Annotated in this window: 42 protein-coding genes (1 of these 42 running past the window's edge); 21 read left to right on the top strand and 21 right to left on the bottom strand. The window is 67.5% G+C overall.

Features of this window, described 5'->3' with window-relative positions:
- Positions 1-483, bottom strand: partial view of a magnesium-translocating P-type ATPase gene (gene mgtA / locus ACZYSP_RS26585; protein ID WP_093081372.1) — the 5' end (the start) only. It extends 2,286 nt beyond the left edge of the window; 483 of the gene's 2,769 nt are visible here — the first part of the coding sequence; its start codon is at positions 481-483; its stop codon lies off the left edge, out of view.
- Positions 484-698: 215 nt separating this feature from the next.
- The gene (locus ACZYSP_RS26580; protein ID WP_093058854.1) at positions 699-902 is read right to left on the bottom strand and encodes a hypothetical protein; all 204 of its coding nucleotides are present in this window, start codon (positions 900-902) and stop codon (positions 699-701) included.
- An 821-nt stretch (positions 903-1,723) separates the two neighbouring features.
- On the opposite strand from ACZYSP_RS26580, the gene ACZYSP_RS26575 reads away from it, so the two are divergent.
- A complete protein-coding gene (locus tag ACZYSP_RS26575) occupies positions 1,724-2,221 on the top strand; it encodes a low molecular weight protein-tyrosine-phosphatase (RefSeq protein WP_093179706.1) in 498 nt (165 codons plus the stop codon).
- Here the strand turns inward: ACZYSP_RS26575 and ACZYSP_RS26570 are convergent.
- The 10 genes from ACZYSP_RS26570 to ACZYSP_RS26525 form a co-directional block, all read right to left on the bottom strand.
- The gene (locus ACZYSP_RS26570; RefSeq protein WP_489017526.1) at positions 2,187-8,678 is read right to left on the bottom strand and encodes an autotransporter outer membrane beta-barrel domain-containing protein; all 6,492 of its coding nucleotides are present in this window, start codon (positions 8,676-8,678) and stop codon (positions 2,187-2,189) included. The genes ACZYSP_RS26575 and ACZYSP_RS26570 overlap by 35 nt on opposite strands.
- Before the next feature lie 136 nt (positions 8,679-8,814).
- Positions 8,815-9,234 carry an acyl-CoA thioesterase gene (locus tag ACZYSP_RS26565; RefSeq protein ID WP_489017524.1) on the bottom strand — a complete coding sequence of 140 codons (420 nt, stop codon included), beginning with the start codon at positions 9,232-9,234 and terminating at the stop codon, positions 8,815-8,817.
- Positions 9,234-10,535, bottom strand: coding sequence for a TRAP transporter large permease (locus ACZYSP_RS26560; protein ID WP_093058852.1), 1,302 nt, complete (start codon positions 10,533-10,535; stop codon positions 9,234-9,236). Before ACZYSP_RS26560 ends, ACZYSP_RS26565 begins: the two co-directional genes overlap by 1 nt.
- Positions 10,532-11,056 (bottom strand): TRAP transporter small permease, encoded by a 525-nt coding sequence (locus ACZYSP_RS26555; RefSeq protein WP_489017522.1) that lies wholly within the window; start codon positions 11,054-11,056, stop codon positions 10,532-10,534. The genes ACZYSP_RS26560 and ACZYSP_RS26555 overlap by 4 nt, the downstream gene beginning before the upstream one ends.
- Before the next feature lie 3 nt (positions 11,057-11,059).
- Entirely contained in the window at positions 11,060-12,142 is a 1,083-nt protein-coding gene (locus ACZYSP_RS26550) for a TRAP transporter substrate-binding protein (RefSeq protein WP_256216980.1), read from the bottom strand.
- A gap of 48 nt (positions 12,143-12,190) precedes the next feature.
- Entirely contained in the window at positions 12,191-13,432 is a 1,242-nt protein-coding gene (locus ACZYSP_RS26545) for an alpha-hydroxy acid oxidase (RefSeq protein WP_426389720.1), read from the bottom strand.
- Positions 13,433-13,449: 17 nt separating this feature from the next.
- Entirely contained in the window at positions 13,450-15,066 is a 1,617-nt protein-coding gene (locus ACZYSP_RS26540; RefSeq protein ID WP_489017519.1) for an indolepyruvate oxidoreductase subunit beta family protein, read from the bottom strand.
- A gap of 11 nt (positions 15,067-15,077) precedes the next feature.
- Positions 15,078-17,237, bottom strand: a complete 2,160-nt coding sequence (locus ACZYSP_RS26535) for a thiamine pyrophosphate-dependent enzyme (protein ID WP_489017517.1) — start codon at positions 17,235-17,237, stop codon at positions 15,078-15,080.
- A gap of 94 nt (positions 17,238-17,331) precedes the next feature.
- A complete protein-coding gene (locus ACZYSP_RS26530; RefSeq protein WP_489017515.1) occupies positions 17,332-17,943 on the bottom strand; it encodes a c-type cytochrome in 612 nt (203 codons plus the stop codon).
- Positions 17,944-17,972: 29 nt separating this feature from the next.
- Positions 17,973-19,187 (bottom strand): PQQ-dependent sugar dehydrogenase, encoded by a 1,215-nt coding sequence (locus ACZYSP_RS26525; RefSeq protein ID WP_489017513.1) that lies wholly within the window; start codon positions 19,185-19,187, stop codon positions 17,973-17,975.
- 122 nt (positions 19,188-19,309) lie between these two features.
- On the opposite strand from ACZYSP_RS26525, the gene ACZYSP_RS26520 reads away from it, so the two are divergent.
- The 17 genes from ACZYSP_RS26520 (at position 19,310) to ACZYSP_RS26440 (ending at position 43,314) form a co-directional block, all read left to right on the top strand.
- A complete protein-coding gene (locus tag ACZYSP_RS26520; protein WP_371127415.1) occupies positions 19,310-20,215 on the top strand; it encodes a LysR family transcriptional regulator in 906 nt (301 codons plus the stop codon).
- Between the two features lie 121 nt (positions 20,216-20,336).
- The gene (locus ACZYSP_RS26515; RefSeq protein ID WP_093058845.1) at positions 20,337-21,116 is read left to right on the top strand and encodes a sulfite exporter TauE/SafE family protein; all 780 of its coding nucleotides are present in this window, start codon (positions 20,337-20,339) and stop codon (positions 21,114-21,116) included.
- Positions 21,117-21,302: 186 nt separating this feature from the next.
- Positions 21,303-22,937: a xanthine dehydrogenase small subunit gene (xdhA, locus tag ACZYSP_RS26510; protein WP_489017510.1), complete on the top strand. Its 1,635-nt coding sequence runs from the start codon at positions 21,303-21,305 to the stop codon at positions 22,935-22,937.
- 2 nt (positions 22,938-22,939) lie between these two features.
- Positions 22,940-25,408, top strand: a complete 2,469-nt coding sequence (gene xdhB, locus ACZYSP_RS26505) for a xanthine dehydrogenase molybdopterin binding subunit (RefSeq protein WP_489017508.1) — start codon at positions 22,940-22,942, stop codon at positions 25,406-25,408.
- Between the two features lie 103 nt (positions 25,409-25,511).
- Entirely contained in the window at positions 25,512-26,513 is a 1,002-nt protein-coding gene (locus ACZYSP_RS26500) for a LysR family transcriptional regulator (protein WP_489017506.1), read from the top strand.
- Between the two features lie 76 nt (positions 26,514-26,589).
- On the top strand, positions 26,590-27,990 hold the full coding sequence (locus tag ACZYSP_RS26495; protein ID WP_426389710.1) for an NCS2 family permease: 1,401 nt from the start codon (positions 26,590-26,592) through the stop codon (positions 27,988-27,990).
- Between the two features lie 115 nt (positions 27,991-28,105).
- The gene (locus tag ACZYSP_RS26490; RefSeq protein ID WP_489017503.1) at positions 28,106-29,638 is read left to right on the top strand and encodes an ABC transporter ATP-binding protein; all 1,533 of its coding nucleotides are present in this window, start codon (positions 28,106-28,108) and stop codon (positions 29,636-29,638) included.
- Positions 29,631-30,776 (top strand): ABC transporter permease, encoded by a 1,146-nt coding sequence (locus ACZYSP_RS26485; protein ID WP_435462131.1) that lies wholly within the window; start codon positions 29,631-29,633, stop codon positions 30,774-30,776. The genes ACZYSP_RS26490 and ACZYSP_RS26485 overlap by 8 nt, the downstream gene beginning before the upstream one ends.
- Before the next feature lie 2 nt (positions 30,777-30,778).
- Positions 30,779-31,699 (top strand): ABC transporter permease, encoded by a 921-nt coding sequence (locus ACZYSP_RS26480; RefSeq protein ID WP_097198506.1) that lies wholly within the window; start codon positions 30,779-30,781, stop codon positions 31,697-31,699.
- A 46-nt stretch (positions 31,700-31,745) separates the two neighbouring features.
- A complete protein-coding gene (locus tag ACZYSP_RS26475; protein WP_093058837.1) occupies positions 31,746-32,918 on the top strand; it encodes a BMP family ABC transporter substrate-binding protein in 1,173 nt (390 codons plus the stop codon).
- Between the two features lie 311 nt (positions 32,919-33,229).
- Positions 33,230-37,276 (top strand): TOMM system kinase/cyclase fusion protein, encoded by a 4,047-nt coding sequence (locus ACZYSP_RS26470; RefSeq protein WP_489017500.1) that lies wholly within the window; start codon positions 33,230-33,232, stop codon positions 37,274-37,276.
- A gap of 18 nt (positions 37,277-37,294) precedes the next feature.
- A complete protein-coding gene (locus ACZYSP_RS26465; RefSeq protein ID WP_489017498.1) occupies positions 37,295-38,077 on the top strand; it encodes a BMA_0021/BMA_0022 family TOMM bacteriocin in 783 nt (260 codons plus the stop codon).
- A 94-nt stretch (positions 38,078-38,171) separates the two neighbouring features.
- Positions 38,172-38,924, top strand: coding sequence for a class I SAM-dependent methyltransferase (locus tag ACZYSP_RS26460; protein WP_093179725.1), 753 nt, complete (start codon positions 38,172-38,174; stop codon positions 38,922-38,924).
- Positions 38,917-41,076 carry a TOMM precursor leader peptide-binding protein gene (locus ACZYSP_RS26455; protein WP_489017495.1) on the top strand — a complete coding sequence of 720 codons (2,160 nt, stop codon included), beginning with the start codon at positions 38,917-38,919 and terminating at the stop codon, positions 41,074-41,076. The genes ACZYSP_RS26460 and ACZYSP_RS26455 overlap by 8 nt, the downstream gene beginning before the upstream one ends.
- 39 nt (positions 41,077-41,115) lie before the next feature.
- Complete coding sequence (locus ACZYSP_RS26450) at positions 41,116-42,060, top strand: FHA domain-containing protein (protein ID WP_093081415.1); 945 nt, start codon at positions 41,116-41,118, stop codon at positions 42,058-42,060.
- A gap of 68 nt (positions 42,061-42,128) precedes the next feature.
- Positions 42,129-42,821 (top strand): hypothetical protein, encoded by a 693-nt coding sequence (locus ACZYSP_RS26445; protein ID WP_354339298.1) that lies wholly within the window; start codon positions 42,129-42,131, stop codon positions 42,819-42,821.
- Positions 42,822-42,945: 124 nt separating this feature from the next.
- Entirely contained in the window at positions 42,946-43,314 is a 369-nt protein-coding gene (locus ACZYSP_RS26440; protein WP_256216981.1) for a hypothetical protein, read from the top strand.
- 10 nt (positions 43,315-43,324) lie between these two features.
- On the opposite strand, the gene ACZYSP_RS26435 is transcribed toward ACZYSP_RS26440, so the two are convergent.
- From ACZYSP_RS26435 to ACZYSP_RS26425, 3 genes are all read right to left on the bottom strand, one after another.
- On the bottom strand, positions 43,325-43,717 hold the full coding sequence (locus tag ACZYSP_RS26435) for a nuclear transport factor 2 family protein (RefSeq protein WP_093058832.1): 393 nt from the start codon (positions 43,715-43,717) through the stop codon (positions 43,325-43,327).
- A gap of 95 nt (positions 43,718-43,812) precedes the next feature.
- A complete protein-coding gene (locus tag ACZYSP_RS26430; RefSeq protein ID WP_489017491.1) occupies positions 43,813-45,363 on the bottom strand; it encodes an amidase in 1,551 nt (516 codons plus the stop codon).
- Positions 45,363-46,355: a Bug family tripartite tricarboxylate transporter substrate binding protein gene (locus ACZYSP_RS26425; protein ID WP_093179730.1), complete on the bottom strand. Its 993-nt coding sequence runs from the start codon at positions 46,353-46,355 to the stop codon at positions 45,363-45,365. Before ACZYSP_RS26425 ends, ACZYSP_RS26430 begins: the two co-directional genes overlap by 1 nt.
- A 162-nt stretch (positions 46,356-46,517) precedes the next feature.
- On the opposite strand from ACZYSP_RS26425, the gene ACZYSP_RS26420 reads away from it, so the two are divergent.
- Positions 46,518-47,432 (top strand): LysR family transcriptional regulator, encoded by a 915-nt coding sequence (locus ACZYSP_RS26420; protein ID WP_489017488.1) that lies wholly within the window; start codon positions 46,518-46,520, stop codon positions 47,430-47,432.
- A gap of 45 nt (positions 47,433-47,477) precedes the next feature.
- Here the strand turns inward: ACZYSP_RS26420 and ACZYSP_RS26415 are convergent, their stop codons facing one another.
- From ACZYSP_RS26415 to ACZYSP_RS26390, 6 genes are all read right to left on the bottom strand, one after another.
- Positions 47,478-49,934 (bottom strand): GcvT family protein, encoded by a 2,457-nt coding sequence (locus tag ACZYSP_RS26415; RefSeq protein WP_489017486.1) that lies wholly within the window; start codon positions 49,932-49,934, stop codon positions 47,478-47,480.
- A 33-nt stretch (positions 49,935-49,967) separates the two neighbouring features.
- Positions 49,968-50,834 carry a formyltetrahydrofolate deformylase gene (purU, locus tag ACZYSP_RS26410; protein ID WP_093058884.1) on the bottom strand — a complete coding sequence of 289 codons (867 nt, stop codon included), beginning with the start codon at positions 50,832-50,834 and terminating at the stop codon, positions 49,968-49,970.
- Positions 50,835-50,844: 10 nt separating this feature from the next.
- On the bottom strand, positions 50,845-51,975 hold the full coding sequence (locus tag ACZYSP_RS26405; RefSeq protein WP_093081427.1) for a 2-aminoethylphosphonate--pyruvate transaminase: 1,131 nt from the start codon (positions 51,973-51,975) through the stop codon (positions 50,845-50,847).
- A gap of 56 nt (positions 51,976-52,031) precedes the next feature.
- Positions 52,032-53,756, bottom strand: a complete 1,725-nt coding sequence (locus tag ACZYSP_RS26400; protein ID WP_489017483.1) for a putative 2-aminoethylphosphonate ABC transporter permease subunit — start codon at positions 53,754-53,756, stop codon at positions 52,032-52,034.
- Positions 53,753-54,889, bottom strand: a complete 1,137-nt coding sequence (locus tag ACZYSP_RS26395; protein ID WP_489017481.1) for a putative 2-aminoethylphosphonate ABC transporter ATP-binding protein — start codon at positions 54,887-54,889, stop codon at positions 53,753-53,755. Before ACZYSP_RS26395 ends, ACZYSP_RS26400 begins: the two co-directional genes overlap by 4 nt.
- Before the next feature lie 78 nt (positions 54,890-54,967).
- Positions 54,968-56,008 carry a putative 2-aminoethylphosphonate ABC transporter substrate-binding protein gene (locus ACZYSP_RS26390; protein ID WP_093058824.1) on the bottom strand — a complete coding sequence of 347 codons (1,041 nt, stop codon included), beginning with the start codon at positions 56,006-56,008 and terminating at the stop codon, positions 54,968-54,970.
- A gap of 161 nt (positions 56,009-56,169) precedes the next feature.
- Here ACZYSP_RS26390 and ACZYSP_RS26385 point away from each other — a divergent pair, with 161 nt between their 5' ends.
- Both ACZYSP_RS26385 and ACZYSP_RS26380 read left to right on the top strand, forming a co-directional pair.
- Positions 56,170-56,898: a phosphonate utilization associated transcriptional regulator gene (locus tag ACZYSP_RS26385; RefSeq protein ID WP_093058823.1), complete on the top strand. Its 729-nt coding sequence runs from the start codon at positions 56,170-56,172 to the stop codon at positions 56,896-56,898.
- 1 nt (position 56,899) lies between these two features.
- The coding region (locus tag ACZYSP_RS26380) for an alkaline phosphatase family protein (RefSeq protein ID WP_489017479.1) at positions 56,900-57,671 on the top strand (772 nt) is incomplete at its 3' end.

Raw genomic sequence — 57,671 nt, 5'->3', positions numbered from 1 at the left:
CACCATGGCCTTGAGCCGGTCGGCCGCCTTGTTGGAGCGCGACTCCTGCAGGAAGCGCAGCACCGTCGACAGCACCACCATGCTGCCGATCACGAGCGTGGCCTTCATGTCCTCGGTGACATAGGAGACCAGCGCCAGCACCGTCAGCAGCAGGTTGAACGGATTGCGGTAGCACTGCCACAGGTGCTGCCACCAGGGCAGCGGCTGCTCGTGGCGCACCTCGTTGCTGCCGAGGCGCTTGCGCAGCACTTGCGCATGGCCTTCGCTGAGGCCGCGCGGCGAACTGTTGAGCTTGAGCAGCATCTCGCCGGCATCGGTGCGCGAGGCGGCGCCCAGTGCCTTCGCGATGTCGGGCGGCATGCTGACGGAGGAGCCGGTGCCGACGGGCTTCGAGCCCAGAAGCGTCTGCCAGCGCTCGAAGTGATGCAGCATGTGGCGGCTGCGCAGGAAGCTTTCGAAGAAAGACTTCAGGACGTTTTTCATGGGGTTCTCCTTCGGGGCGGCCGCCGCCCGCCCAGGGAGAACCTCCGGGCATCAATCAGCCAGGAGCAACCCTTTGCGAAGCGCGGCGGCGGGCCGCGTTGTTGTTGGTGCAATCGATCGAAGCGAAGGGGGCGCGCTACGGCGCAAATGAGAGGCTGGGTCCATCGTGTGCTCCCGGGTTGCTTGCAGGTTGAAGGAAGGGTTCGGAGCGCGGCTCAGCGGCGAGGCGCGCAGGCCGGCTGGAGCACCAGGAAGCTGCGGATGCGGCGCGTTGTCCAGAGCGCCGCGGCCTGGTCGAGCGAGGCATCGACGACGGGCGCGGCGTCAACTGCCGCAGGGTCGCGGGCAGGCGCGTGCGCCGACGGGCGAACACGCTGCTGCTGTTCGTGCGGCTGACGACGAAGATGAAAGTGACGCATGACAAGGCTCCTTCGCAGTGAAGGGCCTCGTGCACGGACGCACGCAAGCTGACTGAAAAAGTCAGCGACGAAACGACGGGAATCGGGAGGAGGGGAACCGCTTGCCGATGAGGCAAGAGGGCCACGCTGTGTGCACACCGGCACGCAGCGCGGGAGAAGCCTGCGCTAGAGAGCCGGGTGTGTCACGCCTGCCGAGGCACGCGTCTTGTCACTGATCCAACTGGCACTGTCCACGCACGGGGCTCCGAAATGAAGATGCAGGATTGTTGCACTGCGGCACGAACAGCGTCAACCCTTTTGGCCATGTCCCTCGATGCCGGCATGGTAGTTATCGCCTCACTGTTGCGGTTACGTCCCGCTTGTGCGGGCACCTGAGACGGTCGTGCAAACTGCGCGCCCTCACTTCACAGAACACCCGCGCTGACTTCATGCTGAATTCACTTCGCCTGAGCACACTGGCTTCGACAGCAGACGGCGCTGGTAGAGGCGAGGGAGGAATAAAACCGCTCAGGGAAGTGCCTCGATGCCGACTGCTGTCACCTTTCACGGTCTGCAGGACCATCAGACCAGATCGCTCGGGCGTGAAAAAGCCCGCTCGAAGCGGGCTTTGGGAATGTGGTCGTGAACTCTTACGCGGTCCACGCTACGGCAAATTCTTTTGCATGAAGTCATTATTGTTTTTCTCGTCGTAGTGACTTCGACGCGCTGGTGTGAGATTCAGCTTGCCTGGCCAGGCAGTGCTCAGGATCATTGAGCGAGGTCGCATTGTAGCCTCTCTGCCGCATCCATCAGCCCGCGAAATCATCCAGCCGTTGTCGCATATGAAGAAACTGGCAATTCTGTTTATTTGCACCGGCAACATCTGCCGCTCCCCCACAGCCCACGTCCTGTTGATGCACAAGGCCCGCGCAGTGGGTTTCCACGTCGAAGTCGACAGTGCAGCCGTCTCCGACGAAGAGCGCGGCAATCCGCCCGATCCACGCTCCGTGGCCGAGGCCAAACGCCGCGGCATCGAGATGCACGCCCATTCCGCGCGGCAGGTCCGCAAGGCCGACTTCGAACGTTTCGACCTGATCATCGGCATGACTGCCCAGCACTGCGCCGCGCTGCGCCGGCTTGCCCCCGCAGGCACGGCCCACAAAGTGCACCTGTTCACCGAATTCGCCGAGGGCGTCGAAGGCGATGTGCCCGACCCCTGGTATGGCGGGCAACAGGCTTTTGTCGAAGTCTTCGACCTGATCGATCTTGGCGTCGATGGCCTGCTGACGAGGCTGGCCGCGCTTGCTACCAGCGCACCCGCACACCCAGCGACGCGTTGATCGAGCTCTTCAAGCGCGCCGCGCCGCCCGAGGCCCACAGCTTGCCCAGCTCCCCGTAGAGCGAGGCGCGCTCGCCGAGAGCGAGCGTCACGCCACCGGCCACTTCGGTGCTGGTCGAGCCCGTTTCGCTGCGGATGGCCGTGCCGCCGCCGAAGTTCAGGAACTGCGTCACGTCGGCACCGCCGGAGGCGTGGAACACGTTGATGCGCCCATAGGGCTGCAGCGTTCCGGCGCCGGTGGCGATCTCGCCCTTGATGCGCACGCCTGCGCGCACGATGAGGCCGTCATGCGGGTCCTGTGTCACCGCGGCGCCGGAGATGCCCGTGTCGTCCATGCGCAGGCGCTGGTGAATGAGCTGCAACTGCGGTTCCACGATCCAGCCGCTGCCGATGCCGAAGGCCTTGCCCACCTCGATGGAGGCCAGCAGGCTCTTGCCCTTGCCCGAGCTGCCGAAGGTCGCGAACGGCTGCACGTTGTAGCGGTGCTGGCTGGCCTGCAGCACGGCATCGGCGTACCAGCCCTCGTCGCCGCGCCAGGTGGCGTAGGCGCCGAGGTAGCGGCTGCGCAGGTCGTTGGAACCCACGTCCAGCCCCTGGATGCCGCGCGCGAAGCCGTTCACGCGGATGTTGCCTTCGAGCTGGCCGACGTAGACGCCCACGTTCCAGCGGGTGTCGGCCCACAGGTCGGTGCCGGCCTGGAAGCCGTGGAGGCGACCCTTGCTCTGCGCGTTCGCGGTGCCGCGCTGGCTCGCGTCGATGTCGGTGCTGATCAGGCGGCCCCAGGCGCGGCGACCGCGAGCGCTGGCGCCGTCGGTGGCGAGCCGCGTGTCGTCGCCGCCGCGCAGGTGCAGGTTGCCCAGCATCTCGAGGTTGCCTTGGCGCAGCTGTTGCGCCAGCGCGGCATACAGCGGCACTTCGATGCGGTAGGTAGGCAACCCGCCGATCCCGCCCGGCCCGCCCGGTGTTCCAGGAAGGCCGCCGGTGGTGGAGCGCAGGTACCAGTTCTCGCCGCTGCCGCTGGCATCCGCCGGGTACAGCCGGTACTCGTAGGCGCCAGCGTCCACGTGGCCGCCGGCCAGCGAGAAGGCGTCCCTGGTGGTCTGTGCGGTGGTGGTCGCGCCGTTCAGGGCGCTGATCACCTCGATGCCGTTGCCCGTCGTCAGCGCGCCCAGTCCGCCGAGGTTGATGATCTGCACCGTGGTGCGCCCGCTCGCGGTTGCGCCGGCGCCGTCGAGCACCAGGCGGTCCGAGGGGCCGGTGGCATTGAGCACCGCACCCAGTTGCAGGATGCCGTTGTTGCCCGTGTAGGGCCCGGTGACGGTGAGCGTAGTGCCCGGCGCGGCGCCGGCCAGCGAGACCGTGCCGCTGTTGGCCAGCGCGGCCACCGTCTGGCTGAAGCCGGCCAGGTCGAGCGTCGCACCCGCGGACACGCTGGTGGCCGAGGCAGCGCTCAACGCATTGGCCGCGCCTGCGCGCAGCGTGCCCGCGTCCACCTGCGTTGCACCGGTGTAGGTGTTGGCGGTGCCGGCCAGCGTCAGCGTGCCGCTGCCCTCCTTGACGAGCGCGCCGCCGCCGCTGACGGCGCCCGTGAGCGTGCCGTTGAAGGCACCGGTGTCGACCACCGCGCCGCCGCCGCCGGCGGCGAGCGTCACGTTGTTGGCGACCGTCAGGCCATCGGCCGCAAGACCGAGCGTGGTGCCGCCGGACATCGCAAGCGCGCCCGTGCCCAGTGCCGCATTGGCGCCCACGTCGATGCGGCCCTGTGTGAGCGATGTGCCGCCCGCATAGCTGTTCGCGCCGGTCAGCGTGAAGGTGCCCGTGCCTTGCTTGACCAGGTCGCCGCTGCCGCTGAGCGTGCCGCCGAAGGTGGTGCTGGTGTTGTCGCCGCCGGTCGTGAGCGTTGCGCTGCCGAGCTGGAGTTCGCCGCCGGCCGTGCCGCCGCCGGACAGCGAGCCGATGGTCTGGTTGAAATCGTTCAGGTCCAGCGTTGCGCCCGCCGTGTTGGCCAGTGCGATCGGCGCGGTGGGATTCAGCAGGTCCGGCGCGCCGAAGCGCAGCGTGCCGGCTGCGACGGTGGTGGCGCCCGTGAGGGTGCTGGTGCCTGCGAGCGTCAGCGTGCCTGCGCCCGACTTGACCAGGCCGCCGCTGCCGCCGAGCGCGCCGCTGGCGGTGAAGTCCAGACCCGGATCGACGATCTCGATGCCGCCGCCCGCCGCGCCGATGTCCAGGTTGCGCGCGGTACCGGTGAACGCGGTGCCCGTCACCTGCAGGCGCCCGCCGTCCAGCGTCACATTGCCGGCGGCCGCGCCGAGGTTCACATCGGCGGAAACGGACAGCGTGCCGCCCTGCACCGCGGTGCCGCCGGTGTAGGTGTTGGTGCCGCCGAGAACCAGCGTGCCGTCGCCGGTCTTGGCGATGCCGGCCGTGCCCGCGACCGTGTTGTTCAGCGTGGCGGTGAAGCCGGCCGAGCCCGCGCCGCCGTCGCCGACGCGGATCTCCGCCTTCGCGCCGCCCCCCGCGCCCAGCAGCGTCAGCGCGTCGCCGGTCAGCGTGTAGCCGTTGCTCGCGAACTGCAGGCCGGTGGCCTGCACCGCGCCGCCGGTGTTGTCCACCGTCACTGTGCCCGGCGCTCCGGTGAAGATCGCGAAGCCCGGCTGCGGCTGCATCGGCAGCGAGATGTTGCCCACCGCATCGGTCCACACCGGCGAAGTGGTCGACCAAGTGCCGGTGCCGCCGCCCGACTGCGTCGGACTGGCCAGGCCATTGGCATTCCAGAAGTCCAGCGTCATGCCCGTGCTGTTGACGAGCGTGAAGCGCTTGTCGGCGCTGAGGTTCTGCAGGACCACCGTGGCGCCGCCGGGCACACCGCCCAGCGTCAGCGTGCCGCCGCCCGTGAGCGCGCCGCCGTAGTCCACGAGCCGGTACACACCGGGGCCGAAGCCGCCGGTGTCCGTCACGTTGATGGTGGTGTTGCCCGCGATGAGGAGGTTGCCGCCCACGCTCACGCTGTCGCTCTGGCCGGGCGTGGCGAAGTTGGCGCCGGGCGTGCCGAACTGATAGTCGAACACGCTGCCGTTGGCAAGCGACAGGCTGCCGCCGATGGTGAGCATGCCCATCGCGCCGGGGGTGCCCGGTGCCAGCACGGCAGTGTTGTTGAGCGTGACATCGCCACCGATGCGGCCATTGCCCGACAGCGTGGAGCCGTTCTGCATCGTGACCGCGCCGCTCCCGGTGGCGCTGCCGGTCGCGTTGCCCACCTGCAGCGTGCCGCTGGCGACCACGGTCGGCCCCGAGTAGGTGTTGGCGTTGTTCAGCGCGAGCGTGCCGGTGCTGCCCATCGAGATTCCCCCGGCGCCGCTGACCGTGCCGCCGAGCGTGATGTTCCTGGCGCCCGCGACACCCAGGTTGTCGTTGAGCACGACGTCGTTCGCCAGCGCCACGTCGGTGCTGGCGCTGAGCATCGCGGTGCTGGCCACCGTCAGCGCGCCGGTACCCAGGGCTGTGTTGTTGCCGACGCTGAGCGTGCCCGCCTGCAGGGTGACGCCGCCGCCGAAATTGTTGGCGTTGTTGAGTGCCAGCGTGCCGGTGCCGTTCTTGATGAGCGAGCCGGCACCGCTCACCGTGCCGTCGAGCGTGAGGTCTGCTGCACCGCCCACCGTGAGCCCCGCGCCTGCTCCAAGCGTGACGGCGTTGGTCAGCGCGAGTGCACCGCCCGTGCTCGACAGCGTGGCGTTGCCCGTCACGCCGAGCGTGCCGGTGCCCAGCGAGGTGCTGGTGCCCAGCGCGAGCTGGCCGCCGGCCAGCGTCACGCCGCCGCCGAAGTTGTTGGCGCCCCCCAGCGTGACGGCGGCAGTGCCGTTGACCGCGAGCGCGCCCGCACCGCCGATGACGCCGCCCAGCGTGAGCGCATTCGCGCCACCCAGGCCCAGCGTGGCGCCGCCGTTCAGCGTGACGTTGTTGCCCAGGGTAATGCCGGGTATGCCCGCGTTCAGGTTCGCGCTGCCGCTGACACTGAGCCCACCTGTGCCCAGCGCGAGGTTGTTGCCCACGCTGAGCGTGCCGCTGGCCAGGTTGACGCCGCCCAGAAGGCCGACGTTGGCGCCATTGAGGCCCAGCGTCGCCGTGCCGTTGTAGCCCAGCGCGCCGATGCCCGACACCAGCCCGCCGAGGGCGATGTTGCTGGCGCCGCCCACTGTCAGGCCCGCGTTGAGAACGACCGCGTTGCCCACGCTCACGTTCGCACTCGCATCGAGCGTGGCGGCGTCGTTGACCGTCAGCGCGCCCAGGCCCAGCGACGTGTTCGTGCCGATGCCCAGGCTGCCGGCCTGCAGGTTCACGCCGCCGGAGAAAGTGCTCGCGCCGCCCAGCGAGAGCTTGGCGGCACCGGTCTTGATGAGGCCGCCGAGGCCGCCGAGGGCGCCGTTGAGCGCCAGGTCGCTGCCGCTGCCGATGGTCAGGCCGGCATTGAGGTTGAAGTTGTTGGCAAGGCTCACGGCCGCGCCGGCCGTGAGCGAGCCGGCACCGCTGACCGTGACCGCCCCCGTGCCCAGCGCGAGGTTGTTGCCGACGGTGAGCGCGCCGCCGCCCAGGTTGAAGCCGCCGGCGAAGTTGTTCGCGCCGTTGAGCGTGAGTCCCGGCGCACCGGCCAGGCTCATGCCGCCCGCGCCACTGATCGTGCCGTTGAGCGTCAGCGCACCGCCTCCGCCACCCGCGCCGAAGTTCAGTGTGTTGTTGAGCACGACAGCGTTGCCGATCGCCACGCCGGCCACACCGGTCAGCGAACCGGCGCCATTGACGGTCAGCGCGCCCGAGCCGAGCGCGGAACTGTTGCCGAGGTCGATCGAGCCGGCCTGCAGCACAGTGCCGCCGCCGTAGTTGTTGCTGCCCGTCAGCGCCAGGGCGCCGCTATTGAGCGTCAGGCTGCCGGCACCGGCAATGTTGCCGCCCAGAGTCAGGGCGCCTGCGCCGTTGAGCGACAGGGCGCCATTGAGCTGCACCGGGTTGGTGAGCGTGCCCGTGAAAGCGGTGTTCAGCGTGGCCGGACCACCGACCAGGAACAGGCCGGTGCCGAGCGAGCTGGCCGAGCCCAGCGTGAGCCCGCCCGCATTGAGCGCCAGCCCGCCGCTGAAGTTGTTGCTGCCGGACAGCGTCAGGGTGCCGGCCCCGTTCTTGATCAGCCCGCCCGCGCCGCTGATCGTGCCGCCGAGCGTCAGGCCGTTGGCGCCCTGCACGATCAGGCCGCCTGTCAGGTTGACGTTCTGCGCCAGCGCCAGGCCCGGAAGCGACGCCTCGATGGCGCCGCCGTTGGCCGTCAGCGCGCCGGTGCCGAAGGCCAGCGGGTTGTCGAAGACCGAGAGACCGCCGTTGAGCGTGGTGGCGCCGCTCACCACCGCGCCGGTGAGCGTCCACGTGCCGCTGTTGACGGTCAGGTTCTCGAAGTTGAGGTACTGCAGGCCCGAGATGTTGCCGGTGCCGCCCGTGCCGGAGCCGGGTCCGGCGATGGTGTTCTGCAGCACGAGCGTGTCGCTTCCGCCGACGCCCGCATCGACCGTGCCCGTGGCGGCGAATGTGAGCAGGCCCGGTGGGAGGGTGAGCGTGGGAATGGCCACGGCAGGCAGCGGTATCAGTGGATTGCCGATCGACGACCCGGTCACCGCCACGAAGGTGTCGTTGCTGACTGTGGTGCCCAGCGAGACGCTGCCGTTGATGGTGCCCGCGTTGACGAAGGTGTTGCCGCCAGTGGTGGGGCTCTCGAAAGCCACGCGGCCCGTGATCGTTCCGGTGTTCGTGAAGTTGACGTTGCCGCCGCCGTAGACGGCGACCGCGATCGAGTTGACCGGATCGAAAGCGCCCAGCACGCTCACGCCGATCGAGCCGCTGTTGTTGAACGTCGTGGTTCCGGCGTTGGCGATGACCGCCGCCGTGCCGAGCAGGCCGAAGGTGCCGTCGAAGGTGCCTTCGAGCAAGCCCGAGTTGTTCACCGTGACGTTGCTGCTGGTGGGCGCGATCAGGTTGCCGATGGTCAGGGCCCGCGCGAGCACGAGGGACCCCGCCGCATTCGCATCGATGGCGCCCAGGTTGTTGAGCGTGATGTTGTTGCCGCTCAGGGTCATCGCGGTGCCGCCGGGCAGCGTGCTCATGATGCCGCCCGCCTGCACCGTCACGGCGAGGCCGTTCGCGTTGCTGAGAAAACTGTTCGGGTTCGGCGGCAGCGTGATCGGCACGCCGGTGCAACTCACCGTGTCGTTGTCGATGGGGGCTGCGGGTGTGCATGCCGCCGCCGCTTCACCGCTGTGAAACTGCAGCGCCGCCAGCACCGCGAGGGCAGGGAGCACGCTGTGGCATACAGCACCGGTGCTGCCTCTTGTCCTTCCTGAACCACTGCGCTTCGTCAGTTCCGATGCGACCCGGAACTCCCCCGACCGATGATCAAAGATGACACGGTAGACATGGTTCACGGCTCGCCTCCAGCCTTGTAATGGCTGCGATTATTTGTATCGAGGCGTGTGAAATGAAAGGGTACTGAAAGGCTTCACGGAGCGCGAAGCCGCGGCGAATGAGGTCCAAGGAATTAACCGGCGGCGCTGGCCGGCGCTACGCGCAGAGCGCGCGAATGTCCGGCGGAATCGGCACCGCGCGGATGCCGCCGCCCTCGCGTTTCGCGCCGAAGATCCGCACCTCTTCGCATTCGAGGATCAGGTCTTCGCCGCGCGTCACGCGGTAGGTCTGCACGAAACTCTTGTCGCGCCACTCGGTGATGCGCACCGCAATCTGCAGCGTGTCCCCATAGCTCGCGGCCTTCACGAAGCGCGTGTGCGTGTCGACCAGCGGCGTGCCGATCACGCCCAGCGTCTTGGCTGTTTCCTCCCAGCGCGGCACGCCGCACTCGGCAAAGAAGTGGCGCGAGGCCGCATCGATCCAGCGGAAGAAGTTGGGAAACCAGACGATGCCGGCGGGGTCGCAATCGCCGAATTCGACGCGTGCGGTGTAGACGATTTCTTTGATGCTGCTCATCAGCCCATTCTCGTCGGCAGCCACAGGGCAATGATGGGGAAGGCGATCAGGATCACCAGCCGCACGATGTCGGTCACGATGAACGGCAGCACGCCCTTGAAGATGGTGGTGAAGCTCACGTCCTTCACCACGCTCTTTATGACGAACACGTTCATCCCCACCGGTGGATGGATGAGCCCCAGCTCCACCGTCATCACGATGATCACGCCGAACCAGATGGGGTCGAAGCCCAGGTGCACGATCACCGGGTAGATGATGGGCACGGTCAGGATGATCATCGCCATCGCATCCATCAGGCAGCCCAGCACCAGGTACATCAGCATGATGAGCGCGAGCACGCCGTAGCGCCCGATGCCCAGCCCGGTGAGAAATTCGGTGAGCTTCTGCGGGCTTTGCGTGATGGTGAGGAAGTACCCGAACAGCAGCGCGCCGATCAGCACCGTGAACACCGCGGCCGCGGTGCGTGTGGCCGACAGCAGCGCCTCGCGGATCTTCGGGCCGTCGAGCTTGCGCCGCACCAGCCCGAGGATGAACGCGCCGCTCGCGCCCACGCCGCCCGCTTCGGTCGGTGTGAAGAAGCCGCCGTAGAGCCCGCCGATCACGAACACGAACAGCACCAGCGGCGCCCACACGTTCTTCAAATCCTTCAGGCGCTCCGACCACGGCTTGATCTCACCGCCGGGCAGCCAGTCGGGCCGCAGTTTCACGATGATCGCGATGGTCAGCACGTACATGGCCATCGCGAGGATGCCGGGCACGATGCCCGCCATGAAGAGCTTGCCGATGTCCTGCTGCGTGAGGATGGCGTACACCGCCAGCACGGTCGATGGTGGCAAGATCGCGCCCAGCGTGCCGCCCGCGGCAATCACGCCGGTGGAAAACGACTGCGGATAGTTGAAGCGCCGCATCTCCGGATACGCCACCGCCGAGAACGTGGCGGCCGTGGCTACCGACGAGCCGCAGATTGCCGCGAAGCCGCCGCACGCCACCACGGTGGCCACGCCGAGCCCGCCGCGCAGGTGGCCGATCATCGAGTTCGCAGCCTTGAAGAGTTCACGGCTCACACCCGACACCGATACCAGCGCGCCCATCAGCATGAACATGGGGATCACGCCGAAGGTGTAGTCGGTCACGGTGCGCATGGAGGTCTGGCCCACCAGCTTCAGCGCGGGACCGGGCCCGACGAGGTAGCTGTAGCCCACCACGCCGACCAGCCCCATCGCCATGCCGACCGGCACGCGCAACAACATCAACACGAAGAGGGCGACGAAGCCCAGGATGGCAACTGCATCGGGGCTCATTCATCAGCCTTATGTTCGGGGTGGATTTCTTCGAGCTGCTCGGGATGGAAGATCAGCCTGTAGGTGCGGATGGCGATCAGCAGCACCGCGCACACGTCGCCGGCCCAGGCCACCGCGTAGAAGGGCCAGGTCGGAATGTTGAGGTCGTAGGTCTGCACGTTGTCGACGTAGGTGCCGCGCACCTTGTCGAACAGCATGGCGGTCTGCACCGCCACCACGAACAGCAGCACCAGCGTGGCGAACACGTCGATCACGCGCTTCATGCGCGGGCCCGCCGCTGTCCACACGAGGTCGACCGTGATGTGGCCGCCGCGGTAGCTGGTGGCCGCAATGCCCCAGAAGATCAGGATGCCCAGCAGCATGCGGCCGAAGTCGTATGCGTCCGGGATCGAGGTGTCGAAGAACTTGCGCAGCACCACGGCCACGAAGATGTTGAGCGCGACGATCCCCACGAAGATGGCGGCAAGCCATTCGATCGTGTTGATCGCGCGGTCCATATAGCTGGCGGACCGTGTAGCCATCGCTCAGAGCGCCGATTTGTATTTGACGAGGCTGGCCTTCAGTGCATCCATGATGGCCTTCGGGTCTTCACCCACCTTCTTCACGCTCTCGGCCCATTGCGCCTCCGAAGGCGCTGCCGCCTTGCGCCATGCATCGAGCTGCTCGGGCGTGAGCTTGTAGATCTCATGCCCCGACAGCGCCGCCATCTTGGCGTGCCCCGCAAACTCGAAGTCGGCCCACGGGCCGGCCACCTTCTGCGCCCATTCGCTGGTGCAGTGGTCGTCGATCACCTTCTTCTGCGCGGTGGACATGGCGTCGTACTTGCCCTTGTTCATCACCCACACGAAGGGCGTGACGTAGAGCGGTGCGTCCATGTGGTACTTCACCACCTTGTCGATGCCGAACAGGCCGATCGATCCCCACGGGAAGGTGATGGCGTCGGCCACGCCGCGCTCCAGCATGTCGCGCGACTCGGGCGCCGAGGCCTGCACGTTGGTGCCGCCCAGCGACGTGATGAGCTGGCCCACGGTGCTGGTGGCCGGGCGCACCTTCATGCCCTTGACGTCGGTGGGCACGGTGATCTTCTTGCGCGAGTGGAAGGTGCCTGGGTCATGCACGAACGCGAAGCAGTACTTCACGTCCTTCATTTCCTTGGCCGCGTAGTTGCGATACCAGGCGTCGATGGCAGCCGAGCCCTCCTTGCCGTTGGCGAACAGGAAGGGCAGCGACGCGCCCGCCATCACCGGGAAGCGCCCCGGTTGGTAGCCGGGGTTCACGTACGAGAAGTCGGCGATGCCGTCGCGCGCCATGTCGTAGTGGTCGAAGGCCTTGCCGAGCTGCTCCGACGGAAACAGGATGGCGGTGATGGTGCCGCCCGATTCCTTCTTGATGTCGTCGGCCCAGGCCTGCAGCGCGGGGTTGAGCGGGTGCTGCGCGGGCACCCAGCTCGACAGCTTGAGCTGCACGGGCTTGTCCTGCGCCTGCACGGCGGGCGTGCCCGCGACGAGCGCGGCGCAGGCTGCGAGCAGGGCAAGGGGCTGGATGCGGCGAGCGACGCGTTGCGGGCGTGGTTTGCCGAGGCGGCGGGGGCGGTGCGTGGTTTGCATGGTCTCCTTCGTTATGGGTAGCGTGTGAAATCGTCGAGTCCGGTGAGCCTAGGCAGGCGCGCGTGCGGGGTAAATGGAGGGTTTCCCGCGCGTGCTTTCCGGAGTTCGTTGTGTGGAGCCGTTCTGTTCGTCGAGCGAACGCGGCGTGGGCCGGTCGACATGGCGCGGCCCGAGCTCGCGTGCATGCGCGGCGCCGAGCAGCGTCATCGTGCGTTCGGTCTCCTGCGCGAGCAGTTGCAGCACCGACAGTGCGCCTCGCTCGCCGTCGCAGGCCAGTCCGTAGACGGGTGCGCGGCCGACGAGGACCGCACGCGCGCCCAGTGCGAGCGCCTTCACAACGTCGCTCCCGCGCCGGATGCCTCCATCCATGAGCACGGGGATGCGCCCGCCGACCGCATCGGCGATGGCGGGCAGCGCCGCGATGCTGGCCGGTGCCGCATCGAGTTGGCGTCCGCCGTGGTTCGAGACCACGATGCCGTCCGCGCCATGCCGCACCGCGCGCCGCGCGTCTTCCGCGCCGAGCAGGCCCTTCACGAGCAGCGGGCCGTCCCAGAGCTTGCGCAGCCACGCGAGGCTTTCCCATGTCAGCGTGCGGTCCATGGTGCGCGAGAGCAGCGCGGCCTGCGTCTGCGCTGAGACCGGTGCGTCGTCGTCATCTGGCAGCAGATTCGCGAACTGCGGCATGCCACCGCGCGCCAGGCGCAGCAGCCATGCGGGGTGCCGCGCCATGTCGAACACCGTGCCGGGCGTGAGGCGCATCGGCACGCGAAAGCCGTGCCGCAGGTCGCGTTCGCGCAAGCCGCCGACGGGCACATCCACCGTGAGCACCAGCGCCTCGAAGTTGGCGGCGCGCGCGCGGCGCACGATGCGCTCGGCGATGGCGCGCTCGCCCATCACGTAGAGCTGCATCCATAGCGTGGCGTCGGGGGCGGCAGTGCGCACGTCCTCGATGCGGGTGTTCGATGCGGTCGAGAGGATGAAGGGCACGCGCGCGGCCTGCGCGGCGCTGGCCAGCAGGGCATCGGCGCGCGGGCGCACAAGGCCGGCCAGCCCGATGGGCGCGACCGCGAAAGGCGCACGCCAGCGTCGGTCGAAGAGTTCGATGCCGATGTCCATCGCATGCGTGTCGCGCAGGCACTCCGGAATCAGCGGCAATGCTTCGAGCGCATCGCGGTTGCGCCGCAGGCAGCGTTCGTCCTCCGCGCCGCCGTCGACATAGTCGAACACCAGTCGCGGCAGCACGCGCCGTGCGCGGCGGCGGTAGTCCTCGACGTTGAGCAGCTGCGTCATCGTGGGCGCCTTCCGTCTCAGGCGCCGCCGGTCGGCTTGCGCTTCATCCAGCGGATGGGCTGGGCCTTGATGGGGCGTGCGGGCGCGCCATGCTCGACCAGTGCGGCATCGAGCGCCTTGCCCGCGTCGTCAGCCAGTGCGGCCGTGCGCGCGGCGGCCACGGCCAGCGCGCGATCGGCCGGCGCCACGCCGGGCTGTGCGGCGAGGTGGTCGGTCACGTGCAGCAGGTTGTCCTTGCCGCGTTCGTTGGTGCTGCCGTAGCCCTTGATGAGCCGCCCGCACAGCGCGAGTTCGTGGCCCAGCGTCCAGGCTTCGCGCGTGCCGGCTTCCACGGCGGCGAGCCAGCGTTCGATGAGCGCCTGTTCTTCGGCGAAGCGGCTGCCGCGGCGGCGCAGCCAGCGCAGCGAGGCCAGCAGCCGCAGCGAGGCCATGCCGAACACCGAATGACTGCCCACCTTCAGCGGCAGCGCCCACGGCGCGAGGCCGCGCGCCTGCCGGCCCCGGTCCCATGCCGTCACGCGGCGCGAGAGCGAAGGAGGCAGCAGCGCCGCGAACTCGGCGGCACCTGGCTTGAAGTGGTCGTAGACCTTCACGATGTCTTCATCGCCGGCCCGCACTTCCTGCCGCACCCGCTGTGCGCGGCTCGCGCGGCCCTTGAGCGCGGCCACGCGCACGATGTCGTCGAAGGCCATCCACAGCGCGAGCCAGCGCGCGGCCTCGCGGGTGATGGCAAAGCCATGTGCTCCGGCCGGATCGGCGGCGCGCTCTGCGTCCAGCACGCGGCTCAGGCGTTCGGTGTAGAGCGCGGCGTAGGCGGCGTCCTGGTAGTCGAGCACGCGGGCGTGGCCGAGCGTGAGCATGTCGTGCACGGCCGGCGGAAAGCGCCGCGCGAGGTCGGCGGGCAGGGCGCTGGCTGGCGGTGGTGCGTCGCTCGTGTCTCCGGCCAGCACGCTGCTGACGAAGGCGGCCTGTGCGCGCGGGGCGCTCACCGCGTCGAAGGCTGCCGCGAAGCCCCGCAGGCTGGCGGCGGCCATCTTGCCGAGCTTGTCCGGCGCGCTCGTGTCGCCGCCGCGCACAACGTGCTCGTAGGCCTCGCGCGGGAACGGAAGCAGCCCGCTGCCCGCGATGGCGCCGAGCATCACTGCGCTGACCACCGTGCCGCTGTCGCGCGCAATGGCGTTCATGTCGAACACATGGTGCTCGCGGCTGAAGGCCTTCACCACGTCGAGAAGTCGTTGCGCGTCGGCGCGGCCATCACCGGGCTCCATGCGCTCGGCCGTCGTGAAGATGCGCGCCGACGAACTGATGACCAGCGTGCGCAGCGGCGCGCTCATGCCGTTGCCGATCTGCCGCGCGGTTTCCAGCAGCTCCGACGAGACGATCGCGTCGAGCGCGCCCGGCACCGGGCTCAGGCTGAACACGGGGCGCTTGCCGCCGAGCTGCGCGAGCGGCACCGGGAACACTTCGAGGTAGTAGGTGGTGGCACCCGTGCGCTGTGCCACGCCGGGAATCGACGTGCTCTGCGCCGCGTAGCCGGCGTGGCGTGCGATGTCGACCAGCCATTCGGTCAGCACGCCGCCGCCTTCGCCGCCGAGGGCGCAGACGAGCAGGGTGAGGGGGCGGTTCTGTTCCATGCCTTCGCTCCTCACGCCGGTTGCAGCGCGCGAACGACCGCACCGCGCAGCCCGTGCAGCAGTCGCTCATGCCACTTCGGGTTCTGCACCACCTCGGCCCGGTAGAAGCTCGGGCACAGCGTGGCCGCATGCGCATTCGCGCCGCACAGCCCGCAGCCCACGCAGCCGTCGATCACGGTGGCGACAGGGTCCACCTTCAGCGGATCGGGGTTGTCCTTGAGCGTGAGCGTCGGGCAGCCCGACAGGCGGATGCAGGCGTGGTCGCCGTTGCACACGTCCTCGTCGACGCCGTACTTCACGCGCACCACGCGCTCGCCCTTCTTCAGCAACCCGGCAATCCACGGCTTGATGCGGCGCTGGCGCTCCAGCTGGCATTCGCCCTCGGCGATCACCACCTTCAGGCCGTTGAAATCGCTGGTGAGCGCCTCGGTCAGCGTCTTGCGCATGCGCTCCACGTCGTAGGTGGTGACGGTGCGCATCCACTTCACGCCCAGGCCCTTGAGCGTGTCTTCTATGGTCTGGTTCTTGTCGACCAGGCTCTGCTGCTTGTCGACGGCGCGCTCCTTGATCTCGTCGTCGGGCGTCGAGATGATGTCCTGCGTGCCGGTGGCCGAGGTGTAGCCGTTCTTGAAGATCAGCAGCACCGCGTCGTCGCCGTTGAACAGCGCGCTCTGCACGCCCGTGAGCAGCCCGTTGTGCCAGAAGCCGCCGTCTCCCATGATCGACAGCGTGCGGCGGTTCATCATCGGCGCCACGCCCGCGCGGCTCGCCAGGCTCATGCCGTAGCCCAGGATGGAGTGGCCCATCGAGAACGGCTCGAAGGTGCCGAAGGCATGGCAGCCGATGTCGGCCGCGATGTGCACCGGCCCTGTTTCCTGCTGCGCGAGCTTCAACGCTGAGAACACAGGCCGTTCGGGGCAGCCGATGCAGAAGCTCGGCGGCCGGTTGGGCAGCGGCGCGCTCAGGCTGCGCGCAACGGCTTCGCGGCGCTCGCGGTTGCCGGCCAGCCAGGCCTGCGCCGAAGACGAGGCTTCGCTTGCTTCGATGTACTTCGCGGCAAAGGTGCCGATGCCGCCCGACAGCACCTCGACGCCGTACTCGCCCGCCGACGGCAGCATGTCCTTGCCGTGCAGCGGCGTCTGGATGTCGCGCCGGCGCAGGAGCGTGGCGATGTCCTGCTCGATGTACTCGGGCTGGCCTTCTTCCACCACAAGCACCGCGCGCTTGCCTACGCAGAAGTCGGCGACCTGTTCAGGTACCAGCGGGTAGGTGACGTTGAGCACGAGGATCGGTATGTCCGTCTCGCCGAAGGCATCGGCCAGCCCCTGCTGTTGCAGGCTGCGGATCAGCGCGTTGTAGAGCCCGCCCTGCACAACGATGCCAAGGTCGGCGTGGCGCTGGCCCGGTATCAGCTCGTTGAGGCCGTGCTCGACGATGTAGCGCCGCGCCGCTGGAATGCGCTCGTCGCCCTTGAGCTTCTCGTGCCGGAAGGTGACGGGTGGATGCGCGAGCCGCATGTAGTCGAAGCCCGCCGGCTCCGTCATCAGCGCGCGGGTCGAAATGGCGGGCGCCATGTTGTCCTTGCATTCGAAGCTGCCGCGCACGTGGCAGGTGCGGATGCGCAGCTCCATCAGGCAGGGCATGTTCGAGCTTTCGGAGAGGCGGAAGCCTTCTTCAACCATGCGCACCATCACGCCGAGGTCGGGCCGCGGGTCGAGCAGGCACATGCTCGACTTGAGCGCGTAGGCATGCGTGCGCTCCTGGATCACGCTGGCGCCTTCGCCGTAGTCCTCGCCCACCACGATCAGCACGCCGCCGGTCACGCCCGGCGAGGACAGGTTCGACAGCGCATCGGCCGCCACGTTGGTGCCGACGATGGACTTCCACGTGACCGCGCCGCGCAGCGGGTAGTGAATGGACGCGCCGAGCATTGCCGCGGCCGAGGCCTCGTTGGAGCAGGCCTCCACGTGCACGCCCAGCTCGTCCATGTAGGGTTTGCCCTGGACCATCACGTCGAGCAGGTGCGACACCGGCGCGCCCTGGTAGCCGCCGACGTAGGCCACGCCCGATTGCAGCAGGCCCTTGGTGATCGCGAGGATGCCCTCGCCGTGAAAGGTGTCGCCTGCGCCGAGACGCAGCATTTCCACTTCCTTGCTGAATGAGACTTCCAAGAGATTCGGCTCCGATGTTCGTTGGGGGGGAGGGTTCGGGGTGCGCAGTGCCGGCACCGTGCATCCGCCGGTGCTGCACGCCGGAAGAGGGCGTTTATTTGGGAGGCGGATTGGGCGCCGCGCCGGGAAAGCGCGCCACGTAGTAGGCGAGGGTGTCCAGGTCTTCCGGTGGAACGCGGCCCACCGCTTCGCCCATGGCCTGGGTGTAGCCCGGGCGCTTGCCCGTGCGAAAGCCTTGCAGGGACAGTTGCAGATAGTCCTCGTGCTGCTGTGCGATGCGCGGCACCTGCTGGCCGCCGCTCAGGTCGGCGCCGTGGCAGAGCAGGCAGCGATGTTCCTGCGCCAGCGCCTGGCCGCGCGCCATGCGCGCCGCGTCGGCCGGCGCGGCAGGCGGCGGGGGAGGCACCGCGGGCAGGGTGGCGATGAAATCGGAGAAGCCGCGCAGGTCATCGTCCTTCATGGTCTTGGCCACCGCCGTCATCGCGGGGTTGTCGCGCCGGCCTTCACGGAAGAGATACAGCTGCGTGATCGCATAGAACGAATGCTGCCCCGCGAGCACCGGCGTGCCTGCCATGTCGCTGCGGCCGTTGGCGCCGTGGCATGAGGCGCAGAGCTCGGCGTAGCGCTGGGCGTAGCCGCCCTTTGCCGCCTGCGTGCCCTGTGCACCGGCCGACGATGCTGCCGCCGCCATGATCATTGCCGCCATCGCGTGTCGAAAGAGAAGGCCCGCTGGTGTCATCGGCCGCCGTAGCTGATGCGGTAGATCGCGCCGGCGTGGTCGTCGCTCACGAGCATCGAGCCGTCCTTCAGCACCAGGAAGTCCACCGGCCGGCCGAGGTAGGTGTTGTTCTCGACGAAGCCGGTCATGAAGGGCTCGACCTTCGCGCCGCCCTTGCCGTCGGGCCAGGCGACCGCGATGTCGGCGTACTTGGCGGTGCGGTTCCACGGGCCGTGGCGTGCGATGAACATGGCGCCGCGGTACTTGGCCGGGAACATCTTTCCCTTGTAGAAGGTGAGGCCCAGCGCGGCGGCGTGCGGGCCGAGCAGCGCGGCGGGCTTCACGTAGTCGTTGCAGCTCTTGCCCCAGCCGAATTCGGAGTCGGCGATGTTGCCCTGGTGGCAGTACGGGTAGCCGAAGTGCTGGTCGGGCTTGGTCACCACGTTCAGCTCGTCGTTCGGCAGGTCTTCGCTGAGCCAGTCGCGGCCGTTGTCGGTGAACCAGAGGTTGCCGGTCTTGGGATCGAAGTCGAAGCCCACCGTGTTGCGCACGCCGCGCGCCACGGTCTCGATGCCGCTGCCGTCGGGGTTCATGCGGAAGATGCGCGCGTGCGCGTCGTCGGGCTCGCACAGGTTGCAGGGCGCGCCGACCGCGTAGTAGAGCTTGTCGTCGTGCATGCGCAGGTAGCGCCAGCTGTGGTCCTGCCCGCCGGGCAGCTTGTCGTTGAGCACCACGGGCGTGCCGGGGTTGTCCAGCTTGTCCTCGATGCCGTCGTAGCGAACGATCTGCTTGTGGGTCGCGAGGTAGAGCGCTCCTTTGTAGAACTCGATGCCGGTGGCGAACTCGGTCTTGTCGATGATGGTCCTGGGCTTGCGGTCGCCCTTCTCGGCAATTGCATAGACTTTGTTGCCCACGAAGAGCGTGCTCACGAACACCGTGCCCTTGGCGCCCTGGCGCAGCTCGCGCGCGTCGAGCACGCCCGAGGCCCAGGTCTCGACCTTGAAGCCGGGCGGCAGCTTGAACTTGGCCGTCGGCAACTGGTCGGCCGCGGTCGGAATCGGGAAGGAGGGCACCGGCGCCATGCGCGTGGCGGCTTCGTTCTTCGGCCTGCCCTTGGCCCAGCCCGGCTCTTCGGTGGGCGGCTGCTGGGCCCATGCGGTAACGGCTGCGCAGAGAAGGGCGGCGAGCGCCGCATGCGCGCGGAACGCGCCGAATGCACGAATCGGGGCCATGTCTTGTCTCCTTCTTGTCGTGGGGCTGTCCGGTCGCGGGGGCGATCCGGACAGCGCCCGCCAGTGTGCGTGGCGCTGCTGCAGCGTTCAATAAAATAATCGAGCTAAGTAATATGAATGGCATGCATATGGAAACGCTCGACCTCAATCTGCTGCGGCTGTTCGACGCGGTCTACCGCGAGCGCAACGTGAGCCGCGCCGCCGAATCGCTGGGCCTCACGCAGCCGGCAGCCAGCCACGGCCTGGGCCGCCTGCGGCTGCTGCTTGCCGATGCGCTCTTCACCCGCGCCCCCGGCGGCGTGGCGCCAACGCCGCGCGCCGACCGGCTGGCGGTGGCCGTGCAGGCGGCGCTGAGCGTGCTGGAAGAAGCGCTGCACGAGTCCGACCACTTCGAGCCGCTGGTGTCGCGCAAGACCTTCCGCATTCACATGAGCGACATCGGCGAAGGGCGCTTCCTGCCGGCGCTGATGGCGCGGCTGCGAGAGTTGTCGCCCGGGGTGAGGGTCGAGACCATGCCGCTGGCGCCGGGCGACATTGCCACCGGCCTGGATGGCGGCAAGGTCGATTTCGCCTTCGGCTTCCTGCCGCGCGTGAAGGACACCCAGAGTACGCAGCTGCTGAAGGACCGCTACATCGTGCTGCTGCGAAAGGATCATCCCTTCGTGAAGCGGCGGCGCAGCGGGCAGGCGTTGCTCGAGGCCCTGCAGGAACTCGAGTACGTGGCGGTGCGTACGCATGCCGACACCCTGCGCATCCTGCAGCTGCTGAACCTCGAAGACCGGCTGCGGCTGACTACCGAGCACTTCATGGTGCTGCCGGCGATCGTGCGTGCTACCGATCTGGCGGTGGTGATGCCGCGCAACATTGCGCGCGGCTTTGCTGAGGAGGGGGGGTATGCCATCGTCGAGCCACCGTTTCCGCTGCGCGACTTCACGGTGTCGCTGCACTGGAGCAAGCGCTTCGAGGCCGATCCGGGGAACCGGTGGCTCAGGCAGGTCATCGTCGAGCTCTTCTCGGAGAAGCCGTGAATTCGTGAGTTGGCGCGCGGTTATTCTTGGGTGGCCGCCGCCTCTGCGCCTCCCGTTGCCCTGATTGCTTTCGAATGTTCGTTTTGCTTCCCCTTTCCCCCGCACTCTGAAGACGCAGCCGGTGCAAGAAGTTCTTTCCCAGGCCGGCCCCGTGCTGGTCTTCATGGCCTGCGTGGCGCTCGCCACCTATGCGCAGAACCTGACCGGTTTTGCATTCAGCCTCATCCTGCTCGGGCTGGTGTCGGTGTTCCATATCGCCAGCGTGAGCGACACCGCCAACGCCGCCACGGTGCTGAGCCTGATCAACGCGTGGACGTATTTCCGCGCCCGGCCCGGCGTGGTGCCCTGGCAGCTGATGAAGCCGGCGCTCAATGGCAGCACGGTAGGCGTGATCGTGGGCCTGATGCTGCTCACGTGGCTCAGTGGCGGGGCGGTCAACTGGCTGCGCGGGCTGCTGGGCGTGTCGATCCTGGGCTGCGCCGTGCTGCTGGTGCTGCAGGGCAAGCCGCTGCCGGTGGTGTCGGGGCGCACGAGCTTTGCCGTCATCGGCGGGTTGTCGGGTGTGCTGGGCGGGCTGTTCTCGAGCTCGGGGCCGCCCATCGTCTTCCATATGTACCGCCAACCGCTGGACCGCGAGCTGGTGCGCCGCGCGCTGCTGCTGATGTTCGCGTTCAACTCGCTCGTGCGGCTGGTGATCGTGGTGCCGACGGGCCACTTCTCGTGGCATGCGGCGCTGCTCGCCGGGTGCGCGATGCCGGTGGTCTACGGGGTGACGCGTGTGCACCACCGGTTGCCGAACAAGCTGCGGCCGCGTACGCTGAAGTGGCTGGTCGGCGGCTTGCTCGCAGCGGCGGGCTCGACGCTGATCGCCTCCGCGTGGGTGGCCATCGCGCACGGCTGACCACCGCCCGGGCCACCGCACCGCCCGGTGTGTGGCCCGGTAATTGCAGCGCATGCGCAAGGGTTTCCCCGTACGTGGCATACCGACCCCCACATACGCGTTATGGGCCCCTCCGTATGCACGACGCCGAACAAGCCGCTAACGTCCATGACTGACCCACGACGGGTCCCCCACGAGCCCAAAAGCATGAGCACCGACAGCAGCAGTAGCAGCCAGATTCACCCGATCCGCTTTTTCCATCGCGGAAAGATCGTCGACGTCACCGGCGTCCACCCGACCCGTTCCGTGCTCGACTGGCTGCGCGAGGACGCCCGCTGCACCGGCACCAAGGAAGGCTGCAACGAAGGCGACTGCGGCGCCTGCACCGTCGTCATCGGCGAACTCGCAACCGACCCGAACGCCCCGGGCGCCGTTGGCGGCCTGAACCTGCAGACGGTCAACGCCTGCATCCAGTTTCTTCCCACGCTGCACGGCAAGGCCCTGTTCACGGTCGAAGACCTCAAGGCGCAGACCCAGTGCCAGGCCAAGGCACAGGACAGCAACATCTGCAAGAAGCACCCCGTGCACACGCTGCACCCGGTCCAGCAGGCCATGGTCGACTGCCACGGCTCCCAGTGCGGCTTCTGCACGCCCGGCTTCGTGATGTCGCTGTGGGCCACCTACGAGCACCACCAGGCCGAAGGCACGCAGCCCACCCGCCAGCAGCTGGCCGACGACCTCTCCGGCAACCTGTGCCGCTGCACCGGCTACCGGCCGATCCTCGATGCCGGCCAGCGCATGTTCGACCTGCCTTCGGTTCGCCTCGACACCCAGCCCGTGGTCGCAGCGCTCACCGCCCTGCAGAACGATGGCCTGGACCTGAACTACGCGGCCCCGCTGGGGGCTCGCATCGACCACTTCCACGCCCCCAAGACCCTGGCCCAGCTTGCCGCGCTGCGCGAACAGAAGCCGCGCGCCCAGCTGCTGGCCGGTTCGACCGACGTCGGCCTCTGGGTCAACAAGCAGTTCCGCGACCTGGGCGACATCATCTATGTGGGCGACGTGGCCGAAATGAAGACGATCGAAGATCGCCCGAACAATGCAGGCGGCGAGCTCTACATTGGCGCCGGCGCCTCGCTCGAATCCGCCTTCGCCGCACTGGTCGAGCGCGTGCCCAGCCTGGCCGAGGTGTGGCTGCGCTTCGCCTCGCCGCCGATCCGCCACGCAGGCACCATGGGCGGCAACGTGGCCAACGGTTCGCCCATCGGCGATTCGCCGCCGGTGCTGATGGCGCTCGACGCGCAGATCGAACTGCGCCGCGGCGATGTGGTGCGCCGCATGCCGCTGCCCGAGTTCTATCTGGACTACATGAAGAACCAGCTGCAGCCCGGCGAATTCGTCCAGGGGCTGGCCGTTCCGCATGCCGCGCTGCGCCGCCAGATTCGCGCCTACAAGATCAGCAAGCGCTTCGACTGCGACATCTCGGCGCTGTGCGCGGGCTTCGCCATCGAGCTCGAAGCCGGCAGCGACACGGTGAAGGCCGTGCGCCTGGCCTTCGGCGGCATGGCTGCGACCGTCAAGCGCGCCGCGAACGCCGAGGCCGCACTGGTCGGCAAGCCGTGGACGCAGGCCAGCGTGGCCACCGCCAGGCTCGCGCTGGCGCAAGACTTCAAACCGCTGTCGGACATGCGCGCATCGGCCGACTACCGGCTGCAGGTGGCGCAGAACCTCATTCAGCGCCTCTGGCTCGAAACCCGCGCCGAAGACGCCCTGTCGCTGGAAGAAACCAGCGTCTGGAGCGTGATGCCCCACGCGACCCCGGCCACTGCCGCAGGAGTCTGACCATGAACAAGCCCATCGACGCCCGCCTGCTGCAGCCCTCCGAGGCCTTTGCCGACTACCTGACCAACACCGCCGCCCGCATCGACGTGGGCGCCGAAGCGCTGGCGCACGAGCGCGGCATGCGCGTGGGCATCAGCCGGCCGCACGAATCGGCGCACCTGCACGTTGCCGGCGAAGCGACTTACATCGACGACATTCCCGAGCTCACCGGCACGCTGCATTGCGCGCTGGGCCTGTCGCCGGCCGCGAATGGCCGCGTCACGGCGCTGTCGCTCGACGCCATTCGCGCCATGCCGGGCGTGGTCGCCGTCATCACGGCTGACGACATTCCGGGCACCAACGACTGCGGCTCGATCATTCACGACGACCCGATCCTGCTGCCCGTGAATGATGGCGGCGAGATCCGCTACCTCGGCCAGCCGGTGTTCGCCGTGATCGCCGAAACCCGCGCCGACGCGCGCCGCGCCGCCGCGAAGGCCAAGGACGCGCTGACCATCGAGGCCCAGCCGCCCGTGCTCACGCCGCAGGCCGCGCACAAACGCGGCCAGTACGTGGTGCCGCCGATGCACATCGTGCGCAGCGGCGGTGCCGCCAACGAAGGCGACGAGGCCGCAGTGCGCACCGCCATCGCCAACGCGCCGCATCGCCACAAGGCCACGCTCGACGTGGGCGGGCAGGAACAGTTCTATCTCGAAGGCCAGATCAGCTACGCCATTCCGAAGGAAGGCGGCGCGCTGCACATCCATTGCTCCACGCAGCACCCGAGCGAGATGCAGCACCTGGTGGCGCATGCGATGCACCTGCAGTCGAACGAAGTGCATGTGGAATGCCGGCGCATGGGCGGCGGCTTTGGCGGCAAGGAGTCGCAGTCGGCACTGTTCGCCTGCGTGGCGGCCATCGCGGCGCGGCAGCTGCAGCGCCCCGTGAAGCTGCGGCTCGACCGCGACGACGACTTCATGGTCACGGGCCGGCGTCACTGCTTCTGGTACGAGTACGAAGTCGGCTACGACGACGAAGGCCGCATCCTCGGCGCAGAGATCACGATGGTCTCGCGCGCCGGCCACTCGGCCGACCTGTCGGGCCCGGTGATGACGCGCGCGCTGTGCCACTTCGACAACGCCTACTGGCTGCCCAACGTGGCCATGCACGGCTTCTCGGGCAAGACGAACACGCAGAGCAACACGGCCTTCCGCGGCTTCGGCGGTCCGCAGGGCGCGATCGCCATCGAGAACATCATGGACTCGGTGGCCCGTGAGCTGAAGCGCGACCCGCTCGACGTGCGGCGCGTCAACTTCTACGGCAAGGCGGAGAACAACGTCACGCCGTATCGCCAGACCGTCACCGACAACATCGTCCACGAACTCGTGGCCGAGCTGGAAGCCAGCAGCGACTACCGCGCGCGGCGCGAAGACATCGCGGCCTTCAACAAGAAGAGCACGGTGCTCAAGCGCGGCCTGGCACTGGCACCGCTGAAGTTCGGCATCTCGTTCAACGTGAAGCACTTCAACCAGGCCGGCGCGCTGGTGCACGTGTACACCGACGGCTCGATCCTCGTGAACCACGGCGGAACCGAGATGGGGCAGGGCCTCAACACCAAGGTGGCGCAGGTGGTGGCGCACGAGCTGGGCGTGAGCTTCGAGCGCGTGCGCGTCACGGCGACCGACACGACCAAGGTGGCCAACACCTCGGCCACTGCCGCGTCGACCGGTGCCGACCTGAATGGCAAGGCCGCGCAGGACGCAGCCCGCCAGATTCGCGAGCGCCTGGCCGAGAGCGCGTCCGAGCGCCATGGTGGCAAGGCCAGTGAAGTGCGCTTTGCCAACGACAAGGTCGAGGTCAACGGCCGCACGCTGGCTTTCAGCACCGTGGTGGGCGAGGCGTATCTCGACCGCAAGCAGCTGTGGTCCGACGGCTTCTACGCCACGCCCGGCCTGAGCTGGGACAAGGACAAGATGCAGGGCCGCCCGTTCTACTACTACGCCTACGGCGCGGCGGTGAGCGAGGTGATCGTCGACACGCTCACCGGCGAGTGGAAGCTGCTGCGCGCCGACATCCTGCACGACGCGGGCAAGTCGCTGAATCCGGCGGTGGACATCGGCCAGGTCGAAGGTGCCTTCATCCAGGGCATGGGCTGGCTCACCACTGAAGAGCTGGTGTGGCACCCGCAAAGCGGCAAGCTCACCACGCACGCGCCCAGCACCTACAAGATTCCGACCGCCAACGACTGTCCGCCCGTGTTCAACGTGCGTTTGTTCGAAGGCCAGAATTTCGAAGACTCCATTCACCGCAGCAAGGCCGTGGGAGAACCGCCGCTGCTGCTGCCGTTCTCGGTGTTCTTCGCGATCCGCGATGCGGTGTCGGCGGCCGGTGGGCACAGGGTCGATCCGCCGCTGAAGGCGCCGGCCACCAGCGAGTCGATCCTCCGAGCCATCACCGCCGTGCAGGCGGTGGAACCCGCATCGGCCGAATGACAGCGGGCCGTGCTCGCACGGTCCGAGCTTCACTTCCACACCCGGTTTCGCCAAATGCTGCGCTGTATAACTGTTCGCACAGACAAGAAAGGTGTGAACAGCCATGAGAGACCAGGCGCTTTTCGACAAGATCGATCTTCATTTGATCCGGGTGCTTCACACCGTGCTGACCGACCGCAGCGTCTCGCGTGCAGCCATCCGCCTGGGCATGTACCAGCCGGCCGTCTCGGCCGCGCTGAAGCGCCTGCGCGAGCTGTCGGGCGATCCGCTGCTGGTGCGCTCGGGCTCGGGCATGGTGCCCACCGACGCGGGGCTGCGCATGATCGAGCCGGCTGCGAGCATTCTTCGCGCGGCCGAGATGCTGTTTTCGGATGCGCGGGGCTTCGAGCCGCAGTCGGCGGCCACCACCTTCCGCATCGCGGCCAGCGACTACATGGACCCGCTGTTCCTGCCCATGCTGGTGGCGCAGGTCAAGCGCGACGCGCCGCTGTGCCAGATCGAGATCCACGCGCTCTCGCCCGACTCGGACTACCACGGCCACCTGGCACTCGGCCAGGTCGATCTGGTGATCGGCAACTGGCTCAAGCCACCGGAAGACCTGCACATGGCGCGGCTCTTCGGCGACGAGGTGGTGTCGCTGGTCAACAAGGACCATCCGGCGGTGCGCCGCGGCTGGGATCTGGAGACATGGCTTGCGGCCGAGCACATCGCGCCCACGCCCATGCACCCGGGCGGGCGCGGCATCATCGACCAGATGCTCGACGAGCTGGGTCGGCAGCGCAACATCACGGCGCGCTGCGCGCACTTCAGCCTCATTCCGGACATGGTGGCTTCGAGCCTGCTGGTGCTGACCACCGGGCGCCAGTACTGCGAGCGTTTTGCGTCGCGGCTGCCGCTGAAGATTCTCGATTGCCCCGTGGCGCTGCCGCGCCTCATGTACTACCAGCTCTGGCACGAACGCACCCATTCGTCGAGCTCTGCGCGCTGGCTGCGCGAATGCATCAAGGACGTGGCGGCGTCGCTGCGGCCTCCGGCTTCCGCCATACCCGGTGTATCTGGCGCTGCGTTGCGCCCGCCCGTCGCCCCTGAAACCCCGGATCCCTGAGAAAACCCCGTTCGCGCCGGCGTCGTGAGCGGGGGAACGATGAAAACCGCCACTACAACAGCTGGAGACAAGCGAAATGAGTACGTTGGAACAGGCGCCGAAAGGCGCCGAGCCCCGCATCCCGGGGCATGTCGAGTCCGCGCGTCCGCGTGCGGCTGTGGGCAGCGCAAGCGGCTCGGGCCTGCTTGAACGCCTGTTCAAGCTCAGTGCGCACAACACCACCGTGCGCACCGAGGTCATCGCGGGGCTCACCACCTTCCTGACGATGGCCTACATCATCTTCGTGAACCCGTCGATCCTCGGGGATGCGGGCATGCCGAAGGGCGCGGTCTTCGTCGCCACCTGCCTGATTGCCGCGCTGGGCACGCTCATCATGGGCCTGTACGCCAACTACCCGATTGCCATGGCGCCGGGCATGGGCCTGAACGCCTACTTCGCCTACGTGGTGGTGCTGGGCATGGGCTACACGTGGCAGGTTGCGCTGGGCGCGGTGTTCATCTCGGGCTGTCTGTTCCTGATCGTCACGGTCACGGGGTTGCGGGAGCTGTTCATACAGGGCATACCGCAGTCGTTGCGAACTGCGATCACCGTGGGCATCGGGATGTTCCTGGCGCTCATCGCGCTGAAGAGCGCCGGCGTGGTGGCAGCATCGCCCGCCACTTTCGTCACGCTGGGCGACCTGCACTCGGCGCCGGTGGTGCTGGCGACGCTGGGCTTTCTCATCATCGTGGCGCTCGACAAGCTCAAGGTGCGCGGCGCGATCCTGATCGGCATCGTCACGGTGACGGTGCTGTCGTTCTTCTTCGGCGGCAACAAGTTCCATGGCGTGTTCGATGCGCCGCCGTCCATCGCGCCCACCTTCATGCAGCTCGACATCCTGGGCGCGCTCAAGGGCGGCATCCTGAACGTGGTGCTGGTGTTCTTCCTGGTCGAGATGTTCGACGCCACCGGCACGCTGATGGGCGTGGCCAAGCGCGCCGGCCTGCTGGTGCCGGGCAAGATGGAGCGCATGAACAAGGCGCTCCTGGCCGACAGCGGCGCGATCTTCGCCGGCTCGCTGCTCGGCACCTCGAGCACCACGGCTTATGTGGAAAGCGCTGCGGGCGTGCAGGCGGGTGGGCGCACCGGCCTCACGGCCGTGGTGGTGGCGCTGCTGTTCCTGGCCTGCCTGATGATCTCGCCGCTGGCGGGCTCGGTGCCGGCCTATGCCACCGCGCCGGCGCTGCTCTTCGTGGGCTGCCTGATGCTGCGCGACCTGGTCGAGCTCGACTGGGAAGACACCACCGAGGTGATCCCCGCCGCGGTGACCGCGCTGACGATGCCCTTCACCTACTCGATCGCCAACGGCCTGGCCTTCGGCTTCATCACGTACGCCGTGCTGAAGCTCTGCACCGGCCGGGCACGGGAAGTGCATGCGATGGTCTGGGTCATCGCCGCCGTGTTCCTGTTCAAGTTCGCCTATATCGGCGGACACTGATGCAATGAACTGAGCGAAGCGCCGTCGGGCGCCGATGGTCGCGGGAGCACGCTATTAAACTGATAGCTGTTCCCGCTTTGTTGCAGTTGAACGAGACAAATCCACGAAACCCGGCATGACAACCCCCAGACTCCAGCTCGCGAACATCACCAAGCGGTATCCCGCGGTGGTGGCGAACAGCGACATCTCCCTGGCCGTGCAGCCCGGCGAAATCCACGCCGTGCTCGGCGAGAACGGCGCCGGCAAGTCGACCCTGATGAAGATCATCTACGGGTCGGTCAAGCCCGACGAGGGCACCGTGATGTTCGACGGCCACGTCGTCAACCTGCGCAACCCGCAGCAGGCGAGGGCGCTGGGCATCAGCATGGTGTTCCAGCACTTCAGCCTGTTCGACACGCTCACCGTGGCCGAGAACGTCTGGCTGGGGCTCGACAAGTCGCTGCAACTGGCCGAGGTTGCGCGCAGCATCACCGCCAAGGCGAGCGAGTACGGGCTCGACATCGATCCCTCGCGCCCGGTGCACACGCTGTCGGTGGGCGAGATGCAACGGGTGGAGATCATCCGCGCGCTGCTCACCAACCCCAAGCTGCTGATCCTCGATGAGCCGACATCGGTGCTCACGCCGCAGGCAGTCATCAAGCTCTTCCATGTGCTGAACAAGCTGGCCTCCGAGGGCTGCAGCATCCTCTACATCAGCCACAAGCTGCATGAGATCCAGGAGCTGTGCAGCGCCTGCACCGTGCTGCGTGGCGGCAAGGTGACGGGGGTGTGCAATCCGCAGAACGAGAGCACGCAGTCGCTGTCGCGGCTGATGATCGGCAGCGAGCCGCCGCCGCTGCAGCACCGGCCGGTGCATGCAGGCGCTGTGGCTTTGCGCGTCGACGGGCTGTCGCTGGCGCGCGAAGACCAGTTCGGCATGGACCTCGAGGGCATCTCGTTCGAGGTTCGCGCGGGCGAGGTCGTCGGTATTGCGGGCGTCTCGGGCAACGGCCAGCGAGAACTGCTCTACACGCTCTCGGGCGAGGACGTGCGCGCCGAGGCCTCGATGGTCCGGGTGTTCGACAAGCCGGCCGGCCGGCTGCGCCCGCGCTCGCGGCGTGCGCTCGGCCTGCACTTCGTGCCCGAAGAGCGGCTGGGCCGCGGCGCGGTGCCCACGCTGGGGCTCGCGCACAACCTGCTGCTCACGCGCAGCGATGCGGTGGGCCGGGGCGGGTGGATCCGCACCGGCGCGCTCGAGCGCCAGGCCAAGGCCATCATCGAGCGCTTCAAGGTCAAGGCCGGCGGGCCGCGCGCAGCGGCGCGTTCGCTCTCGGGCGGCAATCTGCAGAAGTTCATCGTCGGGCGCGAGATCGACGCCAACCCGAAGCTCTTCATCGTCTCGCAGCCGACCTGGGGCGTGGACGTGGGCGCGGCTGCGCTCATCCATGCGGAGATCCTTGCGCTGCGTGACGCGGGTTGTGCCGTGCTGGTCATCAGCGAGGAGCTCGACGAGCTGTTCAACATCTGCGACCGGCTGCACGTGATCGCCAAGGGGCGGCTGTCGCCCTCCATCGACCGCGCGGCTGCCACGCTGCCGCAGATCGGCGAATGGATGAGCGGGCTGTGGCAAGCCGGTGCCGGCCAGAAGGCGGAGGCCGCCCATGCTTAAGCTCGAACCCCGCCCGGAGCTGTCGCGCTTCTGGAGCTACGCCTCACCGATCCTGGCGCTGCTGATCACCGTGCTGATCGGCGTGGCGCTGTTCGCCGCACTCGGCAAGGACCCGGTCAAGGGCCTGCTGGTGTTCTTCTACGAACCCATCAAGAGCGGCTACGCTATCGGCGAGCTGATGGTGAAGGCGACGCCGCTGCTCATCATCGCGCTCGGGCTGGCCGTGTGCTTCCGCTCGAACGTGTGGAACATCGGCGCCGAAGGGCAGTTCGTGTTCGGTGCCATCGCGGCAGGCGGCGTGGCGCTGCTGGCCGACAAGACCACGGGGCAGTGGATCGTCGCGGCCATCCTGCTGGCCGGCATCCTTGGCGGCATGGTGTGGGCGGGCATCGTCGCGTTCCTGCGCGACAAGTACAACGCCAATGAAATCCTGGTGAGCCTGATGCTGGTCTACGTGGCCACGCTGCTGCTGGGCTACATGGTCTATGGACCATGGAAAGACCCGAACGGCTACAACTTCCCGCAGACCAAGACTTTCGAGGCAGTCACGCAGATTCCGCGCTTGTTCAAGGGCTCGCGCGTGAGCATCGGACTGGTCATCGCGCTGGTGGGGGCGGGGGCGCTGTGGGTGTTCCTGTTCCGCACGCGCGCCGGTTTCGCGCAGCAGGTCGGCGGGCTGGCACCGGCGGCCTCGCGGTATGCGGGCTTCTCGGCGCGGCGCGCGGTGTGGATTGCGCTGCTGACTTCGGGCGGCGCGGCCGGCCTGGCAGGTGCGCTCGAAGTGGCCGGGCCGCTCGGCCAGCTCACACCCTATGTGCCGGCGGGCTACGGCTTCGCGGCCATCATCGTGGCCTTCGTCGGGCGGTTGCATCCGGTGGGCATGATCTTCTCGGCCATCCTGATGAGCATGTTCTATATCGGCGGTGAGCTTGCGCAGTCGCGGCTGGGCCTGCCCAAGTCGCTGACCGGTGTGTTCCAGGGGCTGCTGCTGTTCACGCTGCTGGCTTGCGACACGCTCATTGCGTACCGCATCCGGCGCAAGGCGGCCGCGAAGGCCGCCACCATGACCACCGCCTCGCTGCAGGCCAGCACGCCCATTACTGCACCCGTCGCGCGTGCCACCGAAGGGAGCCACTGAACATGGAAAGCTACGCACTCCTGCTCGGCTCCACGCTGAGCGCGGGCACCGTGCTCGCCATCGCGGCGCTGGGCCTGCTCATCAACGAGAAGGCCGGCATCGTCAACCTCGGCGCCGAGGGAATGATGCTGTGCGCAGCGATCGCCGGCTTTGCCACGGTCGTCACCACGCACAACCCCTGGCTTGGCTTCCTGGCCGGCATGGCGGCGGGCGCCTTGCTCGCAGCCTTCTTCGGCGTGCTGGTGATCTGGCTCAACACCAACCAGTACGCAACGGGCCTGGCGCTGAGCCTGTTCGGCGTCGGCTTCTCTGCCTTTGCCGGCATCAACTTCGTGCAGGCCAAGCTGCCGGAAAGCACGTCGTACGCGATCCCCATGTTGAGCGACATTCCGCTCGTTGGCCCCGCATTGTTCCGCCATCACCCGATGGTGTATTTCGCGGTGGTGCTGACCCTGGCGCTGATCTGGTTCCTGTACCGCACGCGCGCCGGCCTGGTGCTGCGCTCGGTCGGCGAATCGCCCGAGTCGGCGCATGCGCTGGGATATCCGGTGCGGCGCATCCGCTTCATGGCGGTGATTGCGGGCGGTTCGCTGTGCGGGCTCGCGGGCGCGTATCTGTCGACCGTGTATACGCCGCTGTGGGTCGAGGGCATGGTGGCCGGCCGCGGCTGGATCGCGCTGGCGCTGACCACCTTCGCCACCTGGCGGCCGGTGCGCGTGCTGCTGGGTGCGTACCTCTTCGGTGGCGTGTCGATGCTGGGCTTTCATTTGCAGAGCAGTGGCGTCGACGTGCCCTCGCAGTTCCTCAGCATGCTGCAGTACATCGCGCCCATCGTTGTGCTGGCGCTGATCTCGCGCAACCCGGCCTTCATCCGCGCCAACATGCCGGCTTCCATCGGGAAACCGTTCTACCCCGGCTCATAATCGCGTTTCGTTTTCCGCCAACCTGTCCTTTTGAGGATTTCCGACAATGAATGATCTGAACAAGCGCTCCCTGCTCAAGCTGGCCGCTCTCACTGCGGTCGCTTCGGCGGCCCTGATCGGCTGCGGCAAGAAAGAAGAAGCGGCAGCACCGGCCGCGGCGCCCGCGCCGGCCCCGGCACCTGCTGCGGCCGCTCCGGCTCCGGCAGCGCCGCTGAACATCGCATTCGCCTATGTCGGACCGGTGGGCGACGGCGGCTGGACCTTCGCGCACGACAACGCCCGCAAGGCGCTCGAGAAGGAATTCGGCGACAAGATCAAGACCACCTTCGTCGAAAGCGTGCCCGAGGGCGCCGACGCAGAGCGCGTGTTCCGCGACATGGTCGGCCAGGGCAACAAGCTGATCTTCGGCACCACCTTCGGCTACATGGAGCCCATGCTCAAGGTCGCGGCCGACAGCAAGGAAGTGAAGTTCGAGCACGCCACCGGCTACAAGACCTCGGACAACATGCGCACCTACGACAGCCGCACGTACGAGGGCGCGTACATGGCAGGCGTCATTGCCGGCGCCATGACCAAGAGCAACACGCTGGGCGTGGTCGGCTCGGTGCCGATTCCCGAAGTGCTGCGCAACATCAACAGCTTCACGCTGGGCGCGCAGTCGGTCAACCCGAAGATCACGACCAAGGTCGTGTGGGTGAACGAGTGGTTCAGCCCGCCCAAGGAAACCGAAGCCGCAACCGCCCTCATCAACGGCGGCGCCGACGTGCTGTTCCAGAACACCGACTCGCCGGCCGTGCTCAAGACCGCACAGGAAAAGGGCAAGCGCGCCTTCGGCTGGGATTCGGACATGACCGCCTACGGTCCCAAGGCCCACCTGGCCTCGGCCACCATCAACTGGGCCCCGTACTACATCAAGGCCACCCAGGAAGCGCTGGACGGCAAGTGGGCCACCGGCCAGAGCTGGTGGGGCGTGAAGGAAGGCGCCATCGACCTCGTGTCGATCGCCGAAGACGTGCCGGCCGAAACCAAGGCCAAGGTCGAGGCCGTGAAGAAGGGCCTGAAGGACGGCAGCTTCGTGATCTGGAAGGGCCCGATCCTCGGTCAGGACGGCAAGGAAGTGGTCGCCAAGGACGCAGTGGCCGACGACAAGTTCTTGTCGGGCGTGAACTTCTACGTCAAGGGCGTCGAAGGCAAGGTGCCGGGCGGCGACAAGAAATAAGCTCGCCCCCAGGCTTCGCGCACTTCGTGTCGCTACGCCAACCCCCTACCGGGGGCGACACCTGAGGCCCGGCGGAGCCGGTTCCTCGGTGTCCGCGAATCGGCCACGTTCGCGAGCGAGGGCGCTTATACATTCAAAAGTTCTAACCTCCCGCGCGTTGCGCGGGTTTTCTTTTTTGGGCGACCCAGTTGAAAAGTCCTCGCGTCCGCTACAGTAACAATTAGTGTCTAATTCGCGTTCCTGCCGCAGCGCAGATCGCGGCCGCAGCACGCTCCGGAGGACTCTCAACGATCCATCACGACGAGACTGAAATGCAGGATGCCGTCACCAACCCCACGCACGCAGTGTCGCAATCATCATTGCCGAATCCGTTGGAGATTCCGGGCTACGAGTTGCTTGAGGAGCTAGGCGCCGGCGGCTATGGCACCGTGTATCGCGCGCTGCAGAAGAACACGGGCACCGTGGTCGCAATCAAGGTCGTGAAGCTGCAGGTCGGCAGCCAGCGCGTTGCACGTTTCCACCGCGAGACGAAGCTCTGCGCCTCGCTGCACCACCCGCACATCGTCCAGTTGCTCGACAAGGGCGAGCAGGGCCCATGCGTCTATGGCGTCTTCGAGTACGTGCCGGGCGAAACGCTCACCAGCCTGATCCGGCGCAAGGGCGCGCTGACGGCCACCGAGACCGCCCACCTCATGGCGGAAGTGCTGGACGCACTGGACTGCGCACACAGCGCAGGCATCGTGCACCGCGACCTGAAGCCCGACAACGTGATGGTCACCTTCACCGGCGCCGTCCCGCATGCGAAGGTGCTCGACTTCGGCATCAGCACCGTCATTCCCTCGAACAGGGGCGCCGAGTTCCCCACGCTCACGATGACCGACGAGTCTCTGGGCACGCCGGCCTACAGCGCGCCCGAGCAGCTGCGCGGCGAGCCGCCCGGCGTCAAGTCCGATATCTACGCCTGGGGGCTGATGTTCATCGAGTGCCTGACGGGCGTGCCCGCCATTCGCGGCGCATCGGCGGCAGAAATTCTTCACCAGCAACTGAGCCCGCAAGAGGTGCCTCTGCCGGCGGAAATCGCCAGCCATCCGGTGGCCTCCGTGTTGCGCCAGGCATTGAGGAAAAAGGCGGCCGACCGCAGCGATTCGGCGGCCATGCTGCTGGCCGAACTCGGGCGCCTGCGGCTTGACGACCTGGTGGGCGTGCTGCGATCGGCGAAGCAGGCGCAAGACGAAGCTCTCAGCCACACCGTGGCCACCACGCGCGGGTTTTCCGAAAAGCGGCAGCTCACCGTGCTGTGCTGCAGCGTCTCCGTCTGGCCGGACGCCGGCGCGGACGAAGAGGGCATCGACGACGCCTTGCCCTCCGACATCGAAAACCTGGAGCTGCTGCAGCGCAACGAGCTCACCCTGTTCGCGGAAACCGCCACGCGGCGCGGCGGATTGCTGGCGGGCACGCTGGGCGACCGGATGATCGTGCTGTTCGGCTATCCGCACGCCAGCGACACCGATGCGCGGCAGGCCGGCATGACGGCGCTGGAGCTGATCGACCTGAGCCGCGAGCGCTCGGCCGCCATCGAGCAGGCGCACGGCGTGCACCTGGGCATTCGCATGGGCATGCACACCGGCATGGCGGTGGTGGCCGCCGGAGAAATCCCGTCGGGCCATGCCGTCAACGTCGCGGTGCGGCTCGAGGGCGTGGCCGATACCGGCACGCTGCTGGCAAGCGAAAGCAGTTACCGGCTGCTGGGCCGCCATGCGCGCTTCGACAAGGCCGGCAACGTGACCCTGCCGGGGCAGTCCGGCGGCATTCAGACCTACCGCCTGGGCGGCGAACAGCAGGCGCCCGCGCCGCATGGATCCGTGGAGCAGGCACTGCACAACGCGTGCATCGGACGCGAGCCCGAACTGCAACAGCTGCGCGCCGCATGGGCGCAGGCCCGGCAAGGCCACGGCGGCGCGGTGTGGGTCCGCGGCGAGCCCGGCATCGGCAAGTCGTGCCTTGCCGACGTGCTGCGCGAGCAGGTGGCGCGGGAAGGCTGGCAGACCGTCAGCGCGCAGTGCCAGCCCGAGAACCAGAACAACGCGCTGACGCCGTTCCTGACGCTGCTGCGCCAGCGCCTCGAAGCCGCGCCGGATGCAACCACGCCCGACGCCCGCCGCGAGCGGCTGCGCGAGGCCCTGCAGGCCGCCGGCTGCGACGCCGAAGCGGTACTGCCGATCTTCTGCGCGTGGCTGTCTCTCCCACTGGGCGATCGCGCACCCAGCCAGGTGTCTCCCGCGATGCAGAAGGGATTGCTGCTGCAGTCGACCGCACAGTGGCTGCTGCACATGGCCGAGGCGGCGCCGCTGCTGCTCCTGCTCGAAGACGTGCACTGGGCCGACCCCACCAGCATCGAGTTCGTCGAGCAGCTGGTTGCCCAATTGCCGCAGCAGCGCGTGCTGCTGGTGCTGACCGCGCGGCCCGAATGGGTGAAGCCGCCGGCGCTGCAGGCCGAGTGCATCGAGGTGCGTCGGCTCGAAGACGCGCAGGCCGCCGAACTGGCCCGGCAGGCGCTGGCGCCAAGAGTCGCCGCGCAGCAAGTGATCGACAACGTGGTCGCGCGCACCGACGGCGTGCCGCTGTTCATCCAGGAAATGGCGCGCATGCTGCTCGACGCCTACCTGGTGGAACAGGAGGGCGTCTGGGTCTTCAAGGACACGGCGCAGCCGGCTGCCATTCCGGTCACGCTGCGCGACTCTCTGGTCAGCCGCTTCGACCGGCTGGGCTCCGTCAAGGGGCTGCTGCAGCTGGCAGCCACCATCGGGCGGCAGTTCGATGCCGAATTGCTGTGCGCCTGTTCGGGCAAGTCGCCCGAAGTGATGGACAAGGACATGGCCGTGCTGCTCGACGCGGGGCTCGTGGCCCCGGCCGGACCGCCAGGCGCCTTCATCTTCCGCCACGCGCTGATCCGCGACACCGCCTACGAATGCATGCTCGACGCGCAGCGCCGGCAACAGCACCGCAACGTCGCGCAGACGCTGCTGAGCAGCCAGCCTCAGCGCGTGGCCAGCGAGCCGGGCAGCGTGGCCCAGCACTGGGCCGATGCGGGCGAGCATGCGGAGGCCGTCGCGCTGGCCGTGCGGCAGCTGCTCATTACCCAGCACCGCTCGCTGAACGACGAAACCATAGCCTATGCCCAGCACATCGACGGCTGGATGGCGCACCTGGACAGCGCCGCGCAGCGCGAGGCGCGGCTCGACGTGAACAGCTACGTCACGCAGGCCATGATGAACAAGTACGGCTGGGCGCATGCGCAGGTGGTGGACCGCATCGCCCTGTCGCAAGAGCTGCTCTCCGACGACGTAGCGCGCGAGAAGCAGGTGCAGCACCTGTGGACGCTGATCACCTTCCACCACGTCGCGAGCAATCGCGCCGAGGTGCAGCAGCTGAGCAACCGGCTGCTCGACCACGCCACCCAGCAGCAGGACGAGGGCGTGTTCGTCGCGGCGCAAACGTACCTCGGGCTCGCGCACTATTCCGACGGCTATTTCGAGCGCGCCGAGCAGTCGCTGACGGACGGCATCGAGCGCTACAGCCCCGAGGGGCATGCGCACCATGCCGCCTACTTCGGCTTCGACACCCGCGTGTGGGCGACCACGGGGCGCGCACTCGTGCGCTGGTTCGCGGGCCACGACGCGGCCGCGCGCGCCGACGCCACCAATGCCGTGCGCTGGGCTCGCGAGATGTCGCACATTCCGTCGCTGAGCATGGCCCTGCTGTACCAGAGCCTTGGCCATCAGGGCCGCAACGACAAGGCGCGGGCGCTGGTGAGCACGGGCGAGCTGCTCGGCATCACCGAGCGCTACGGCCTGCCGGCATTCCAGGGCTACGCGGCAATCATCCGCTGCTGGGCCACCGGCGACGTCGACAACATCGCGCAGGCCGACGGCTGGGTGCAGGCGCTGTGGGGCATGGGCTGCCGCTATTGCCAGACCTACTACCGCGCCTTTGCCGCCGACACGCTGGCCGCCAATGGCCGCTGGGGCGAGGCGCTGGAGCGGATCGACGAGTGCCTGCGCCTGGCGGACGAGCTCAAGGAAGGGCTCTACAGGTCCGAGCTCCATCTGCAGAAGGCCCGTTACCTGCAGGCCTCGGGCGGCGAACACGACGCAGTGGCCGAGTGCTTCTCGCAGGCCGCCAACGTCGCGCGCGAGGGTGCGAAGTACAGAACCGAATACGAAGCCCTGGCGGCGTTGCAGGCACTGGCACCCGCCGGGCACAACGTGGCTGGACGCCTCAAGGAGCTGGCCGACCTGCGGCCGGAACTGTCGTCGCGCATGCCCGTGCATGCGCCTGTTTCTCGAACCATGTCTTGAACCAAGGATGAAGTCACCATGACCTTTCAAAGCCAAGCTGCCGACCCGTTGCTCGAATTCCGCCTTGCTTACCTGCGCGGCATTGCCAAATCGTGGCAGGACGATGCCTACCGCGCAAAGCTGCTCGACACGCCGGACATCCAGCAGATGCTGCACGACGACTTCGGCCTGCCGACGCAGTGGCCGCTGCTCGACATCTCGCTCTTCCAGGACCCCAATCCGGACATGCGCGCCGCATGGAAGCCGATGCTGACGTCCGGCTGGGTCGGCCCTGACGATTCCTTTGTCATCGTGCTGCCGCAGGCACCGTCGTCGCAGCCTACGGAGGCCCTGGCCGCTTACTACCAGCTGTTCCCGGACTTCATGGGCCCTGCTGCCGCCTTCGAAACGCCGACCGGCCTCATTGGTGGCGCGCTGCCCACCGGCCTCGGCATTCCTGGCGGCGGCGACGGTTCGCTGCTGGCGTTCGGCGGCGTGGTGCTGCGTGCGGTCGCCCTCGCATGGCAATCGCCGGAGTTCCTTTTCGACCTGACGCGCGACCCCGACGCCGACAAGGCGCCCGTGCTGAGCCAATGGCTGGGCTACAACAACCCGTTCAACTTCAAGATCCTGTTCACGACCAACTCCGCCTTCACGTGGGACGCGGCGAAGGGCGAATGGAACCTGAAGAACGCCAACGACTCGTTGATCAAGAACGGCATCCGTCTCAACTACCCGACTGCTCCGGTGGAAGTGGAGCTGCGGCCGATCGCGCTCACCTCGTACAACAACACGGGCCCGGCCTATCCCTTCACCTGCTGAGTCCGCTGCCGAACAGGGGCAGGCCACGAGCGCGCTGCAAGGCGCCTCGGCCACGCTCCTGCTGACGCTGGCCGCGCGTGCCGACTCCGGCAGCGTGGCCGATGCGTCGGTGTTTTCCGATCCCGAGGCGCGGCGCATCGCGGCGTCGCTGCCTTTCGATCTGTCGGCTTACGCGAAGGACGCGGCATTCGTCAGGAGCGTTGTCCTGCGTGCCGCACTGTTCGACCGCTATGCGGCCGAGTTCCTCGCGGCCCACCCTGCCGGCCTGTGCATCACGCTCGGCGCGGGGCTGTGCACCCGGCGCAGCCGCCTCGGGGCCGCCGTGACGGCGAATTCCCGCTGGCTGAACATCGATCTGCCTGAAGCCATCAGCCTGCGGGCGCAGCACGTCGCGCGCCATGAGGGCGAGAGCGACCTCGCATGCTCGGTGCTCGACGACGCGTGGTTCGACGCCGCCGACCTGCCCGGCGAGCGGCCCGTGCTCGCGATGCTGGAGGGTGTCTGCCCCTATCTTCCGCAGGCGCCGCTGGAGGCGCTTCTGCGCCGGTTGGCCGGGCGCTTCGAACACACCGCCACGCCATGTGTCGTCGTGCTCGACCACGTGCATCCGGTGTTCGCGCGCATGCCCATGGAGGTGGGCGGCATGCGGTTGCCGGTGGTGTCGGGCTTCGAGGATGGCGCCCGCATCGCAGGCCTGCATCCGGCGATGCGAGTGCTGTCCGAAGACCATATCTACGCGCAATTCTCGGAACAGCATCGGCTGTTCGAGGCGGCGTTCCGGGCCACGACCGGGGCCTGGCCCTATGCCGTCGTGCGCCTCGCGCTGGGCCTGAAAGACGATGAGTAGCGCTGCGGCGGCGCCGGATTTCTTCGGCGAGGTTTTCCGTTGGCACGACAGGTACCTGCCGCCGGTGGTGTTGCAGGACCGCCTGCTGCTGCCCAGCGAGAACGACCTGTCGGTGCTCGGCTCGCCGGGTGTCATGGCCGTCGAGCGCGTGCTGCGCGAGGGCGTCAGCCTCGCCACCTATTGCCGCACCGAAGGCGCGGCCGCACTGCTTGCACAGATGCTGCATGCGCTCGAGGCGTTGACGCGCCAGGGGCTCGTGCGACCCGTTGCGATGGACGGCGGCGAGCCGTACCTCGTGCCCGATTTTTCGGCGGCGCATGTGCGCACGGCCATCTCCGACCACGTGGATGTCATCGCGCTGTCGAACGCGGTGAGCGGCGACGCGGCAAGCGGCTGGGCGCAGGCGTTCGCCGACACCGGCCTCACCCTCGTTTTTTGCGACGACTACCTCGACCCCCGGCTCGGCACCATCGATGCGCAGCAGCGCGCCTCGGGTCGTCCCTGGCTGCTGGTCAAGCCCACCGGCGAACAGGCCATGGCCGGCCCATTCTTCAGGCCGGGCGCGGCGACGGCCGGCCCCTGCTGGCATTGCCTCGCGCACCGCTGGCTGAGGAACCGGCCGGCGCGTGCATGGTGGCAGGCGCGGCATGGCACCCCGGGCAGCGGTCTGCCGGTGCGGGCAGGTGACCGGCTAGTCGCCGAACGTCTCGGCCAGCTGCTGCCCATAGCGCAGCAGATCGCCACGCAGGCGGACGCACACGTGCGGACGCTGGATTCACCGCAGCTGCATTCCGTCGCCGCCCGCCCCCAGTGCCCGCATTGCGGAACGCCGGGGCTCGTCGCGCAGCGGCAACGCGAGCGCATCGTGCTGGAGTCTGGCCCGCCCATCGCCCGGCGCGATGGCGGCTGGCGCACGGTGCCGGCCTCGGTCACGGTGGCGCGGCTGGCGCCACACGTCAGCCCGCTGTGCGGGGTGATCGCGCAGATCGCGCCGCTGAACGCCGAATCCGAGGGCGCGCTGACGGTCTATCGCAGCGAAATCTTCAGGACGCCGCCGCCCGGCGACGATCTTTTGCCCGGCGCGCTGACCCAGATCTGCCTTGGCAAGGGCATGTCGATGGACCAGTCCCGCGCCAGCGCGCTGTGCGAGGCGGTCGAGCGCTATGCCGCCTTCCATCAGGGCGACGAAGCCTCGGTCGTGGCCTTCGCCGCCGACCTCGATGCGCGCTGCATCCAGCCGCAGGCGCTGGCGCTCTTCAGCGACCGGCAGCGCGAGCGATTCGACACGGCGCAGAAGCCTCCGCATGCCGTGGCGTCGTCCGTGTCGTCCGGGCCCGCATGGTGGACGCCTGCCTGGTCGCTCACGGCCGATGAACGCTGCTACCTGCCGCTGGCCTTCTGCTTTGCCCATGCGCCGGCGCAAAGCCAGTGCCACGTCAGCTGGACATCGAACGGCTGCGCCGCCGGGAACACGCGCGAGGAAGCCATCCTGCAGGGCTTTCTCGAACTGGTGGAGCGCGATGCCGCCGCCATCTGGTGGTACGGCGAAGTTCCCAGGCCGGCCATCGACCTCGGCGGCCTGTCCGACGAAATCCGCCAGCGCGTCGAGCGCACCTGCGGCCCGCAATGGGAGCGCTGGGTGCTCGACATCACCCACGATTTCGGCATTCCGGTGGCGGTTGCCATCGGCCGGCATCTGCAAACGGGCGCGTGGGCCATCGGCTTCGGCTGCAGCCCCGACCGTGCGCTGGCCTGCGAGCGTGCGCTCACCGAAATGAGCCAGTTGATCGCGGCCGGCAAGACCTTCGCGATGCAGCGTGCCGCCGGGGAAGCCAGGGAAGAAGGCCCGCCGCGCTTTCTCATGCCGTCGGACGCGGGCAACGTCGTGCCGGCGCCAGCCGCGCGCACGGACATCGCCGGGGAGATCCGGCGCTGCGTTGCCATTGCCGCTGCGCTCGGCCTGGAAACCATCGTCCTGGACCACACGCGCCCCGACATTCCCCTGCACACTGTGAAGGTGGTCGTGCCGGGGCTGTGCCACATCTGGCCGGAGCTGGGCAATCCGCGCCTGTACCGCGTTCCAGTCGCCATGGGATGGCGCGACACTCCGGTGTGCGAAAGCGACCTGAATCCGCAGGCGCTGTACGTCTGATACGGTCCGATTTCAAGAGAAGGAGAAAAGGGAAAGCCGATGGCCATTTTCAGGAACAAGCTCGACGAGCGCGCCATCATGCTGCGACCCGTGCACGCCTTCGGCCGCCGCGCCTCGGCGTGCCAGACGGTGCTGAAGGCAGCGGACGTGTCGCAGGTCCATGCGATGGTGCGATGGAACAGGCACACATGGGAAATCGTCGACCAGAGCCGCAACGGCACCACCGTGAACGGCGAGCGGCTGCCCAGCGGCCGATGGACTGCCTTGCCCGTGGGCGCCGAAGTCCGCATGGGCGTGGGCGATGAAACGGCCTGGACCGTGGTCGACCTGGCACCGCCGGTCACCTGCCTTTTCCCTGTCGATGGAGGCGTTGCCCCGCTGGCGCTGGGCCTGCGCGAGAACCTGCTGCCGGACGAGCACCAGCCCGAAGTGAACGTGTATTTCCAGGACGGCAGATGGATGCTCGAGCACATCGACGGCATCGAGCCCCTGAGCGACGGTGCCATGGTCCGCACCGCGGTTCGCACGTGGGAGTTCGTGCTGTGCGACGACCTGGCGTTCACTTCCGAGAACCCGATCACTCCGTCGGCGCCGGGCTCGGCATCTGCGGATGTCGCGCTGCACTTCAACGTCAGCCAGAACGAGGAGCACACGAGCCTGAGCCTGGTGGCGGAAGGCAAGTCGGTATCGCTCGGCGAACGCATCCATCACTACACCCTCGTCACGCTCGCGCGCGTGCGCCAGAAAGACGCGCAAAGAGGAATCGCGCCGCAGAGCCAGGGCTGGATCGGGCTGGACGAACTGTCGCGCATGCTGGGCGTGGAGCCCTCCTACGTGAACATCCAGATCTTTCGCGCCAAGCACCAGATCCTCAATGCATTGCCGCCCCATCTGGCCGAGCCGCCGCTGGTCGAGCGGCGTCGCGGGACCGTGCGGCTGGGCAACTATCCCTTCGAGATCCAGGGCGGTGCACAGCCTGTGTAATCGTCTGTAATTCCATTCGACCCCTGCGCTCCCTAGAGTGACGTCAAGTTCGGTGCCGCCGTCGCGGCATGAACTGGCTGATCAACCACTTCCGGGAAGTTGTCATGGGAATGATCTATTCCGTCACGGTCAACAACCATGCGAGCCATTCGGCTTATTTCATGGTGTTCCAGAACGACCCGACGCAATGGGCGCCGAATGCCCTGTCGCTGGCCTGGTTCGCCAGGTTCTCGAACCCGAGCCCGACTTCGCGCGTCAAGTTCCAGTGGAGCATCGACACCGGCTTCTCCTGGGCCGAAACGGGCGAGCTGCAGCCCGGCATCCAGTTCATCGCCACTGAAACCTACGACCCCAGCGGCCTGAACAACAAGATCACGCTGGACTACAACGGCGCCTACCGGTTCGTGAACCCCACCCAGGGGCCCGACCAATCCCGCTTCTATCTCGCCGAATCGCCCAGCATCCCGATCAGGTCCGCGGCCGCTGTGGGCGTGACCATGGGCGGCAGCACGGTGTATGCGGCGCAGGCGCGCCCCAACCAGAACCTGGCCTTCTCGCCGCGGCCCAAGTACTTCATCGCCTACGGTGACTACGAGGAAGGCGGCGTGATCGACGTCAGCACGGTCAACAACCCGCTGGAGTTGCCATTCCCGGCAGGCGTCTACGCGTTGACCACCACGCTGAACGCAGACGGTACCTGGGACCAGCCGGAGAGCCTGGCCCATTCCAACGCGAGCCGCCTGCGACTGCTCGCGGCCTGAAATTCCAAGCCTGTCACACAACGTGCGCCTCCGCCGAGGATGACGACCATGAGAAAGCCACGCCATGTTGCAATACCCCATGCCGCTGAGGCAGCCATCACCGCTGAAGTTCCGGAGTCCGGCGATGCACTCGCAGACCGCCGTTGAAAGAGTCGCCATGCGGCGCGTGTTCCTGGTGCCCCCAGGTGCCCGCCCGGAGGATCCCGGCGTCGACTGCCTGCCCATGGACGAAGAGGTCTGGGAGCGCGGCTACACGCTCGTGATCGACGAAGTCAAGCGCGGCCTGCTGCAGGACTTCTGGAAGAACTACTACGGCGCCTCCGCCGAAATGGCGATGTCCGGCGACCGGCTGATGGAGTTCCGCAAGGACATCATGGCGATCACGCCGGACTGCCTGTGCGAGCCGACCGTGTTCCGCTTTCTCGTGCAGCTGACCCGCATGTGCGTGCGGGCGTACAGCGTGCAGGGCAGCCTGCAGGTCGTCGCCGACTGACCGGGATTGACTAGGATTGCGCCGCCTGGAGCTGCGCCGCCATCTTCTGGTGAATGAGGTTCACCGCCTTCAGGGGGCGCAGCATCACCTTGAACTCGGTGATCCTGCCTGCGTCGTTCCACTTCATCATGTCGACGCCGTTGATCTGGATGCCGTCCAGCTCCAGCGCGAATTCGAGCACGGCGTCGTTCGCGGACCGGAGCTCGCGCACATAGCGGAAGCTCTCGTTGAAGAAGACCTGGAACGCCGCGGCCAGGTACTTCTGCGTGATGGCTTTCCCGACCTGGGGCTTGTGCACCACCGGCGAGTGGAAGACGGCCTCGTCGTCCAGCAGGGCGTCGAGCCCCGCCACGTCGCGTTCCTTGACGAGCCGGTGCCAGGTGGCGAGGGTGTCGATGGCCATGGTTCTCCTGAGGCTGTGAGTGAAGATGCCCGGCATTTGACGCACCCGCGTGCGACATGGCAAGGCTTCCCCCGCGCCTTGGCGACTCGGCTCCCTCAGACGGCAGACGCCGCGGCGGCCCTCGTACCGCGACGGTCGAAGACCGGCGGCGTCTTGACGATCGAAGTCAGCGCGGGTTCGGCCATGCGCAACGAGGCCAGGTCGGGCCGGGGGCGGCGCAGCTGCGCGTGGGCCGAGAAGGCTTCTTCCATCGCCCGCGCTGCACCCAGCACCTGGTGGTCGGCGCGAAAGCCGCCCACCACCTGCAGCCCGAAGGGCATGCCCGCATGGTCGAGTCCGCAGGGCAGCGAAATGGCCGGGTGCGTGGTGAGCGTGACCACGTAGGTCAGCGCCAGCCAGCGGTAGTAGTTGGCCTGCTGCTCTCCGTTGATGTGGCCGGCATACAGCTGCGTCCACGGAAAGGGAGACACCGGCGTGGTGGGCGACAGCACCAGGTCGTAGTCGGCGAAGGTCGTCTGAAAGCGCTTGATGAGCCGCGTCTGCTCGGCCTGCGCCCAGGCGCTGTCGAGCAGGCTCATGCGAGCGCCCATCTCGTAGTTCGCGCGCGGGTTGGGTCCCAGGCTGGCGGGGTCGCGCTCGTAGGCCGCCTGCATGCCTGCCACGAAGGCTTCGGCACGCAGCACGTCGAAGCAGCGGTGCGCCTCGCCCATGTCGAACTCGACCTTGTCGCAGCGGCGGAACAGGTGCCGCATGGCTTCGATCTTCTGCCGGAAGGTGGCGCGGATGCCGTCGTCCACTGCGCAGGTGCCGAAGTCTTCGGTCCACGCCACGCGCAGGCCGGCCAGGTCGACCCGCGCGGGCGTCAGAAAAGACATCGGGTCGAGCGGATAGCTCAGCGGGTCGCCCGCGTGCATGCCGGCGGACGCCGCCATCTGCAGGCAGGCGTCTTCCACCGTCCGGCCCATGGGGCCGACGACCGAAATGGGCGTCCAGCCCAATGGCTTGCGCACGCTGGGCACGATGCCCGGCGACGGCCGGAAGCCCACCACGCCGCACTTGGCCGCCGGAATGCGGAGCGACCCGCCGGTGTCGGAGCCGGTGCACACGGGCAGCATGTCGCAGGCCAGCGCAGCCGCCGAGCCGCCCGAGGAGCCGCCGGCATTCAGGTTCGGATTGAAGGGGTTGCCCGTGGCGCCCCACACGTCGTTGCGCGAGTTGGCGCCCGCGCCCATCTCGGGCACATTGGTCTTGCCCGCCACGATGGCGCCCGCGCGGCGCAGGCGGGCGACCAGCTCGATGTCTTCCGTGGGCACATGGTCGCGGTAGATCGCCGAGCCCCAGGTCGTGAGCAGGCCTTCGGTGGGCTCCAGGTCTTTCACGCCCAGCGGAAGGCCGTGCAGCAGGCCGAGCGCATCGCCGCGCATCACGGCGCTTTCGGCCACCATGGCTTCGTTGCGCGCGCGCTCGAAACAGGTTGCGGTCACCGCGTTGACGAAGGGGTTCACGCGCTCGATGCGCGCGATGCATGCTTCAAGGAGCTCGACGGGCGAGATGGCCTTGCTGCCGATGAGGCGGCGCAGTTCGACGGCGGATTTTTCGACGAGCTCAGTGCTGGTGTCGCGGGATGTGTTGTTCGTCGGGTTCATCAGTCGGCTGTGATGTTTGCGCGAGCCGCAACGGCACGCATCAAGGGCAGTTCGCGGTTGATCAGCTCACTCGACGCGGTACTGCTGCTGAACGCCGGCTCCAGCCCCTGGCCCAGCAGCTTGGTACGCGTTTCGGGGTCGGCGATGGTCGCGGCCAGCGCCTTCTCAAGCTTGGCCTTCACGTCGGCGGGCACGCCCTTCGGGACGGCGATCATCAGCCACGAGTCCATGTCGACGCTGGCATAACCGCTCTCGGCGAAGGTGGGCACGTCGGGCAGCAGGGCGGAGCGCTTCGCAGTCGTCAGCGCAATGGCCTTGATCTTTCCGCTCTTGAGCTGCGGAATCGCCGCGCTCACCGTGTCGATGCTGAACGGAATCTGGCCTCCCATCAGGTCGGTCATTGCGGGCGCGCTGCCCTTGTAGGGGATGTGCGTCATCTTCAGGCCAGTGGCATGCAGCATGGTTTCGCCGGCGAACTGCGCGGTGGTGCCGGTGCCGAAGGAGCCGTACGAATACTTGCCCGGCGAGGCCTTCACGTAATCGACGAACTGCTTCACCGTCTGCACAGGCACCTCGCTGTTCGCCAGCAGGATCAGCGCGACGCGACCCGCGATGCCGATGGGGTCGAAGCTCTTCACCGGGTCGTAGGGCAGGGTGGCGCGGATCGCGGGGTTGACGGTGAACGTCGAGCCCGAGCTGATCAGCAGCGTGTAGCCGTCGGGCGCGGCCTTCGACACATAGCTTGCGCCGACCACCGTGCCGGCGCCCGCGCGGTTCTCGATGATGACGGGCTGGCCGAGCTCCTTGCCCAGACGTTGCGCGATCACGCGCCCGTTGACGTCCGTCGCCCCACCCGGCGGGAACGGAATGACCAGCGTGATCGGGCGCGAGGGAAAGTCCGCCGCCGCGGCGGCGGGCGCGGTCAGCGGCAGGGCGCCAAGTGCGAGGCCACATACCAGTGCCATGCGCGCCATGAGCGGGAGACGGTTCATCGGGAACTCCTGGATTTCGACGGGGATTTCGATGGGGATCGGGAGAGGGCGGGTTCATCCTAGGAGCGTCATGCCGGTGTCACAAGCGCAATGTTTAGAATTCTGCGTTGCCGAATCGGCAATCCACGCAATCCGTTTCGGGCCACGCCACAGGAGAAATTCATGCAGCTTCGTGCCTTGCAGGAGACCGCGGTGCGCTACTTTCTCGAGGTCGTGAAAACCGGCTCCGTGAAGGAGGCAGCGCTCAAGCTCAACGTGGCGCCCTCGGCGGTGAGCCGGCAGGTGGCGCGGCTGGAGCGCGAACTCGACACCCTGCTGTTCGAGCGCCATGCGCGCGGCATGGTGCCCAATGCCGCGGGCGAGCTGCTGGCGGCACACGCCAAGCGGGCGCAACAAGACATCGAGCGGGTCACGAACGACATCGCCGGCCTGCGCGGCCTGCGCAGCGGCCATGTGCGCGTGGCGAGCACCGAGGGCTTTGCCTTCGACTTCATTCCCAGGCTGATCGCGGACTTCCGCCGCAAGCACGAGGGCATCCGCTTTCACCTGGAGGTCTGCTCGCCCACCGATATTTCGAGCCAGGTGCGCGACGGCGAGGCCGACGTAGGCATCACCCTGAGCGCTGCGCCCGAGCCCGGCATCGAGATCCAGCTGCGGTACCCCAGCCCCATCCTCGCCGTGATGGCCAGGGACCACCCATTGGCGCAGCAACGGCAGCTGTCGCTGCGCCAGGTGGTCGCGTACCCGCTGGGGCTGCCGCAGGAAGACAGCTCCATACGCCGCCTGCTCGACGCAAGCTGCGCCCGGCAGGGGCTGCGCTATTCACAGGCCATGTCCAGCAACCACGCGAATGCGCTACTGAGCTTTGCAGCGGCCGGCGGCGGCAGCATCGCCTTCTACGGCCCGCTGTCGATACGCACGCTGCTGCGGAGCAAGGCGCTGGTCGCCCTCCCCGTGAAAGACCGCGAAATGAACGAACGGCACCTGGAGATAGAGACCATGGCGGGCCGCTCGCTGCCCGATGCCGCGAAAGCCTTCGTGCGGCATCTGGTGGAGGCCGTCAAGGCCAGCGGATAGGCCCTGGGGTTGCGCCGCCTTCAGCGGGCGTCAGGCTGGTTTCAGCTATCCGCGCCGTTCGAGCGCAGCCTTGATGAGCGAGGGGTAAGGCGGCCGCGATTGCGGCGTGGCTGCAAAGCGCTGGCCGGCGATGTCGATTTCGTACTCGCCGTGCATTGCCTCTTCCCTCGTCAGTGGTTCGGCGCTGCGTACGTAGCCCATCACCACCATCCGCTCCAGTACCGCGCTGTAAGCCGTGGAGGTCAGCTCGCCGACGGCCTTGCCGTTGCGCAGGATCGGTTCGCCGCCCCATGCGAAGGCCTGCGGGTCGTCCAGCGTGAACATCATCAGCCGCTTGGAGAGCCGTTCGGGTGTGATCTTCGCGAGCGCGGCCTGTCCGATGAAGGCAACCGGCTTGTCCAGCTGGACCGCGAATTCCAGGCCCGCCTCGAACGGGTTTTCGTCCGGACCAAGTTCGAGGCCGAAGGCCCGGCGCCCGGCCTCGATGCGCAAGGCGTCGATCGTGTAGTAGCCGCCGTCGCGAAGGCCCAGGTCGGTGCCCGCGTCGAACAGCGTGTCGTACACATGCACCGCCATCTCAGTCGGGATGTACAGCTCCCATCCCGGACCGCCGACGTACGAGACCTTGGCCGCGAGTGCGCGCGCGTAGCCGACATCGATCTCGATCACTGCCGATTGCGGAAACGCCTCCTTGCCCAGGTCCTGCGGCGTGACCCGGGACAGCAGCTGCTGCGCCTTCGGGCCGGTCACCGTGAGGGTGCAGTAGCTGGAGGTCACGTCCGTCACCGTCACATGCTCGTGCGCATGCAGGTGGCGCTTGATGTGGCCGATGTCGCGGCAGGGCTGAGCGGAGCCGGTGATGATCAGGAAGCAGTCTGCCGCCAGCCGCATCACCGTGAGGTCGCTCTCGAAGCCGCCGCGTTCGTTGAGCAGCGCGGTGTAGACCATGCTTGCAGGCCGGATCGCCACATCGTTGGCGCACAGGCGCTGCAGCAGCAGCTCGGCGTCGCGGCCCTGCACCATGAGCTTGCCGAACGAGGTCTGGTCGAAGACAACCACGTCTCGCCGCACCGCTATCTGCTCTTCGATGCAGGCATCCAGCCAGTCGGGGCGGCCGAAGCCGTAGCGGGCATGCGCCTCTTGCCCCGGCAATGCGAACCAGCTCGCGCGCTCCCATCCCAGCTTGCTGCCGAAGGCGGCGCCCTTGGCCTTGAGCCGGTCGTACAGCGGCGAGCGGCGCAGCGGTCGTCCGGACTCCAGCTCGTGGCGCGGCCAGCGCATTGCGTAGTGCAGCCCGAGCGCTTCCACCGTGCGGTCCTTCAGCCAGCGCTTGTTGCTGTTGAAGGGCGCGAAGCGGCGGATGTCCACGTCGAGCAGATCGGCCGGCGCGGCGCCGCCGACGATCCATTCGGCGATCAGCTTGCCCGCGCCGCCCGCGTTGGCGATGCCGGCCGAGTTGAAGCCGGCGGCCACGAAATAGCCGCGCACCTCGGGCGCTTCGCCGAGGATGAAGTTGCCGTCCGGCGTGAAGCTCTCGGGGCCGTTCAGGAACAGCTTGATCTCGGTGGTCTCCAGCGCCGGCGTGCGGTGCACCGCTTCGTCGAGCAGGATCTGGAACTGGTCCATGTCGTCCGGCAGCAGCTGGAACTCGAACTTCGGCGGGATGCCGTCCATGCCCCAGGGCTTGGCCACCGGCTCGAAGCCGCCCATCACCAGGCCGCCGACTTCTTCCTTGTAGTAGATGTAGCCGTCGGGGTCGCGCAGCACCGGCAGGTCCCGGTGGACGCCTTCGATCTCCTTGGTGACCAGATAGAAGTGCTCGGCCGAATGCAGCGGAATGTTGACGCCCGACATCTTGCCCAGCTCGCGCGCCCATTGGCCGGTGCAGTTGAGAAAGCTCTCGCAGCGCACCGTGCCCTGGCTGGTCTCGACGCCGACGATGCGGCCGTTCTCGATGATCGTGCCGGTGATCTGCACGCCCTCGAAAATTTTCGCGCCGCGGTTGCGCGCGCCCTTGGCCAGCGATTGCGTGAGGTCGGTCGGGTTCGCCTTGCCGTCGCCGGGCAGCCAGACTGCGCCCACGAGATCGTCGATGCGCATCAGCGGCCACAACTCCAGCGCTTCGGCCGGCGTGATGAACTCGGCCTCGATGCCGAAGCTGCGGGCCGTGGCGATGGTCCGTCGCAGAAGCGTCATGCGCTCGGGCGTTCGGGCGACCGTGATGCTGCCGCACTGTTTCCAGCCGGTGGCCAGGCCCGTCTCGGCTTCGAGCGAGGCATACAGGTCGATGCCGTAGCGGCTCATCTTCGTCATGCTGCGGTTCGCGCGCAGCTGGCCGACCAGCCCGGCAGCATGCCAGGTCGTGCCGCAGGTGAGCTGGCCTTGTTCGAGCACGATCACGTCGGTGCAGCCGAGCTGGGTGAGGTGGTAGGCCGCGCTGCAGCCGGCAATGCCGCCGCCCGCAATGACGACCTGCGCATGGGAGGGAAGTGGCGTCGCCATGATGTGTCGGAGGACTCGTTGGTTGAGGGAGGGTTACTTGAAGACCACCGTCTTGTTGCGATGGACCAGGATCCGGTCTTCCAGGTGGAGGCGCACGCTGCGCGACAGCACGCTCTTTTCGATGTCCTTGCCGAGCCGCACCATCTCCTCGATCGAGTTGCCGTGGTCGATGTCGATCACGCCCTGGTCGATGATCGGGCCGGCGTCGAGCTCGGCCGTCACGTAGTGGCTGGTTGCGCCGGTCATCTTCACGCCGCGCTCGAAGGCCTGGTGGTAGGGCTTGCCGCCGACGAAGGCCGGCAGGAAGCTGTGGTGGATATTGATGATGCGGTTGCGCAGGCGCTGGGTCATGTCGTCCGACAGCACCTGCATGTAGCGCGCGAGCACCATGAAGTCGCCGCTGAACTCGCGGAACAGCCGCTCCACTTCGGCGTAGGCCTGCGTCTTGGTGTCGGGCGTCACCGGCACGTGGAAGAACGGGATGCCGTGCCACTCGACGAAGGATCGCAGGTCGTTGTGATTGGAGATCACGCACGGAATTTCGCAGTGCAAGTCCTTGTTGCGCCAGCGGTGCAGCAGGTCGTTCAGGCAGTGATCGAGCTTGCTCACCAGCACCAGCATGCGTTTCTTCACCGAGCTGTCGGAAACGCTCCACTCCATGTCGAACTGCTTGGCGACCGGCGCGAAGCGTTCGCGCAGTTCGTCCAGGTAGAAGGGCAGCGTGTCGGCCTGGATCTCCACCCGCATGTAGAAGCGGTTGTGCAGCGCGTCACCGTGCTGTGCGGCCTGGGTGATCAGGCCGCCGTGGCTTGCGATGAAACTGCCCACGCCCGCCACGATGCCCGTGCGGTCCGGGCAGGTGAGGGTGAGGATGTAGCGGCGTGGTGTTTCGTCGCCCATTGCCGTGCCTTCAGGCGGCAACGGGTGCGGTGACGCGCCTGATGCCCATGGCCTTGAGCGTCTCACCGATGGCGGCCACGGCGCCCGGAATGCCCGCCTCGCCGAAGTGGCCCATGCAGCCGACGCGGAAGGTCTCCACCTGCGTGAGCTTGCCGGGGTAGAGGATGTAGCCGCGCTTCTTCACCTCCTGGTAGAAGGTCTTGAAGTCGTAGTTGGCATCGTCGGGCGCGTGGAAGGTGACGATGATCGGCGCCTGGATGGCGGACTCCAGGAAGCTGCGGATGCCCAGCGAAGCCAGGCCCTCGATCAGCGCCTTGCAGTTGCGCGCATAGCGCCCGCCGCGCGCCGCAAGGCCGCCTTCCTCGATGTACTGCGCGATGGCGGTGTCGAGCGCGGCGACCACGTGCGTAGGCGGCGTGAAGCGCCACTGCGTGGTCTTCTCCATGTACACCCACTGGTCGTACAGGTCCATGCTCAGCGAGTGGCAGTTGCCTTCGCACTTCTCGAGCGTGCTGCGCTTGATGACGACGAAACCCATGCCCGGCACGCCTTCGAGGCATTTGCCCGAAGCGGCGACGACCGCATCGAAGGGCGTCTTGCGCGCATCGATCTCCAGCGCGCCGAAGGAGCTCATGGCGTCGATGATCAGCCCGCGGCCGTGCCTGGCGACGACCATCGCGATCTCGTGCAGGGGGTTGAGCACGCCGGCGCCGGTTTCGCAGTGCACCACCGCGACGTGGGTGATGCCTGGGTCGGCCGCGAGCGCCCGGTCAACGTCGGCCGGCGAGACCTGCTTTTCTTCCGTGTAGTCGATGGTGGTCAGCTTGCGGCCGAGCACCTTGCAGATCTTGGCGAGCCGCTGGCAGTACGCGCCATTGCTCGGCACCAGCACGTGGCCGTCGCGCGGCACGACGGTGCCGATGGCAGCTTCCACCGAGAAGGTTCCGCTGCCCTGCAGCGGAACGCACTCGTGCGTGCCGGTGCCGTGCACGATCTCCAGCACATGCTTGCGGATGCGCGCGGTGATCTGGTTGAAGTCGGCGTCCCACGATCCCCAGTCGCGCAGCATCGCCTGCCGCGTGCGGTCCGAAGTGGTCAGGGGGCCGGGCGTGAGAAGAATGGGGTAGGGGGCTTGACTCATGATGTCTCCAGGCAGGGAAAGAAATGAGAGGAAGGGGAAGACAGAGGGGCCGCCGTTCAACTGCGGCTCAGGTTGCGCCAGGCCTGCGTGCGCGACAGCAGCACGCGCGTCAGCAGCGAGTAGGCGATGCACACGATGGTCGAGGTGACGACGATCAGGCTGGCCAGCGCCGCGGCCGGACCGATGTCGCCGGCGTCGTCCAGATGCATGATCGCGACCGAGGCCAGGATGGTCTCCGGCGTGTAGAGAAAGATGGCGCACGACAGGCTGGCCATCGACACCACGAAGAAGTAGCGCCCGATGTCCAGGATCGCCGGCAGGCACACCGGCACCGTCACGCGCAGGAAGGTCTTGAAGAACGGCACCTTGAGCGAGGCCGACACGGCTTCGAACTCGTTGTCGATCTGCTTGAGCGCCGTCACGGCCGTGAGATGGCTCGAGGTGTAGTAGTGCACCACCATCGAGATGATCAGGATCGCCATCGTCTGGTAGAGAAAGTTCAGCGGGTTGGCCGGATGGTTGAAGAACATCACGTAGCCCAGCCCGAGCACAAGGCCCGGCACCGCCATCGACAGCACCGCCATCAGATGCATGCCCTTGCGCATCAGGCCGAGGTTGCGCGTCTTCTCGATCAGGTAGGCGCCCACGAAGACGATCAGCGAGCCGGCCACGGCGGTGGCCATGGCAACGATCAGGCTGTTGCCGTAGGCCGCGGCCATGTCGCTTTCGACCAGCACGAAGTGGTAGTGCTTGAGCGTGAGCGAAAGGTCGTAGGGCCACAGCGAGATCAGCGAGGTGTAGATCGCCATGCCGATGGTGGCCAGCAGCAGCCCGCACACGACCGCGCAGAACAGCATCAGCAGCGGATCGGCGAGCTTGCGGCGCTTGGGGCTGTAGGGCACCGAGCGGGCCGTGAGCTGCGCCTTCAGCTTGCGCCGCACCACGTAGTCGATCACGAAGGAAATGATCGAGGGAAGCAACAGCAGCATGCCCACCACCGCGCCGATGGAGAAGTTGTGCTGCCCGACCACCTGCTTGAACACATCGACCGACAGCACGTTGAAGTTGCCGCCGATCACCTTGGGCGCGCCGAAGTCGCTCACCACGTAGGTGAAGACAACGGTCGCCGCGCTGATGAGGCCGTACTTGCACGAGGGCAGCGTGATGGTCATGAACTGGCGAAACGGCCGCGTGCGCAGCGCGGTGGCCGCCTCGTACAGCCGGCCGTCGGCGAGCGATAGCGCGGTGACCAGGATCATCAGCGCATGCGGAAAGGTGTTGTAGACCTCGGCCAGGATGATCCCGGGCGCGCCGTAGATCGACGCGCCGCCCAGCAGGAACTTGAGAGCCCCCTGGTTGCCGAACCACTGCACGAAGGAAATGGCCGACAGCAGCGAGGGCGCCAGCAGCGGAATCAGCGCAATGAGGCGGAACACCGCCTTCAGCGGCGCAGGCATGCAACTGCGCGTGAGTGCGTAGGCAAAGACGAAGGCGGTGGGCACCGAGATCATCACCACGGCCGCCGAGACCCACACCGAATTCCACGCCGCGCGCAGCAGGCTCGGCGTCTGGAAGTAGGTGATGAAGTGGGCGAGGCCGACGAAGCGGCCGTCCTTGTCCTGCACCGCATGGGCCAGGATGGTCGCCAGCGGTGCGATCAGGAACACGAAGAGCATCGCCATCACCACGAACAGGATGACCCGGGCAATGGTCTCGTCGCGGCTCCAGCGCATGGCCGGTCGCGCGGCGAACGAAGGGCGAGGGTGTGCCAGCGTGTTCATGGCTTCGGGCTGCGTGCGGAGAAGGCGCGGATGCGGTTGGCGCGCAGCGCGATGTCGATGGTGTTGCCTTCGCGGATGTCGAGGTCGTGCAGCTGGTTGAGCGAGAAGTGCAGGCCGAGCGTTTGTCCGTGCAGCGCATCGGCCGTCACTTCGGCGATGCACAGGCCACCGAGGAATTCGACCTTGGTGACCAGCGCCTGCAGGCGGTTGGCCGTGTCGTCGCCCAGGTGCTCGACCGCACGGTCTTCGGGGCGCAGGTAGAGGTTGACGGCTTCGCCGGGCTCGAAGGCGCCGTCGCAGGCATCGCACTGCAGCTCCATGCCGCCCACCTTGAAGCGTTGGTTGCCCAGCGCCACCGCGCGCAGCACGTTGACCTTGCCGACGAAATCGGCCACGAAGGGCGTGGCCGGCTGTTCGTAGACTTCCATCGGCGTGCCGACCTGCTCGATCACGCCGTGGTTCATGACCACGATGCGGTCGGCCATCGACAGCGCCTCTTCCTGGTCATGCGTGACCATGATGGTCGTGATGCCGACCTGCTTCTGCAGCCGGCGGATTTCGCCGCGCAGGCGGATGCGCTCCAGCGCATCGAGCGCCGACAGCGGCTCATCGAGCAGCAGCAGGCCGGGACGCGTGGCGAGCGCGCGGGCCAGTGCCACGCGTTGCTGCTGGCCGCCCGAAAGCTGGCTCGGGTATTTGTTGCCCGAGGTCGGCAGGCCGACGAGCTTCAGCAGCTCTTCGACTCGTACCTTGATCTCACCCCGTTTGGCGCGGCTGTTGACCAGCCCGTAGCCGACGTTCTCGGCAATCGACAGGTTGGGAAAGAGCGCATACGACTGGAAGACGATGCCGTAGTCGCGCCGGTCCGGCGGCAGCCACGAGACGTCCTTGCCGTTCTGCAGGATCTGCCCGGCGGTCTGCGTTTCCAGCCCCGCGATGATGCGCAGCAGCGTGGTCTTGCCGCAGCCCGAGGGGCCCAGAAAGCAAAGCATCTCGCCCGGGTTCACGCGCAGGTGCACGTCGCGCAGCGCACTGAAGGATTCGAAGTCCTTGCGAACGCCGACGATCTCGAGCGCTGCAGGAGCGCTAGCAGGCACCGGGCTGGCAATGAACTTGGTGTCGGTCATATCCATTTTTCGCACTCGTCGTTGGCGGGCGTCACCACTGCGGCAGCGCCCGCGGATTGAAAGTCGTCGGGAATGCCGTCGGGCCTACTTGGGTTCAGCCTTGCCTTCGTAGCGCTTGCTCCATTCCGCCAGGATGCGCTCGCGGTTCTTCGCTGCCCAGTTGATGTCGTTCTTGGCGAGCAGCTTTTCGTAGTTGTCCGGAATGCCTTCGAGCTTCGAGGCCACGCCGGGGTAGGCCACTACCGCCCACCATGTGGAGGTGATCTGGTTGGCCTCCTTGCTGGCCATCCAGTCGGCGAAGCGCTTGGCCTGTTCCGTCTTCTTGCTCGTCTTCATGATGCTGGTGGCCTCGATGTCCCAGCCCAGGCCTTCCTTCGGAAAGATCAGGTCGACGGGCGCGCCCGACTTCTTGACCTGGTGCGCGCGGAACTCGAACGAGATGCCGATGGGGAACTCACCCGCGCCGGCCTGCTTGCAGGGCTTGGAGCCCGAGTGCACGTACTGCGCGATGTTCTGGTGCAGCGCGTCCATGTACTTCCAGCCTTCGGCGTCGCCCATGTTCTGCAGCCATGACGACACGTCGAGATAACCGGTGCCGCTGGAGGCCGGGTGCGGCATCGAGATGGTGCCCTTGTAGACGGGCTTGGCCAGGTCCTTCCAGCTCTCGGGCTTGGGCAGGCCGAGCTTCTGGGCCTCGACGCGGTTGAAGCAGATGGTTGCGGCCCAGACGTCCATGCCGACCCAGGCCGGCGGGCGGGCGCTGTCGGAGTAGGCGGGGTTCAGGTCCTTGAAGCCCTTGGGCTCGTAGGGCAGGAGCATGCCTTCCTGCTGCAGCAGCGCGAGGCTGCTGGCGGCCAGGCCGGCCACCACGTCGGCCTGCGGGTTGGCTTTTTCGGCCAGCAGCTTGGCGGTGACGATGCCGGTGGAGTCGCGCACCCACTTCACTTCGATGTCGGGGTTGGCTTTTTCGAAGGCGTCCTTGTAGAGCTTCATGGCGTCGGTCTCGAGCGCCGTGTAGACCAGGAGCGGAGTCTTCTGCGCCCAGGCGGCGCCGCCGGCCATGAGGCCTAGCGCCGCAACGCACAGGGCCGCCGTGAGACGGCGCGTGCTTTGTTTCATCGTCATCTGTTTCTCCTGAAGTGGCTTGCTGTCACAGGGGGTGAGTGAGTGGCGGGCTCCGGCAGTTGGCATTGCTCAAGCTCCGGTGATCGCAATGTAGATTGCTGATTGAAGACTGTCAATAAAAAATTGTTGACAGTTTTCAATCATCGGGGAAAATACGCCCCATGGTCACCACCAATCACTCCGCCGCCCTCGCGTTTCTCCAGTCCAGCTCGCTGCCGATGCTGATGCAGGAAGAAATCGAGCGTTTGATCATGACCGGCGAGCTCCCCGTGGGCAGCCGCATCAACGAGAGCGAACTCTCGCAGCGCTTCAACACCAGCCGCGGCCCTATCCGCGAGGCGTTGCGTGCGCTGGAAGAGGCCGGCCTCGTGCGCAACGAAAAGAACCGTGGCGTCTTCGTGCGCGAGATCGCATTCGAGGAAGCCGACGAAATCTACGAACTGCGCGAGGCGCTGGAAGAAATCATCGGCCGGCGCGTGGCGCTCGCCATCAAGCCCGACGCGGTCGAGCGCCTGCGCGCCATGCTCGATGCAATGCGCTCGGCAGCCCAGGCGCAGGACGTGGAGCAATACGCGCAGCTCAACCTGCAGTTCCACGAGATCCTGCTCGACACGGCCGGCAGCAAGAAGCTCACCGAAACCTACAAGCGCCTGGTCAAGGAGCTGCACCTTTTCAGAATGCGTGCGCTCGACAGCGGCGGCGGCCTGCGCGTGTCGGCCGACGAGCACCGCGACATCGTCGACGCCATTGCCAGCGGCGACCCCGACACGGCAGGGCGCGCGCTGCGCCAGCACGTCGCGGGCAGCCGCGCGCGCATGCACAAGGCCTTCGGCCGCGCCGATTCCGACGCGGCGACCGCATCGAACAACCCACCCCAAAAGGAAGTCTGAAATGACACCGGAGACACTCGAAGTCAATGCCCGCAGCTACCGCTGGATGAGCCGCCCCGTCGTGGTGGTGTGCGTCGATGGCTGCGAGCCTGCGTACCTGGACGCGGCCATCGCAGCCGGCGTAGCCCCCTGCATCGAGCGCATGCGCAAGACCGGAGCAGACCTGCTGGCCGACTGCGTGGTGCCCTCCTTCACCAACCCGAACAACCTGTCCATCGTCACCGGCGCACCGCCGGCCGTGCACGGCATCTGCGGCAACTACTTCTTCGACCGCGAACTCGGCCAGGAAGTCATGATGAACGACCCCAAGTACCTGCGCGCCGGCACCGTGCTCGCAGCCTTCGCCGATGCGGGCGCTTCGCTTGCCGTGGTCACCGCCAAGGACAAGCTGCGCAAGCTGCTGGGCCACCGCATGAAGGGCATCTGCTTCTCGTCCGAGAAGGCCGACCAGGCCACCATCGAGGAGAACGGCATCGACGGCGTGGTCGAGATGGTCGGCATGCCCGTGCCCTCGGTGTACAGCGCGGAGCTGTCGGAGTTCGTCTTCGCCGCAGGCGTGAAGCTCATGGAATCGCGCCGCCCCGACCTGATGTACCTGTCGACCACCGACTACGTGCAGCACAAGGCCGCCCCAGGCAGCCCCGCGGCCAACGCCTTCTACGCCATGATGGACGGCTACCTCGCGCAGCTCGATGCGCTGGGCGCCACCATCGTGCTCACGGCCGACCACGGCATGAACGACAAGCACGACGCCGACGGCGCGCCCAAGGTCA

This window comes from Variovorax sp. F042, assembly GCF_057814215.1.
Note: the sequence above shows the minus strand (reverse complement) of the source record. Positions and strands in the feature narration are given on the sequence as shown.

What these genes read in the sequence shown, in the direction of transcription:
- ACZYSP_RS26580 (WP_093058854.1), bottom strand. Translation starts at nt 902, where the DNA reads ATGCGTCACTTTCATCTTCGTCGTCAGCCGCACGAACAGCAGCAGCGT.
- ACZYSP_RS26575 (WP_093179706.1), top strand. Translation starts at nt 1,724, where the DNA reads ATGAAGAAACTGGCAATTCTGTTTATTTGCACCGGCAACATCTGCCGC.
- ACZYSP_RS26565 (WP_489017524.1), bottom strand. Translation starts at nt 9,234, where the DNA reads ATGAGCAGCATCAAAGAAATCGTCTACACCGCACGCGTCGAATTCGGC.
- ACZYSP_RS26560 (WP_093058852.1), bottom strand. Translation starts at nt 10,535, where the DNA reads ATGAGCCCCGATGCAGTTGCCATCCTGGGCTTCGTCGCCCTCTTCGTG.
- ACZYSP_RS26555 (WP_489017522.1), bottom strand. Translation starts at nt 11,056, where the DNA reads ATGGCTACACGGTCCGCCAGCTATATGGACCGCGCGATCAACACGATC.
- ACZYSP_RS26550 (WP_256216980.1), bottom strand. Translation starts at nt 12,142, where the DNA reads ATGCAAACCACGCACCGCCCCCGCCGCCTCGGCAAACCACGCCCGCAA.
- ACZYSP_RS26545 (WP_426389720.1), bottom strand. Translation starts at nt 13,432, where the DNA reads ATGACGCAGCTGCTCAACGTCGAGGACTACCGCCGCCGCGCACGGCGC.
- ACZYSP_RS26540 (WP_489017519.1), bottom strand. Translation starts at nt 15,066, where the DNA reads ATGGAACAGAACCGCCCCCTCACCCTGCTCGTCTGCGCCCTCGGCGGC.
- ACZYSP_RS26530 (WP_489017515.1), bottom strand. Translation starts at nt 17,943, where the DNA reads ATGGCGGCAATGATCATGGCGGCGGCAGCATCGTCGGCCGGTGCACAG.
- ACZYSP_RS26525 (WP_489017513.1), bottom strand. Translation starts at nt 19,187, where the DNA reads ATGGCCCCGATTCGTGCATTCGGCGCGTTCCGCGCGCATGCGGCGCTC.
- ACZYSP_RS26520 (WP_371127415.1), top strand. Translation starts at nt 19,310, where the DNA reads ATGCATATGGAAACGCTCGACCTCAATCTGCTGCGGCTGTTCGACGCG.
- xdhA (WP_489017510.1), top strand. Translation starts at nt 21,303, where the DNA reads ATGAGCACCGACAGCAGCAGTAGCAGCCAGATTCACCCGATCCGCTTT.
- xdhB (WP_489017508.1), top strand. Translation starts at nt 22,940, where the DNA reads ATGAACAAGCCCATCGACGCCCGCCTGCTGCAGCCCTCCGAGGCCTTT.
- ACZYSP_RS26500 (WP_489017506.1), top strand. Translation starts at nt 25,512, where the DNA reads ATGAGAGACCAGGCGCTTTTCGACAAGATCGATCTTCATTTGATCCGG.
- ACZYSP_RS26495 (WP_426389710.1), top strand. Translation starts at nt 26,590, where the DNA reads ATGAGTACGTTGGAACAGGCGCCGAAAGGCGCCGAGCCCCGCATCCCG.
- ACZYSP_RS26490 (WP_489017503.1), top strand. Translation starts at nt 28,106, where the DNA reads ATGACAACCCCCAGACTCCAGCTCGCGAACATCACCAAGCGGTATCCC.
- ACZYSP_RS26485 (WP_435462131.1), top strand. Translation starts at nt 29,631, where the DNA reads ATGCTTAAGCTCGAACCCCGCCCGGAGCTGTCGCGCTTCTGGAGCTAC.
- ACZYSP_RS26480 (WP_097198506.1), top strand. Translation starts at nt 30,779, where the DNA reads ATGGAAAGCTACGCACTCCTGCTCGGCTCCACGCTGAGCGCGGGCACC.
- ACZYSP_RS26475 (WP_093058837.1), top strand. Translation starts at nt 31,746, where the DNA reads ATGAATGATCTGAACAAGCGCTCCCTGCTCAAGCTGGCCGCTCTCACT.
- ACZYSP_RS26470 (WP_489017500.1), top strand. Translation starts at nt 33,230, where the DNA reads ATGCAGGATGCCGTCACCAACCCCACGCACGCAGTGTCGCAATCATCA.
- ACZYSP_RS26465 (WP_489017498.1), top strand. Translation starts at nt 37,295, where the DNA reads ATGACCTTTCAAAGCCAAGCTGCCGACCCGTTGCTCGAATTCCGCCTT.
- ACZYSP_RS26455 (WP_489017495.1), top strand. Translation starts at nt 38,917, where the DNA reads ATGAGTAGCGCTGCGGCGGCGCCGGATTTCTTCGGCGAGGTTTTCCGT.
- ACZYSP_RS26450 (WP_093081415.1), top strand. Translation starts at nt 41,116, where the DNA reads ATGGCCATTTTCAGGAACAAGCTCGACGAGCGCGCCATCATGCTGCGA.
- ACZYSP_RS26445 (WP_354339298.1), top strand. Translation starts at nt 42,129, where the DNA reads ATGAACTGGCTGATCAACCACTTCCGGGAAGTTGTCATGGGAATGATC.
- ACZYSP_RS26440 (WP_256216981.1), top strand. Translation starts at nt 42,946, where the DNA reads ATGCACTCGCAGACCGCCGTTGAAAGAGTCGCCATGCGGCGCGTGTTC.
- ACZYSP_RS26435 (WP_093058832.1), bottom strand. Translation starts at nt 43,717, where the DNA reads ATGGCCATCGACACCCTCGCCACCTGGCACCGGCTCGTCAAGGAACGC.
- ACZYSP_RS26430 (WP_489017491.1), bottom strand. Translation starts at nt 45,363, where the DNA reads ATGAACCCGACGAACAACACATCCCGCGACACCAGCACTGAGCTCGTC.
- ACZYSP_RS26425 (WP_093179730.1), bottom strand. Translation starts at nt 46,355, where the DNA reads ATGAACCGTCTCCCGCTCATGGCGCGCATGGCACTGGTATGTGGCCTC.
- ACZYSP_RS26420 (WP_489017488.1), top strand. Translation starts at nt 46,518, where the DNA reads ATGCAGCTTCGTGCCTTGCAGGAGACCGCGGTGCGCTACTTTCTCGAG.
- ACZYSP_RS26415 (WP_489017486.1), bottom strand. Translation starts at nt 49,934, where the DNA reads ATGGCGACGCCACTTCCCTCCCATGCGCAGGTCGTCATTGCGGGCGGC.
- purU (WP_093058884.1), bottom strand. Translation starts at nt 50,834, where the DNA reads ATGGGCGACGAAACACCACGCCGCTACATCCTCACCCTCACCTGCCCG.
- ACZYSP_RS26405 (WP_093081427.1), bottom strand. Translation starts at nt 51,975, where the DNA reads ATGAGTCAAGCCCCCTACCCCATTCTTCTCACGCCCGGCCCCCTGACC.
- ACZYSP_RS26400 (WP_489017483.1), bottom strand. Translation starts at nt 53,756, where the DNA reads ATGAACACGCTGGCACACCCTCGCCCTTCGTTCGCCGCGCGACCGGCC.
- ACZYSP_RS26395 (WP_489017481.1), bottom strand. Translation starts at nt 54,889, where the DNA reads ATGGATATGACCGACACCAAGTTCATTGCCAGCCCGGTGCCTGCTAGC.
- ACZYSP_RS26390 (WP_093058824.1), bottom strand. Translation starts at nt 56,008, where the DNA reads ATGACGATGAAACAAAGCACGCGCCGTCTCACGGCGGCCCTGTGCGTT.
- ACZYSP_RS26385 (WP_093058823.1), top strand. Translation starts at nt 56,170, where the DNA reads ATGGTCACCACCAATCACTCCGCCGCCCTCGCGTTTCTCCAGTCCAGC.